Source organism: Silvibacterium bohemicum, assembly GCF_001006305.1.
Lineage (GTDB): Bacteria > Acidobacteriota > Terriglobia > Terriglobales > Acidobacteriaceae > Silvibacterium > Silvibacterium bohemicum.
In genome coordinates this window covers 230,394-278,548 of record NZ_LBHJ01000008.1, presented here as the reverse complement: position 1 = coordinate 278,548, position 48,155 = coordinate 230,394, and the positions used below count along the sequence as shown (strand labels likewise).

Sequence of the window (48,155 nt, the reverse complement as noted above, 5' to 3'; positions counted from 1 at the left end):
ATGGTAGCCTCAACTACAACTCGCCCATCAGCCGTATCGGTAATGAAACAACCTCTTGACCTTCTACAGGCACCCGGGCTTGTTGATTGCAACCCGCCGTGAAGTCCTGCTCATCCTAGAGGGAAGCTGGATCGTACGTTACCGAACGTCGTGTGGCATCCGGTTATTCCCTGGGAGTTCTGCAAAGATGCCGCCTAAAAAGCGATTCGTACTGACCTTTCTCTACGTACCGGCCACCATCCAGTTCGCATGGTGCTATTTCTGGCTCACGCGGCCTTACGTGAACACCGCTCTCTACGAGCAGGGGTTGGAGCGGATGCCGTTTCAAGGGCGCATGCTGATGATCGTGCCCATGCGATTGGCGCACAGCAGTCTGGTGCTGGGCTGGTTCGCGGACTTTTTCAAGCTGTCACAGTTCTGGTTCCCGCGCCCTGTCGCGCCGGAGGTCATGGTTCAGGCCGCGATCAATGTCGTCTCGCTGCTGGTGGTGGGATGGCTGACGACCCGGATCTATCAGGCCAGCTCGCAGCGCCGGCTGCTCACCCCACTCGTGTATCCGCTGGTGCTTGTGGCGTGCGGCGCCACCTACGTGATGCACACGGTGCAGAATTTCCGCTTCATCTACGACCTGCCCAGCCTGGCTTTCTTCTCCGGGGCGATGTACCTGCTCTATTTTCGCAAGCATTGGGCGTACTTCGCCGCGTTGTTTGTTGTGGCCACGATCAACCGCGAAACCACCCTGCTGCTGCTTCCGCTCTACCTGATCAATGAGGCCGCCATCGGCCGAAATCTGCGCTGGACGCGGGCGTTTCGTCTGCGGACGCTGTTGCCGGTGTTGTCTCTCGCCGCTTTCTGGGGAGCGTGGCAGCTCTTGGTGCGCCATCTCTTCGCGCACAACCCGTCGGAGTTCTATCCGCGCATCAACTGGAACGTGAAGTCGCTGCTGGCGCCGCAGGCGTGGCCGCAGCTGTTGAGCACATCGGGCTACCTGTTGATCTTCGTGATCGCGATGCGTAAAAAGATCGTCGATCCGCGGCTGCGAGCCTGGTTATGGCTGGTGCCGGTGTGGTTTGTCTTCATGTTTGTCTTTGGAATCCTGATCGAGACGCGGGTCTTCGGCGAGCTGATTCCGTTTGTGGCCTGCGCCACCACTTTAATCTTCGAAGAAATACTCGCGGAGCGTATGGGCGTTTCCGAGCCGGGGCCGGAGCTGGTGCTCCCGGAGCCCGCCTTGCGCATCGGAAAAGCGGCCTGAGCTTTCGTGGGGTCGTCCCACATCCGTAAATCGGAGGTGGCTCATTCCGGCTGTCGATCCAGAGAAGTGCTTCGTTCTCTCGATCGATCAGAGGGCACCCGATTAGAGCCGGTCGGAGCCGGGGAGGACGATGAATGGTCCGGCCGCATCCGGGGCGCTCGTGGCCAGCGCGGTCTGCAGCAGCGGCGGATGGAATGCCTTCTCCCACACCGGCGATTTCAGTTCGGGCATGGGCTTCGATTGAAACAGTTTTCTGCACTGCCTGGCAGTCCAGCGCGCAGCGGTTTTGGATTTCTTGCGGCGGGCGCTGTCGGTCGAGATTCCGGTTCCGGCATACATCTGGCGATACAGCTTGGACAGGAACATGAAGGCAATGCGCGCGCGTAACGTGGGCGTGCAGGCGGAACGCTGCCAGATGGCAGACCAGTTATAAAACCGGTCCCAGACCTTTTGCGTGCGCTCGCGGATCTCATCCGAACTCATGGACGGATGCGGGGTGAACATCTTGGGACGAACTGCAGTGGGGATGAGCCAGTAGCGCGTGATCGGGACGTCGCCGACCAGTGCAGGATCTTTGGCCTGCTCCTTTTCCCATCGCGCAAAGTCGACGGTACCGGGGAACGGCGTCATCATGACGAACTGGGCGAAGGTCACGCCGGCTTTGAGCGCCATATCGACAGTCGCGTCGAAGGTGGCCGGCTTGTCGGTCGGCAGCCCGAAGATGAAGGAGCCGAGAACGTGCACGCCGTGGTCTTTGAAGGTCTGCAGCTGCCGGGCCAGCGCGTCGCCGGAGTAGTTGAAGTCCTTGAAGACGGTCTTTAGGCCTTCGGGCGTAACCGCCTCGACGCCTACCAGCGCGCCTTTGATGTTGGCCCGGCGCATGGCTTCGAGGTATTCGACGTCTTCGGCCGCTTCCATGGTGATCTGGGTGAAGAACACCATGTTCTTGGGCAGCTTGGCGAGCTCTTCCATCAGCTGGAAGCGCTCGTTGCGGACGGCCGTGAGCTCAGCAACCTTTGCCAGGTTATTCTGCTCGCGGGCCAGGCGTAAATCGGTCAGAGTTACGGGGTAGAAGTTGTCGTCGGCGAGCGCAATGAAGCGAAAGCCGATCTGACGCAGCTGAACGATCTCGTCGATGACGCTCTGGTAGCGGCGCTGGCGTGGCTGCTGGCCGTCGGTGCGCCACACGCTGCAGAAAGAGCAATGCTTGGGGCATCCGCGAATGGTCTGGACCGAGGCCCACATGTATTTATCGCGCGGCATCAGCTCCCAGCGCGCCGCCAGGAATTGGCTGCCTTCGATGCGTCCGCCTTCGTAGATCTTCTCCGGAGCTCCGGCGAGGCAATCGGATACAACTTTGCCCCAGGCGATGTCGCCATCCCCTTTGACGACGGCATGCGCATGGCCGCGTTCGAGGGCTTCTTCGGGGAACAACGTGGCGTGGATGCCTCCGTAGACCACCCAGGCGCCGAGCTCCCGCGCCATGCGGCCGACTTCGTATCCGCGCAGAGCATTGCCGGTATGCACGCTGATACCGACGATATCGCCGGGCTGGATGGTTTCGGGAACGATCTGCTCGAGCGATTCATCGACCAGGATGGGATCGCCCGCGCTGCGCGGAGTGGCCGCGGCCAGCACGAAAAGCCATCTCGGAGTGATAACGGCGGTGCCAAAGGAATTGTCGCTGGGATTTACAAGATGAACGCTCAAGGAATCCTACCTTTCGTGGTGCGAATCAGGTGGATTCAGAGAGAGTACTTACGACTGGAAAGAAGACCCGAAGTGCGCAGAGGCAAGCTTGCCGATCACAATTCTTTCCGCCAACTTACTAACAATCATACAGAGAACTTAGCGAATGCGATGTGAACGTTCGCTCATGGCGGGATAGCGTCTGGCCGGAGCCGCTTTTCTTTTTGAGCGAAAGGGTACGGGCTGAAGCTCGTACCCTTCGGGATTGGTGGTCTCCCACATCTCAGAATCGAGATGTGGGGTACCCGGTTTTGCTATTTTTCCCGAGCGATGTTGTTGGCGCGGTTTAACTGGTCCAGTTTGAATACCAGCTGCTGCACCTTTGTTTCCTTGTCGCGCGCGAGATTCATAAAGGCGCATCCGTAGCGGTGGGTGAAGCGTCCGTTGTGCTCGAGCTTCGTATATGTGCTGATCTTCAGCGTCACATCCATTTTGCCCAGCTCGGCAAAGTTGAGATTCGCGTCGAAGATACTATCCGGCTGCAACGTCTCGGCGGTGACCGTCATCGACGTGAGACCCACTCCGCCGGCTGAGATGTCCTTCAGATCCAGGACTACCAGCTGGCCGTTGGGCAACTTCAGCGTGGCGGCGTATGGCTTGACGAGGATTGTCCGGAAGTTCTCGCGGCGCTGCAGATACTCCATTTCGGCCGGAAACGGCGAGCGCAACGCGGGACTTTCTTCAAAGGTCGTGGTGGCTGCGGAGGGCACAGCGAAGCGCACCGAAATACCGCGGAGCCGGGCGTAGAAGTAAATCTTTGCGCTGGCAAGGACGGTCCGGACATCGTCTTCATGCCCTGCCTCGTAGACGAACTCACGGCTGTTCGTGTCGATATCCAGGATCATCGAGCTCATCTTTTTGCCGCCCATCAAGCCGACGGTGACGAAGGCCTGCGACCTCTGCATATCTTTGATGATCCGCGCGATCTCACCCGGCGAGGTGAGGGTGCATGCATCTTCTTGTTCTTCAATCCGGCTAGCGGTCCCCATGTGCTGTTTCCCATATGCTGTTTCAGGATGAGGCCGCGATCCATCGCAACGTGGCGTGAGTACGCAGCCCTTGCAGCCCTCCTTTCGGCAGAATCCCTCCGGAAATAAAGAGCGCGGCGAAATTATTTTTTCTGTCTGACGTCATCGGGACTGCCCGTCCCAGGCGACTGTGCCTTCGGCACTCGATCGGTGGTGGTGACGGCGGTCGTGGAATCCCACATCTCAGAAGCGAGACATGGGGCACCCGGCCTCGTTCCCAGCGGAGGTCATTCTGAACGTAGTGAAGAATCTCGGCGCTGCTGGTGCACACGCCGAGCTGAGATTCTCCCTCCCTTTGGTCGTCTGAATGACGAGGATGAGGGTTAAGGGCCGCGATCGAGGAAGCTCAGGGTGATGCGAAGGCGCCTAAGCGCCTTCGATCGGGGTTTCGGGAGTGGTTGGGTTTTTGACGCGCACCACGACGATCTTCGAGAAGCCTTCCTTGAAGCTGGGCGGACGAAGCCGTTCGGCCATCTTCTTCATGACGTCGTCGCTGACCGTGCGTTCGCGGCGGCTGTTGCGTTCCATGCAGATTTCGAAGGGAACGTCGAAGAAGACGGCTTGCACGTCGTATCCGAAGCTCTTGGCCATCTTGATCCACTGGCGGCGTTCGTGGGGCGAGAGATTGGTCGCGTCCACGTAGTTCCAGGGCATCTTGGCGATCAGACGGGCGCGCAGCAGGGACCGCAGCGTAGAGAAGACCAGTCCCTGGTAGCGCTGTTCGGTGATGTCGTCGAAGAGGATGTTGCGCAGCATGTCCGACGAGAGAGGAGTGACGCCGCGGCGCTTGAACCAGGTGGTCTTGCCCGAGCCGGGCAGGCCGATGGTGAGCACCACGAAGCCCTTGGGCGCACGCGCTTCGCCAGGCGTCTCGCTGGCGGTCTGGCTCGCGGTGAGCGGCTCGGGCGGAGGAATAGAGGGTGATTCGGGTTGGGTTTCAACTACGAGATTGCCGCCGCCCGCAGGAGCGCTTTCAAGAAAGGCATCGGCGGGATCGACAAAATCGACGGGAGTGTGTTCGCTGGCCGGCTGGATTTCTACAGACAGGACAGGGGCTTCGGGCTCCGAAGAGGCGCCCTCCTCATTCGAGGGAGCTGGTTCGGCCGGTGCGGCTTCATAAGATGGGCGCAGGGGAGCCGGCTGATTCGCGGGTATTTCCTGGCCGATCTTTCCTGTGGATTCCGAATCGTTCGGTCCACGCTTGGAACGTCGTCTCATTTTTTCGCGCATCCATTCGCGCATAACTCAGGGTTTAACACAGACTTGACGCTGCCGCAACGCGGATGGTGCAAGGGAGTAAACAGCGCAGGCCGATTCGACTGTGCGGCACGACGCAATTCATCATAAAACGTGAGCCACATCCATCTTGAACGGGAGTGCGCAGGAAAGGAAACAAGAGCCCATAGAAATTCTTTATCCGCGTTATTGACTACAGTGCTAGCATCGGTAATTGGGGGTTTACGGCCGCAGCATCGCCCGCTATCGCGCTGTAAATTTCACTCCAAGAGAGCACTTCAGATAACCGCAAGGAGACAAGTTTCAATGGCAGTGAAGGTTGGCATCAACGGCTTCGGCCGCATCGGACGCAATGTTTTTCGCGCATCGCTTGGCAATCCCGAGATCGAAATTGTCGCAGTCAATGATCTGACGAGCCCGGCTACGCTCGCACACCTTCTTAAATACGACTCCATCCTGGGCAATCTGAAGAATGACATCTCTTCGAGCGCCGATTCCATCACCGTCGACGGCAAGACCATCAAGGTATTCGCGGAGCGCGACCCCGCCAAGCTGGACTGGAACTCGACCGGCGCGGAGATCGTGGTCGAATCGACCGGCATCTTCACCGACGCCACCAAGGCCACGGCTCACCTGCAGGGCTCGGTCAAGAAGGTCATCATCTCGGCCCCGGCCACGAACGAGGACATCACCGTCGTCCTCGGCGTGAACGACGACAAGTACGACGCCAGCAAGCACAACATCATCTCCAACGCCTCCTGCACCACGAACTGCCTGGCGCCCGTGGTGAAGGTGCTGCACGCCGAGTTCGGCATCGTCTCGGGCATCATGACCACGATCCACAGCTACACCAACGACCAGGTCATCCTCGACTTCCCGCACAAGGACCTGCGCCGCGCACGCGCTGCCGCGATCAACATGATCCCCAGCTCGACCGGCGCCGCCAAGGCCCTGAAGCTGGTCATCCCGGAGATGGCGGGCAAGCTGGACGGCTTTGCCATCCGCGTCCCAACCCCGAACGTCTCAGTGGTTGACCTGACCTTCATCGCGGAGAAGCCGGTGACGATTGAAACCGTCAACGCCGCGCTCAAGAACGCCGCAGAAGGCAGCCTCAAGGGCATCCTGGGCTTCGAGACGGCGGAGCTGGTTTCGAGCGACTTCAAGGGCGACGCCCGTTCGTCGATCGTGGACTCGCCGTTGACCAAGGTCGTCGGCCAGTCGGTCAAGGTGATCAGCTGGTACGACAACGAGTGGGGCTACTCCAACCGCGTGCGCGACCTGATCCTCTTCCTCAAGAAGAAGGGCCTGTAATCCAGCGCAATCCGACGAAGGAAACGCCGGCCACTCCCGTATGGGAGTGGCCGGTGCAGCAAGCGGAGCCATCATGCGTCAGAACTTTCCGGGGACATCTCCCTTTGAGCCCGTGATCGGCTTTTCGCGCGCGGTGCGCGTGGACAATACCATCCACATTTCGGGCACCGGGCCGGTGGGAGCCGATAACAGCGACGCGGAGACCCAGGCGCGGCATACACTGGAGATCATCCGCGGAATTCTGGCGCAGGCCGGCGCACGGATGGAAGATGTGGTGCGGACGCGGATGTATCTTACCCATGTGGAAGATTGGGAGGCGGTGGGCCGGGCCCACGGCGAAATCTTCGGGACCATTCGCCCTGCCGCTACCATGGTTGTTGTTGCCAAATTACTGAACCCCGCATGGCGCGTCGAGATCGAAGCCGACGCGGTAGTGAAATCCAAGAACGAATAATCTGAAAAATAACCAGGAAAGCATCTGGAGAGCGTAGCTAAGGACATGGCCAAACTATCGATTCGCGACCTCGACCTTGCGCATAAGCACGTATTCATGCGCGTGGATTTCAACGTTCCCCTCAGCGAAGACGGATCGGAGATCACCGACGACACGCGCATCCGCGAAACACTGCCTACGCTCGAATACGCGCTGCGGCACAAGGCCAAGCTGATCCTGGCTTCGCACCTAGGCCGGCCCAAGGGCAAGCCTAATTCGAAGTACAGCCTGCGCCCGGTTGTGGACCGGCTGCGCAACCTGCTCGATCACCATCTCGGTGAGCAGGTGAACGTCGCGTTCTCACCGGACTGTGTGGGCGAGCTGGCGACAGAGCTTTCGCGGCAGCTCGAATCCGGTCAGGTGTTGCTGCTCGAGAACCTGCGCTTCCATGCCGGGGAAGAGGCCAACGATCCGAAATTCGCCAAGCAATTGGCGTCGCTATGCGAAATCTATGTGAACGACGCCTTCGGCAGCGCGCACCGCGCGCACGCCTCGACCGAGGGCATCACGCATCATGTGAAGGTGGCCGCGGCCGGCCTGCTGATGGAAAAAGAGCTGACCTACATGAGCAAGGCTCTGGAAGAGCCGGCCAAACCGTTCGTGGCCATCCTGGGCGGCGCAAAGGTCTCGGACAAGATTCAGGTGATCGATAACCTGCTCAACAAAGTGGATGCTCTGCTCATCGGCGGCGGCATGGCCTACACCTTTCACAAGGCTCTCGGCCGCGAGATCGGCGAGTCGCTGCTCGAGGCAGACAAGATCGAGCTGGCCAAAGAGACGCTGGCCAAGGCCGAAGCGAAGGGCGTACGTCTTCTGCTGCCCGTCGACAACGTGATCGCCGACAAGTTTGCTCCCGATGCCAAGTCGCAGGTCTATGACGGCAGCGGCGAATACCCTGCCGGCTGGATGGGGCTCGACATCGGCCCCAAGACCATCGAGCTTTTCACGAAGGAAGTCGCCGACGCTTCGACGATCGTGTGGAACGGCCCCATGGGAGTCTTCGAGTTCCCCGCCTTCGCCGTGGGCACGACCAAGGTAGCCAAGGCCGTAGCCGCGAACGAGGACTGCATCTCGATCGTGGGCGGTGGCGATTCGGTCTCAGCAGTGAAGAAGGCGGGAGTGGCGGAGCAGATCACGCATATCTCGACCGGCGGCGGCGCTTCGCTCGAGTTTCTTGAGGGGAAGAAGCTTCCCGGGGTCGAGGCGCTTACGGAGAAGTAGCTCTCCGGTCTACGCCACTATTTTTGTTCCTCACTTTGACGATCAATCGGATGCCCCACATCTCAAAAGCGAGATGTGGGGCATCCGATCATAGTTTCCGGTCCTCGCACATCAGGGTCGCGAGCGGTTTCAGACACCGTCAGGCTCGCTTGCGCTTCGAGGATCTTTCCTGTTCCATGCGCTCGGCGAGAAAGACCTTCATCAGCGACTGATAGGGCACGTCTCTTTGGTTGGCGAGAATTTTCAGGTCTTCCACCATCGCTACCGGCAGGCGGATGGAAATTGTCCGCAGTGTGGGTTTGAGGTTTGGCAGCTTTATCCGCTTGGCTGCCGACCAGTCGAGATATTCCGTCGAATCGGCCTTAGACCAAAACTCGAACTCTTCTTCCTCGCTGCGAAATTCAGGAATTTTCTTTTTCATATTTCCTGTATGCCTCCTGTTCTTTGCGATTCAGGTCTCGCGCTGAGATGACCCGGATGAGATTCTTTCTAACGGTGAAGACCACCAGCAGGAGCCGCCCGCCACGCGTCTCGCCCATCGCCTGGTACCGCGCCTCTGCGTTCGAGTGTCCAGAATCCCGGCGAAAAAGCATCGGGTCGTGAAAGAAGACGTCTTCCGCCTCTTCCGACGCCACACGATGGCATTCCCAATTCTTCACCGTGTTCCAGTCGTCCCACTCGAAGCCGACGCAACGCTCGATTGGATTTTCCGGTCTGCGGGCCGACATGGAATGTATATATCACATATATACCGAATCATCCGCCCAAAATCTTCGGTCTGCAAGCTTTAGAATCTCAATCAAAGCCTGTGCAGAGGCTGAAACTCACTTGCCATTTGAGCCATACGTTAGCCTCCTCGAGGTTTTCCCTATGTACTCGTTCCCAAGATCGGTGCAGGCTCTTCTCGTTCTTGGAACCCTCTTCGCTTCCGAAGCTTTGCCGGTAGCGGCGCAGACCTGCGGAGCTTCCGGAGTCGCCGTGCAGGTGCTCGGCTCCGGCGGCCCGGAGATGCAGGATAAGCGGGCTTCGACCAGCTATCTCATCTGGGAAAACGGTAAGGCGCGGGTGATGGTGGATGCCGGCGGCGGCAGCGCTCTTCGCTTTGGCGAGAGCGGCGCGCAGATGTCTCAGGTGGATGTTTTTCTCTTCAGCCACTTTCATGTCGACCACAGCGGCGACTTCCCTGCCCTGATCTTTTCCTCCTGGTTCGAGGACCGTAAGCGCCCACTGACGGTCTATGGTCCTCAGGGAAACCAGTACATGCCATCGACCACGGAGTTCGTCCAGGACTTGTTCAGCGAGCCGCATGGGGCGTGGCGCTATCTCAGCGACCTGGTCGAGCCCGGCACCGAGGACAGCTATCAGCTGCAGCCGCATAATGTGGAAGCCGCCTCAACGCCGGTGCTTGTCTTCCGCAATGCCGATATGGCGTTGTACGCGGTGAGCGTGATTCATGGCGTCTTTCCGACTCTGGCGTGGCGAGTGGAGATGGGCGGCAAGCGCATCGTTTTCAGCGGCGATACGAATGGCGAAGGTGACGGACTGACGCAGCTGGCGTCGAACGCCGATTTGTTCATCGCGCACAATGCCGTGCCGGAGGGTGCAACTGGAGTAGAAAGACGCCTGCACATGCCGCCTTCGGTGATCGGAACCACGGCAGCGAATGCGCACGTGAAGCAACTGGTCCTCTCGCATCGCATGCTGCGAACGCTGGGAAAAGAGAGCGAGACGCAAGCCGAAATACGGCGGCGATATGCGGGTCCGATCAGCTTTGCCAACGATCTCGACTGTTTCCCGGTGAAGTAAGCTCGCTCCTCAAGCATCGGCATTGCGAGCTATCGGCGCTCGATCCGCCGCGCGCACCTCCTTGCTTTAGAATCCTTTTGAGGATCAGCAACCGACATGTCACGCAAGCCACTCATTGCAGCGAACTGGAAGATGTACAAGACTCCCGCGCAGGCGCAGGAGTTCGTGAAGACCTTTCTCCCCCTTGTCGCCAATCACGATCGCGACGAGATCGTGCTCTGCCCTTCGATGACTTCCCTTTCCGTGGTGATTGCGGCGGTGAGCGGATCGAATGTGGCCGTGGGCGCGCAGAACATGCACTATGCCGGAGAAGGCGCATTTACAGGCGAGACTTCGGCGTTGATGTTGAATGCTATCGGGACGACCCATGTGCTCATCGGCCACTCTGAGCGGCGGCAGTATTTCGCGGAGACGGATGAGACGGTCAACAAGAAAATCCATTGCGCGATCAAGCACCACCTCACGCCGATTCTGTGTGTCGGCGAGCAGCTCGAAGAGCGCGAGGCGGGCAAAACCGAAGAGGTGCTAATGCGCCAGACAGAGAATGCGCTGAAGGGTGTCGAGCCTGCCGTCGCGAAGAACTTTATCGTGGCTTACGAACCGGTCTGGGCTATCGGAACAGGCAGAACGGCGACGCCAGAGATGGCGGGAATGGCGCACTTCTTCATCCGCAGTGAGATCGCGCGGCTGCTGGGGCGGAAGACGGCGGACAGCATCCGCATCCTCTACGGCGGCTCGGTGAAACCGGACAATGCGTCAGCGCTGCTCAATCAGCCGGAGATCGATGGCGCGCTGGTCGGCGGAGCGAGCCTCGATCCGCAGTCTTTTGCCGAGATTGTGAAGTATTAACTGCAGCTGAAGAACCGGTTGCTGACGACCGGTTGGCTAAAAGGCTGGTCGCTAGAAGAGCGGGTCGCTAAAGGCGGTGGGCTCAAGGGCGTTGCCCGTCACCCCACAAAAGCGTCATTCTGAACGTAGTGAAGAATCTCAGCTCCGCTGGTGCGCAAACTGCGTTGAGATTCTTCCTCCCTTTGGTTGTCAGAATGGCGGAATTTATTTTCTGCGGACGTCACTCGTCAGAATGATGGGATGTGTTTTCTGCTCGTCTGGGCGTTTATCCTATCTTCATGGCTGAGTTGGTGCGGATTCTTAGTACAGTGGAGCTGCCGGGCGTTGGTGAGGCGCGCGAAGTCTCTTGCAATGGGAAGATGCTGTGCATCGCCAATGTGGGCGGCTCGATCAGCGCGATGGACAATGTGTGTCCGCATCGCGGCGGCCCGCTCGGTGAAGGCATCGTCGAGAACGGCAAGGTGGTTTGTCCGTGGCACGCCTGGGCCTTCGACGTGGTCACCGGCGAGGCCGAGCATTCTCCGAATGACAAGGTCGCGGTCTATCCGGTAAGGATCGATGGCGACGATGTGCTGGTGGAACTGGACTAAGGCTTGATGGCCGGCATCCGCGCTCAATCCACCAGCGCGGACGAACGGTCTGGATAGAGCGCGAGCAGCTTGTCAGTGTTAGTTAGTTCGAAGAGCTGTTGCAGGGTGGGACCGGGTGCGGCGATGCGCAGGCTTCCCTTGACCGTCTTCATTTTCCCGTAGAGCAGCATGATGAGGCCGAGACCGGCGCTGTCGGCGTATTCGATGCCGCTGATTTCGAGAACCAGCACGCGGGTGCCTGCGTCGATCAGGTGGTTGAGCTTGCCTTCGATCTCGCGAAGGCGCATGCCCAGGGTCATCCTGCCGGTGAGTGTCACTACGGCAGTGGTGGCGTCGATCTGTTCGATGGCATCGTCCAGAAGCATAAGCGGCGCGGCCTCCCGTATTGCAGCCCCAGCTTACAACATGCACCTGCCTATGAATGCGAATGTGCAAGCACAGCCGCTTCCCTGCTAGGCTCAATCGAGAATGCCCGACCAGCCGATATCCGCTACACCCACTCCAGCCAAGCAGGCCGACGACTTGTGGTGCCCCACCTGCGCGCGTGTGGTCAACGATCCGCTGGTCTGCGGAGATTGCTCCGCCGTCATCTGCCGGGTGTGCGGCACCCCGCTTGAATCCGCCGACGAGTTAGCCTTTGGCTAAGCGGGCGTCATCCAGAACAAAGTCGCCTACGGCCAGCAAGGGACCACCGCGCGGAGATAGCCCCGCACCGGTCACCATCAGCGCACGCTGGCTGGTGGGAGCTTTCGCCGTCGCCGTCGCCGCGGCCGCGGTCTGCGCCTATGCCACGCTGTGCCTGCTCTTCTACCAGGGGCAGTGGCAGATGGTGCTGCATCCCTCACGCAGCGTTACGGCGACTCCCGCGAATCAGAAGTTGAAGTTCGACGAGATTCGCTTCGACTACACCGAGACCGGCGTGCCCAAGCTCGATGGCTGGTGGATTCCGGCCGAGCCCGCGGCTCGCTGGAGCGCGAGCACGGTTCTTTATCTGCATGGCGGCGAGGGTTCGCTCTCGAATTCTGTCGATGACCTGGCGACGCTGCACTCGCTGGGCATCAACGTCTTCGCCTTCGACTATCGCGGCTATGGACGCAGCGCCGGCCTTCGTCCCAACGAGCTGAGGATGACAGAGGATGCGCACGCGGCGTGGAGCTATCTCACCGCTACGCGGCATCTCGCGGCCAAGTCGGTGGTGATTTATGGCTCGGGTGTGGGAGCGAGCCTCGGTGCGGAGCTGGCTTCGGCATTGCCTGCCCCTGGCCAGCCTGCGGGGATGGTTCTCGACGGCCCGAGCGAGGCGGCGCTGACCATTGTCTCTCGCGATGCGCGGGCCAAGATCCTGCCGCTTTCGCTGCTGCTGAAAGAGCGCTTCGATCCGGCGGATGCGCTTCGCGCTTCCAGCCTCCCCAAGCTGTTTCTCGACCGCGATGGAGCAAAGTCTCGGACCGGGCAGCTTTACCGGACGGCGGCGCTTCCAAAGGAGTACTTTGAGTTGCGTCAGAACGGGTATGAGGCGACGCTGCGGCGGTTTTTCGATGAGGTGCGGCCGTGAAGGTTCCCTCAGCGGCTGAAGCCCGCACCCTTCCCAATGCGATATTGATTCAGGGTTAGGTCCTGACCCCATCGGAACCAGCTGCGGGAAGACATATTTTGGAGGTGTCGATGTTTAGTGCGTTTGAGCGGATTCGACCGGCGGCGGCGCTGGTGGCTCGGCTGGTGCTGGGTGTGATCATGGCGGTGCATGGATGGCAGAAGATCTTTCCCCGCGGCGCTCTCTACCAGTTCGCGCAATCCGTCGCGCACATGGGCTTTCCTTACTGGATGGGCTACGTGGCCGCCTTCACCGAGCTCTTCGGCGGAGCATTTCTGATCCTGGGTCTGCTGGTGCATCTGGCCGCTCTGGGCGTAGCCATTGACATGGGTGTAGCCATCATCAAGGTGCATCTGCACCATGGATTGATCGGGCCGCAGGGGTATGAATTCCCTCTGGCGCTGTTTGCGCTGGCGGTGGTGCTCATCGGGACGGGACCGGGGTACGTGGCTGCCGATACCTATGCGTTTCGGCGCGGGGGGCGGTAGGGGCTGGGTTTTCTGGATCGAAACGCCGATTCCTGGGTGAAAAAGGTTGCAGCGCGGGCCGACTGCAGGTCCCTCGGCTCGCGGGGCTCGCTCGGGATGACAACTTTGTGGATAGGGCGCTCTTCTCCTTTACATCGGGAAGAAAGAGCCTCACTCAGGTAAATATGAGTGAGATTCACTCAGTTTTAAACTTTTCTTCCACAAGTCACCTTGACAATGCCTATGGCAACTCGATACGTTAGCAGTCGGAAGGTTTAAGTGCTAACGTCCTCTCCGGCGATCCGGCGGGTGCCTTCCAACTGCAATTTCAGCTTCCAATTTGGACTTTTGTAATACAAGCCGCGAGGTGAATCCTCGCGCGAAGGAGAAGCAAGCAATGGCAACTGCAACTGTAGCGACCACCTTTACCCCGCTGCACGATCGCATCCTGGTCCGGCGAATCGAAGAAGGTGAGACGATTCGCGGGGGCATCATCATCCCCGACAGCGCCAAGGAAAAGCCCCAGGAAGGCGAAGTGATCTCCGTTGGCAAGGGCAAGTCGAACGACGAAGGCAAGACCTTTCCTCTCGACGTAAAGTCGGGCGATCGCGTTCTCTTCGGCAAGTACTCCGGCACCGAGATCAAGATCGACGGCGAAGAGTTCCTCATCATGCGTGAAGAGGAAGTCCTCGGCATTTTGAAGGGCAAGTAGCCCGTTGAAATTGGATTAGATTCGCTGAGCCCGAAGTTTCGTTGAGATTCTTCGCTTCGCTCAGAATGACGACTTACAGCAACTAGGAGAAATCGAAATGGCAAAGCAAATTCTGCATGGAGAAGATTCCCGCCAGGCAATTCTGCGCGGCGTGAATGTTCTGGCTGACGCAGTCAAGGTGACGCTCGGCCCCAAGGGCCGCAATGTGGTCATCGAGAAGAAGTTTGGATCGCCGACCATCACCAAGGACGGCGTGACCGTGGCCAAGGAGATCGAGCTGAAGGATTCGCTCGAGAACATGGGCGCGCAGATGGTGCGCGAAGTGGCTTCGAAGACCTCGGACGTAGCCGGCGACGGCACCACCACCGCGACTGTTCTGGCGCAGGCCATCTATCGCGAAGGCGTGAAGACGGTTGCCGCGGGTGCAAACCCGATGGCACTGAAGCGCGGCATCGACAAGGCTGTTGAGGCCATCGTCGGCAAGCGCGACGAGAATGGCGTCGTGACCGGCGGAGCGCTTTCGAAGTTCTCCAAGCCCGTCAACGGCGACATGATCGCCCAGGTCGGCACCATCTCCGCCAACTCCGACTCGACCATCGGCAACATCATTGCCGAGGCCATGAAGAAGGTCGGCAAGGACGGCGTGATCACGGTCGAAGAGTCGAAGACGCTCGAGACCCAGCTTGAGGTTGTCGAGGGCATGCAGTTCGACCGCGGCTACCTGAGCCCTTACTTCGTCACCGATCCGGACCGCATGGAAGCTTCGGTGGAAGATCCCTACATCCTGATCCACGAGAAGAAGATCAGCTCCATGAAGGATCTGCTTCCCTTGCTCGAGCAGGTTGCCCGCAACGGCAAGCCGCTGGTGATCATCGCCGAGGACGTTGACGGCGAGGCGCTCGCGACCCTGGTGGTCAACAAGCTGCGCGGCACGTTGAACGTGGCTGCAGTCAAGGCTCCCGGCTTCGGCGATCGTCGCAAGGCGATGCTCGAAGACATTGCCAAGCTGACCGGCGGCAAGGCCATCACGGAAGATCTCGGCATCAAGCTCGAGAACGTGAAGATCGAAGACCTGGGCCGCGCCAAGCGCGTGACCATCGACAAGGACAACACCACGATCGTAGAAGGCCGCGGCGAGCACAAGGCCATCGAAGGCCGGGTGAAGGAAATCCGCAGCCAGATCGACAAGACCACCTCCGACTACGACCGCGAGAAGCTCCAGGAGCGTCTTGCCAAGCTGGTTGGCGGCGTGGCCGTCATCAAGGTCGGTGCAGCTACCGAAACCGAGATGAAGGAGAAGAAGGCGCGCGTTGAGGATGCGATGCACGCAACTCGCGCGGCTGTCGAGGAAGGCATCGTCGCAGGCGGCGGTGTTGCCCTGGTTCGCAGCACTCCCGCGGTCGATGCGCTGATCAAGACCCTGGAAGGCGACGAGAAGATCGGTGCGCAGATCATCCGCCGCGCCATCGAAGAGCCGCTTCGCCAGATCGTCAGCAATGCCGGTGTGGAAGGTGCTGTGATCGTGGCCAAGATCCACGAGAGCAAGGACGACCACTACGGCTACAACGCAGGCACAGACAAGTTCGAGGACCTGGTTGCGGCCGGCGTCATCGATCCCACCAAGGTCACGCGCACCGCACTGCAGAACGCAGCGTCGATCGCCGGCCTGATGCTCACCACCGAAGCCATGGTCTCGGATATCCCCGAACCCAAGGCCGCGCCTGCAGGCGGCGGTCACGGCGGCGGCATGGAAGGCATGTACTAAACTGCGCGTTTGGCGGGACGCGGCTTTGCCGCCACCCCGCTTGCGTGTTGGATCTGGTGCAGATCAACGGAATCTGTTGCTCTTTGGTTCCGCTATCGATACAAGCAAAAAGCCTCGCTTCGGCGAGGCTTTTTGTTCGTTAACTGCGATCAATTTCCTTTTAAGTGTGGCCGGTATTTTTGGCATCCAAATTAAAAAAATAGGCTTGCGTGATGCCTATCGCCCGGCTACAGTGTCCGCATCAAAATTTAGCATCGAGATTGCGGCTTCGATTCAACGTTCGACTTCCCGGGTGAGGAGACTATGCCTGAAGTTGCCGGATGCGATGAGGAAGCCGATCCCTCGCTCCTGCGGTAATCGATTTACTGAATCTCTTTATCGATGCCTCCAGCCCTTTCTTCGAACTTTCCTCATACATCTGATCGCACTGTCACCATCGGATGCGCGGTCATAGCTGTGCGTTTAGCTCTTCGAGCAACTTCTCCGCGTCGCTGGTGGGCGGGAGGCAGCTGTTGCCTTTGCAGAGGACGGCGAAGGTCTTGCCGGACTTGAGCTCGGGCAGATGGGGCAGCGTTTCGGCCAGCGCAGGCGGAAGGTTGGCAACGGTGACCTGGTCGGGGCGCATGTGCAGAACCTGCTTGTTCACGGCATAGCGTGCCGTAGCCATGGCCACCAGCTGGCGGGCGTCGCTTCCCTCCCCTACGATGACCACCTGAACCGGCGGAAGCAACAACAGTTCGAGAGCCAGGCCGTAGCTTCCGGCATAGAGGCCGAAGTGCTCGACGACTCCGGCGAAGATTTCCAGCGTGTATTCGGCCTTCTCGCGAAATTCGCTGGGAACGCTGAGCGCTTCGAGGCGCAGCAGCGCGGCTGCAGCTGAGGGATTGCCGGCGGGCGTGGGCGAATCCTGGAGCGGCTTGCGGCGGGCGGCGAGTACTCCGAGCGGCGCGGCGGTAGTCGATTCGGTATCGAAGAAGCCTCCGCCGGTGGTGTCGTAGAAGCGCGCGACCATGGTCTCGGCGATGCGCATGGCGCGATCGTAATAGGCTCCGCTGGCAGTGGCCTCCCAGGCATCGAGCAGCGCGTGCAGCAGGAAGGCGTAATCGTCGAGGACGCCGGGGATGTAACGGGGAGCGGCGGTTCCGTTCGCGGATGTTTCGGGATAGGCGATGACGTGGGCCAATCCCACGGCAGCATCCCAGCCCGTAGCGATGATGCGATCCAGCGTTTTGAGCGCGAACGCACGCGGCTCCTCTAGCTCGAGCACGCGAGCGGCTTGAAGATATGCGCTGATGGCGAGCGCATTCCACGAGGTGTAGATGGTCTTGTCGATATAAGGTTCAGTCCGCTGCCGACGCGCGGCGAGCAGCTTCTCATGCGCGGATTGCAGAAGCGCGGCGACTTCTCCAATGCCACGCCCGAGCTGCTTGGCCAGCTCCAGAATCGAATACTTGCGGTGCAGCACGTTCTTCTGGGGATTGTGGTGCATGTCGCCGAGCTCGCCGATGTCGTAATACGGGCCGGCGACGGCCAGCTCTTCCGGAGTGAGGATGGCAGCAGCTTCGGCGAGGGTCCAGGTGAAGTAGTCGCCGTCATCGTCGAGGGTCACGTCGGCATCCTGCGAGGCGTAGAAGCCGCCATTGACGCGGTCGGTCATGGTGGTGTCGAGCCAGCGGATGATGTCGCGAGCCACGCGGGCGGAGTCGGCGTCGACGAAGGACTGGAAGGCGTGAACGTAGTTCGAGAGCAGGCCGGCGTTGTCGTACAGCATCTTCTCGAAGTGCGGCACGACCCAGCGCTCGTCGACGGAGTAGCGATGGAAGCCGCCGGCGAGCTGATCATAGACGCCTCCGCGCGACATCTGCGTGAGCGTGACGGTTGCGGCCTCGCGCGCAGCTTCATTGCCGGTGCGTGCAGCGACATCGATGAGCAGATCGAGCGCCGCGGGATGAGGAAACTTGGGCTGCGTTCCGAAGCCGCCGTGACGCGGATCAAATTGCGTGACGGCGCTCTCGATCAGCTTGTCTACGATAGTCAACGAGAGGATGGCCGGGGATAGCGATGCGGAGCGGCCCGAGAAGGTCTCTCCATGCTCGATTGCGGCGATGACACTGTTGGCGGACTCAAGAGCTTCGTCGCGGCGTGTCGTCCAGGCCTCGGCCATGGTGAGCAGCACGCGATCGAAGCCGGGGCGGCCGTAGCGCTCGTGGCGCGGAAAATACGTCCCGCCAAAGAACGGCTTGCCGTCGGGCGTCAGGATGGCGGTGAGCGGCCAACCGCCCTGTCCGCTGATAGCCGAAACCGCGGCCTGATAGCGGCTGTCGACATCGGGACGCTCGTCGCGATCCACCTTGATGGCGATGAAGTGTTGGTTGATCAGCTCGGCAAGCGTGGGGTCCTCATAGCTCTCGCGATCCATGACGTGGCACCAGTGGCACCAGACGGCTCCGATGTCGAGCAGGATGGGCTTGTCTTCGGCGGCAGCGAGGGCAAAGGCCTCCTCGCTCCACTCATGCCAGCGCACCGGCTGGTGCATCGCGGAACGGAGGTACGCCGAGTGGGCCTGATCGAGAGAATTCCGATGGGTAGACATCCTGTTGAGTTTATCTTGATGGGGTGGTGGCGCGCCTTGGGGCGGCGGCTAGCGAGAAACGCTGAATAATTCCGAACATTGAAAGATTCAGAAGCATGAATCGAATCGGCCGGGATGGATACACGAATCAGCAAGCGCTCGCTGAGATTCTTCCTCGCTTTGCTCGTCAGAATGACGAGTTGCTTTCAGAATGACGGGAAGGTTTTTGCTGCAGATGGAATCTCGCTGCGGCTCAACTCACTTAGGGATTCTTCTATTGATTGGCGCGCTGGAAGGACTGCGACAGCGTCTCGATGGCGGCTGGGTCAGCGTCGCTGATGACTACGAACCTTAGCTCCTGCGACTGCCAGCTTTCGATACCGAAATAGTTGCGGCGGCTTACGCGCGCGGGTCCGGCAAAGGCCTGCGTCATATCGGGAGAATCCTGAAAGATGAGGACGGAGATTTTGTGCTGGCGCAGGGCGACGATGAGTTGCGCTCCCGGCCTCTGATGGAAGTAGACGAGACGTCCGCCGAGCAGCGTGTAGCCGGTGCCCGCAAATTCCGGGAGGTCGAAGGTGAACGGAATCTTCCCCGTGAACCACGGCTTCACGGTGTGCCGGTCAGTAGAGACGACATCGACGAGATTAGTGCTGGCCAGTGCGTTGATATGGAGATCGACGATCTCGGCGAGGTCATCGGTGCGCCGCGAGTAGGCGATCCAGGCGATAGCGACAAAGAGCATGGCGGCGATGGCAGCAATCGCGGGAATGAGGCGCAGCGACCAGCGGCGCGGCTTGCGCACCGCAACCTGGCTCTGCACCTTGCGGCGAAATTCAGCGGTCGGCGTGAAGCGTCCACGTGCGGGGCGCAGGCTTTGCTTCAGGCGCACCAGCTCAGCGATCTCGGTTGCGCAGCGCGGGCAATCTTCGAGATGTTTCTGGACCACGGCTATCTGCTCCAGGGAAAGTTCTCCGTCGAGGTATGCGCCCAGGTTGGCTGGACGTGCATCACAGTGCATCGTTGGACCTCCTGGCAGCCTTCGCGGTCAACTCATTACGGAGCAGGTGGCGCGCCCGCGAGAGACGCGACATCACCGTTCCCATGGGCACGGCCAGCACCTGAGATATCTCCCGGTACGAAAGCTCCTCCATCTCACAGAGCAGGATGATTTCGCGATAGGTAAGCGGCAGAGATTCCAGCGCATCCATCACCGCTTGCGTGCTCTCCATCTGCAATAAGACGAACTCCGGCGTGACGCAGTCTGCGACCAGCTCGCCGCCTTCTATGTCCTCATCGAGCTGCGTGGTGTTCTGCGCGCTAAGCCCGGTCCGCGAAGTCAGGAAGGTGTTGCGCAGTATCCTGTACATCCAGGCGCGCAAATTCGTGCCTTCCTCAAACGACTCGAAGCCCTTGAGCGCCTTGGCATAGGTCTCCTGCACCAGGTCTTCGGCGTCGCTGCGATCGCCGGTCAACCAGTGAGCTAGATTATAAAGTTGGTCGAAGAGCGGCAATGCCGCCATTTCGAAGAACTCGGGGTCCATGCCTCCCTTTCACGATCTCAAGCCGTGCCGGATTTTAATTGCCCGACGATACTTTGAGGAACCGGATAATGTCTGCGCGCTCGTCGGGCTTGGGGACGCGAAAATCCATATCATTGCCGTGAATGACTGAATCGGTATCGGTCAACCATTTTTCCAGCGAGGCATCGTCCCAGGTAAACTTCGCGGCCTTCATCGCGTCGGAATACTTGAAGGTGGGCACGGTCCCGGCCTTGCGCCCATAAACATTGCGCAGCCGCGGACCTACCTTGTCTGCATCCAGGGCATGGCAGCCCGTGCAACGCCTGTCGAAGAGCTGCTCACCGCGATCAGCGTCGGCCGTCCCGTTTCCCGCAGCCTGAATCGCCGGCGGTGTCGAAGTTACTACGCAGATAACAATGGCCAACGAGAAAACAGCTGCCAGCAAAGAGAAGGAAGACCGCCTGTCCCTCCTTGTTTTTGTGTGTAGATACTTCATGCTGACTGTCCCTCGTGAATTTCTACCGCAGCCCCGGAGAGTGTTGCGTCCTGAAAGGCACGCGATACGGGAACGCCTCCGGAGAAGCTCCAGATAAGCCCGGTACCGGCCCAGGCCTTGCACTTGAGAAAGCCGCGGCGATCGGCATCATCGAAGACCTGGCTACTGTTCTGATCGTCCGGCTGGGTATCGAGATTGGCTTCGAACGAAGCCTCGGGATGTTTCGATTCGTCTCTCACGAACGCTCTCCTCACTTGCACAGCTACGAAAACTGAGGAGATCGTTTTTTATTCGGGCAGCCGTATTTTTTTTACGAGGCCAGTATTCGGCGGGTCTGGCGATAATATTGCGCTGCGGTTACGGCGAAGAATATGGCGTTGAATGCGGCCCACGTCCAGAAGTTGCTCAAGCCTACGCCGTCGTGATCGAGAACCGTCCAGACGTGGGCGCGAAGAGCCATGAGGACGAAGCCGAAGACCGCGCTGGCGGCGATCCACAGCGTGCGGTGCGCGACGAGCGCAGCGGGCGGGATGATCCACGCGGCGGGAAAAAAGAAGAGGCAGCAGCAGTAGCAGGCGAAGCCGAGGGTCAGGACGGTCCACAAGGCAACGGAGAGGCTGAGCATCTCGATGAAGAGCGGCGCGGCCATCGTTCCAGCGAAGTCCGCGTTGCGTACGGCCTCGATCAGCTGCAAAGGCAATCCGGCAAGCCAACCGGCAAGCCATCCGAAGAAGGCGGCACGGGCTGCACTCATGAAGCGCGGCTTCATGCTTCGCCGTTCATCAGCCTGCGCGCTACCTCGGTGTAAAGGTCGATGGCCTCGGCCAGCTCGCGCTTGCTCAGCTTTTCGTGCGGCGTATGGGCGACATGGATCGATCCTGGGCCAAGCAGCAGCGGCTCGCCCCATTGCGTGAGCCAGGGGACGTCGGTGGTGAAGGCGGCGATCATGGTGGGCAGGCCTTCGAGATGGCGCAGGCGCTTGAAAGGAATCTCCAGCGTGAACTCGGCCTCGGCCAGCCCGGCGACGGCCTGCTGGATAGCATTACGCGTCTCTTCGGATGGGCCGACCAATCGGATCAGCAAATGTGCATCGGCCTTGTCGGCGATGACGTTGGTGGCGCGACCGCCCTCGATGGTTCCGATATTCAACGTGCTGGGTCCGACGTCTTCGGAGACCGGCAACTCGATGCGCAGAACGCGATCGAGTGCTTCGACCAGCTTGTGCGTTGCGCTCTCGCCAAGCTCGGGATAGGCGGAGTGCGCCATCTTTCCCGATGCGTGGACATGCACGCGCAGCGCCCCTTTGGAGGCGACGGCGATGCGGTTGTCGGTGGGCTCTCCATTGATGAGGAAGCGGCTGCCGCGCGGACTCTGGTTCGCAACCTTGGCTCCTGCGGAGTCACGCTCTTCACCGACAACGAAGAGCAGGCCTACTTTGAACCCATCTGCACGCAGGCGTTCGGCCGCGGCAACTTGAGCGGCGATGATGCCCTTGGCGTCGCAGGCTCCGCGGCCGTAGATGAAGTTGTCGTCTTCGCTGGATGGGATGAACGGCGGAACGGTATCCATGTGCGTGGAGAAGACGACGTCGGGCTGCTCGCCTCGGATACCCGCGTAGATGTTGAAGCGATCTCCGGCGTGACGGCTTTCATGATCGTGCTCTACGGGCATGGTTTCTACATGAAAACCACGCGCGGTGAGGACATCGGCCAGGAAATGTCCTACCGCACCTTCGTTATAGGTGATCGATTCGATGTCGATCAGCTGACGGGTCAGCGCGACGGCATCGAGTGCCGCATGAGAGCTCGCCTTGTGCGTATCCATGAAGCTTCAGGATACCTGAGTTGGGCGATACGGCGGGTGGCTCAACGGCGGGTGGCTAAGAAGCGGTTCGCTGAAAAGTGGTTCGTGAGGATTGGTTCATCTATCTTGCTCGCCGGCGGCGTTTGGCTGCTGAATTTTCATACAATACTTATACCCATGGAACAGACGCAGACCGCTCCCTTTACTTTGCAGACGATCACCGATCTTCACGGTCCCGCCGGACGCCTGGAAGCGCTTTTGAATACCGGCTCGCCGGATGCTCCTTACTGCGTATTGGTGTGCCATCCTCACCCGCTGGGCGGCGGCACGATGCACAACAAGGTCGTCTATCACGCGATGAAGGCCTTTCAGAGCCTGGGGCTGCCGGTTCTGCGCTTCAACTTTCGCGGGACAGGTCTGAGCGAGGGCGAGCACGACAACGGTCACGGCGAGCAGGACGATGTGCGGGCCGCGCTGGACTGGCTGGAGCAGCGCTTTCGTCTGCCGACTTTGTTTGCCGGATTTTCATTCGGCTCTTACGTAGGCATGCAGGCCTGCTGCTCTGATGCTCGCGTGAAAGGTGCGGTGGTGCTGGGATTGCCGGTGCATGCCGAGGGCCGGGATTACGAATTCAAGTTTCTCTCCCGATGCAACGCGATTCCGAAGTTGTTCATCAGCGGAACACGAGATCAATACGGGCCGACGGCGCAGGTAGAATCGGTGGTGGAAAATGCCACCCCGCCCCATGAGCTGGTTCTGGTCGAAGGTGCGGATCATTTTTTTGTGGGAAAGCTGGATGAGGTGCAGCGCGCCATCACCGGCTGGTGCAATACAAATTTTCTTTCCGTGGCCGCGCAATGACCCCCAACGCTCTCGAACAGCTGCACGCCGATGCCACAGCGATCTTCGATCATGCGCTGAAGGCCTGCGATATCCCTAGCGCCTTCGACCGTCATCTTCGCTTCGAAGGCAAGACGCTAATACGGCAATCCTCACCGCTGGTGAAGCCGGTTCCAATCTCCCTCGAAGGATACAAGCGGGTGATCGTGATCTCGCTGGGCAAGGCGGCGTTGACCATGCTCGACGCGCTGCTGGACAGGCTGCCGCCCAAGTTGCTCTATCGCGGCGTCTGCTCCGGCCCCGAAGTTCCCAAGAAGCATAGCTGGCGGATCAAATATTTTGCCGGCGGCCATCCGCTGCCCAATGAGGATTCGTTCGCCGCGGCGCGCGAGACGTTGAAGCTGTTGAAGCATGCGCGCAAGGATACATTCGTCTTTTTCCTGATCAGCGGCGGAGGGTCGGCGATGATGGAGCTGCCGCTCGATGAACGGATCTCGCTCGACGACGCCATTGCATTTCACGAGACGCTGGTGGCCTCGGGCGCGAGCATCACCGAAATCAATACCGTTCGCAAATATTTTTCGGCAGTGAAGGGCGGACGATTGGCGCTGGCTGCGCCGGATGCCGGCAAGCTCTCGCTGCTGCTCGCCGATGTGCCGCTCAAGGATCTGGGCGCGGTGGCTTCGTCGCCGACGCTGCCCGACCAGTCGACACCGGAGGAGTGCCTCGACGTGCTGCGCCGCTTTCATCTGCAGGAGAAGTTCCCGCAATCGGTGCGCGAATACTTCGAGGCTCTGCATCTGGAGTCTGCTGAACATCCGGACAGTCCAGAGATGCAGCGAGCCTTCGCCAACGCGCAATTCGATGTGCTGCTGTCGAATCACGATTTCGTGAATGCGGCGCGGGATCATGCGCAGGCACTCGAATACAAGGTGGTCATCGATAACAACTGCGACGATTGGGACTATCGCGACGCGGCTGATTACCTTTTGAAGCGGTTTCACGAGCTGCGCAAGGAGTTTCCGCGGCTCTGCCTGCTTTCGAGCGGCGAGGTGACGGTGAAGATCGAGGGCACGCCGGGATGCGGCGGCCGCAACCAGCAGTTTGCGCTGGCTGCGGCCTTCGAGCTTTCGGAACACGCACGCCAGCATTTGGCGGTGCTGAGCGCGGGGTCGGACGGCATCGATGGCAATAGCCCGGCCGCAGGAGCAATTGCCGATCCCACCACGGTGAAGCGCGCTCGCGATTATGGATTCGATCCCGAGGCGACGCTGGCGCGCTTCGATACCTGTCCGCTGTTCACGGCCTTGGGAGACATCCTGATGACTGGCCCCACCGGCAATAATCTGCGCGACCTGCGCGTGCTGCTGTCGGCGGGCTGATCGATCATTGAACCTCCTGCAGCCTGCCTTCGTATGAGCAGGTAAGGAGGCGCTATGATTGCCGTCGTCGATATCGCAGTGACCTGGCTGTGGGTTGCATTTCTTGTCCTCTGGTTCTTGGCAGGATTGGCGTCCAAGCGATCGGTGCAGGTGCAGAGCGGCGGCTCCCGGCTCCTGCAGTCGGCCCTTGTCCTTCTCGGAGTGGCGCTGATGTTCAACCTCCACCATTGGATTACGAGCGGGTGGCTGGCGGTACAGCTAATGCCGGAGAACGCGCCGATAGTGCTGAGCGGCGGCACGTTGACTCTGGCCGGACTGCTGTTCTGCGTATGGGCGCGCGTGGTTCTGGGCAGGAACTGGAGCTCGGCAGTGACCATCAAGCAAGACCATCAATTGGTGCTGCGCGGGCCTTACCGGATTGTGCGGCATCCGATCTATACCGGGCTGTTGATCGCTCTGCTGGGCACCGCAATGATCATCGGTATCACACGAGCCTTCGTGGGTGTTTTTGTTATCGGGCTCGGCTTCTGGCTGAAGTCTCAGACCGAGGAGCAGTTCATGCTGCATCAGTTTGGAGCGCAGTATGTCGATTACCGACAGCGCGTGCATGCGCTGATTCCGTTTGTGCTTTGAGAGGGAGTGACCGATGTGGTCTCCCACCCTTTCGCATGGTGCGCGAAAGGATGGGGCACCCGGTTTCCTTGACCGCTCGCCTTACTTCGCGGCCACTCGGGCGGCGTGGAGATGCTGGAGCGGGTAGACGTTCGTCTCGTGCTCCTGCAGTGCCTCGATGCCTTCGGCAGCGGCGCGCGCAGCGGCCATGGTGGTGATGGTAGGAATGCGCTGCAGCACCGCGGCGCGGCGAATGGCCTTCTCGTCGAAGAAGGTGTCCTGGCCGTGCGGCGTATTGATGATGAGGTTGATGCGCTCGCCCTTGATGAGATCGACGACGTTCGGCCTTCCCTCCTTCACCTTGTAGACACGCTCGACGATCATCCCCGCGCGCTGCAGGGTGTTGGCCGTACCTTCCGTAGCGACAATGTTGAATCCCAGCTCGATGTATTGTCTCGCGAGCTCGACCAGCTGCATCTTGTCGCGATCGTTGACGCTGAAGAAGACCGTTCCCTTGAGCGGCAGGCGCAGGCCTGCGGAGAGCTGGGCCTTGGCGAAGGCTTCGCCGAAGTTATCGGCTACGCCCATCACTTCGCCGGTGGACTTCATCTCCGGTCCGAGCACGGTGTCGATGCCGGTGAATTTGTTCCAGGGAAAGACCGGCGATTTGACGAAATAGTGCGTGCCGGTTTCGAGGTCTTTGCCCGATGTGACCTGCTCGGGCAGCAGTTCGCGCAGGGTGCGGCCAGTCATGAGGCGCGAGGCGATCTTCGCGAGCGGTACACCCGTGGCCTTCGAGACATACGGCACGGTGCGCGAGGCGCGCGGATTCACTTCGATGACGTAGACCTGGTCCGCCTGGCCGGGCTTGCGCTGGATGGCGAACTGCAGATTGACCAGTCCGACGACGTTGAGCGCGAGCGCCAGCTTGCGGGTGTAGATGCGGATGGTATCGAGCGTAGACGGCGCGAGATCGACGGCGGGCAGCACGCAGGAGGAATCGCCAGAGTGAATGCCGGCCTCTTCGATATGCTGCATGATGCCGGCGATGACCACGTCGGTCTTATCGCAGAGAGCGTCGACATCGACTTCAACGGCGTCTTCGAGGAAGTGATCGACGAGGATGGGGCGGTCCTGCGAGAACTCGACAGCCTCTTTCATGTAGCGGGAGACGGCGTCGGCATCGTAGGCGATAACCATGGCGCGTCCGCCGAGCACATAAGAGGGACGAACGAGCACCGGATAGCCGATCTTTTCCGCGCCGGCGAGCGCCTGGTCGACGCTGGTGGCCATGACTCCCGGCGGCTGGGGAATGTCGAGATCTTCGAGGAGCTTGCCGAAGCGCTTGCGGTCTTCGGCGAGATCGATGGATTCGGGCGACGTGCCGAGGATAGGCACGCCCGCTGCCTTGAGGCGCAGCGCTAGGTTCAGCGGCGTCTGTCCGCCGAACTGCACAATCATGCCGATCTCAGCGCCGCTCGATGCTTCGTGCTCGTAGACAGCGAGCACATCTTCGAGCGTGAGCGGCTCGAAGTACAACCGGTCACTGGTGTCGTAATCGGTCGAGACGGTCTCCGGATTACAGTTGACCATGATGGTCTCGTAGTCGTCTTCCTTGAGCGCGAAGGCGGCGTGGCAGCAGCAGTAATCGAACTCGATTCCCTGCCCGATGCGGTTGGGACCGCTGCCCAGGATGATGACCTTGCGCTTGGTGGTCGGCGCGGCCTCGTCCTCTTCGTCGTAGGTCGAGTAGAGGTAGGGCGTGCTGCTCTCGAACTCGGCGGCGCAGGTGTCGACCAGCTTGAAGACGGGCTTGATGCCGTGCTGCTGGCGCAGCTCGCGAACCTTGGCGACGCCTTCGTGGCTGGGCATCTCCCATACTTCGGCGATGCGCTCATCGGAGACGCCCATGCGTTTCGCTTTTCGTAACAGTTCCGGCGACGTATTCCCGGCCCCGGATTCGCCGACCTTGGCGATAGTGTCGGTGACTTCCTTGATGTGATAGAGGAACCAGGGATCCATCGACGTCATACGCGCGACCTCGCGCACCGAAAGTCCCTGGCGAAAGGCATAGCGGATGTAGGTGAGGCGCTCAGGCTGCGGCGTGACCAGCCGCTGCGTGAGGCGGCGCGGCTCCAGCACTTCCGCGCCGATCTTCTTGCCGGTTTCGAGCGAGCGCAGGGCCTTCATCAAAGATTCTTTGAAAGTACGGCCGATGGCCATGACTTCGCCAACGGACTTCATCTGCGGACTGAGGTTTTCGTCAGCCCCGGGAAATTTTTCAAACTGCCACTTGGGGATTTTGGTGACTACATAATCGATGGTCGGTTCGAAGCAGGCCGGGGTCATCTTTGTGATGTCGTTCGGAATCTCATCGAGCGTATAGCCAACCGCGAGCTTGGCGGCGATCTTGGCGATCGGGAAACCTGTTGCCTTCGATGCCAGCGCCGAGGAGCGCGAGACGCGCGGATTCATCTCGATCACCGTCATGCGGCCGGTGTTGGGATGGACGGCAAATTGAACATTGGACCCGCCCGTCTCGACGCCGATCTCGCGGATGACGCGGATGGCGGCATCGCGCATGGATTGGTATTCGCGATCGGTGAGCGTTTGCGCGGGCGCGACGGTGATCGAGTCGCCGGTGTGCACGCCCATCGGGTCCATGTTTTCGATGGAGCAGATGATGATGACGTTGTCGGCGAGGTCGCGCATGACCTCGAGCTCATACTCTTTCCAGCCGAGCACCGACTCTTCGATGAGGCACTCGTGAACCGGAGAAAGATCGAGGCCGCGCGAGAGGATTTCCATCAGCTCTTCGCGGTTGTAGGCAATGCCGCCACCCGATCCGCCGAGCGTGAACGACGGGCGGATGATGACAGGAAAGCCGATCTTCGCAGCGAACTCAACGCCGTCGCGCAGGTTGTTCACCAGCGCCGAGCGCGGCATGTCGAGGCCGATGCGGGTCATCGCATCCTTGAAGAGCAGACGGTCTTCGGCCTTCTTGATGGCTTCGAGCTTGGCGCCGATCAGCTCGACACCGTACTTGTCGAGGATGCCGGCATCGGAGAGGTCGACTGCGAGATTGAGCGCGGTCTGTCCGCCGACAGTGGGCAGGATAGCGAACTTGCCGGTGCGCCCCTCGCGCTTGAGCATGTCGACTTCAATGCGGAGGATCTCCTCGACGTACTCGAGGGTGAGCGGCTCGATGTAGGTGCGGTCGGCGAGCTCAGGATCGGTCATGATGGTGGCCGGGTTCGAATTCACCAGCACCACCTCATAGCCCTCGGTCTTGAGCGCCTTGCAGGCCTGCGTGCCGGAGTAGTCGAACTCGGCCGACTGGCCGATAACGATCGGCCCAGAGCCGATCACGAGAATCTTGGTGATGTCATTCCTGCGTGGCATTTAGTTCTTCTGCCTTCTCAAAATTTCTGTGCTGCATGTGTCATAAAAATGGCGGGACGTTAAGCCCGCCACTTGAAACTGCTCTTTCTCAACGCCTGATTCCTCACTTCTTCCACTCCTCCATCATCTTGCGGAAGTCCTTGAAGAGGTAGTTGGAGTCGTGTGGGCCGGGGCTGGCTTCGGGGTGGTACTGCACGCTCAGCAGCGGCATGGTGCGGTGGCGCAGCCCTTCGAGCGTGTTGTCGTTGAGGTTGATGTGCGTCAGGTCGACTTCGTTCTGATTCAGCGAATCCGGATCGACGGAGTAGTTGTGGTTCTGGCTGGTGATCTCCACCTTGCCGGTGTCGATCTGCTTCACCGGATGGTTGCCGCCGTGATGTCCGAACTTGAGCTTGTAGGTCTTGCCGCCCAGCGCCAGTCCGATGAGTTGATGGCCGAGGCAGATACCGAAGACCGGCACCTTTCCCGCCATCTTGCGAATGTCGCGCTGCGCGTAGTCGAGCGGCTCGGGATCGCCGGGTCCATTGGAGAGAAAGACGCCATCGGGATTCATTCCGAGCACATCTTCGGCCGATGTTTCGGCGGGAACGACGGTCACGCGGCAGCCCTCCTGCGACAACATGCGCAGGATGTTTTTCTTGATGCCGTAGTCGTAGGCGACCACATGAAGATTGGGGCGCGGTTCAATGACTCGAGTCTCTTCCCGATGGAGCGGGTCGGCGCTGTCCTCTTCCCAGTCGTACCGCGTTTTGGTGGAGACCACCTTGGCCAGGTCGGTTCCATCCATCTTGCGGATGGAGCGGGCCTTCGCGATAAGCACTTCGGGATCGGTCTCGATCGACGAGATCACGCCGCGCATCACTCCATGCGTGCGCAGATGGCGCACCAGCGCGCGCGTGTCGATTTCTGAAATGACAGGAACCTGGAAGCGCTCGAGATACTCGTCAGCCACCTGCTGCGAGCGCCAGTTGGAAGAGATAGGAGAGAACTCGCGGGTGACGAGGCCTTCGATGAAGGGCTTGTTGGCTTCGTTGTCGGCGGAATTGGTGCCGTAGTTGCCGATTTGGGGATTGGTAAGAACGACGATCTGCCCCGCATAAGACGGGTCAGTGAAGATTTCCTGGTAGCCGGTCAGTGATGTATTGAAAACGACTTCGCCATAACATTCGCCCTTGGCGCCGTAGCCCTCACCCCGGAAAATGCGCCCGTCTTCGAGCGCAAGGATAGCTTGCATCGCTACTCCAATGTGTGGATTCAATCGATTCTATCAGGGACTGGCCGTCCAGGCATCCGAGCCTTCGGCGCCACCCCGCTTGCGCGATGAATCCTTTGTGAATGACTGCTCTCGTGCCCACACCGTCGCTTGTTTCGTCGCGTCCCACCCACGACTCCTCTTCACCAAGCCCGTCATTCTGACAACCATCGGGAGGAAGAATCTCAGCGCGTTTGATCTGAATATACTGAATATAAATCTGCTGAAAAAATCCTCGAAATTCTTCCTCTCGTCGGTCGTCAAAGTGACGGCCGTTTATGTAAGCGGCTGATGTACTCTGAGCGAATATGAACTTGCGTCCATATGGATTTCATGCCATATTCAAGACGTGGCGTGGGACGTCGAGTTAAGCGACGAATGCGAGGCCTGGTGGAACACCCTCACCCAGGCCGAGCAGGAAAGTGTCGGTCACGGCTTCGACCTGCTTGCCGAGCTGGGGCCAGCCTTGTCCCGACCTTATGCGGACACACTGAAAGGATCACGGTACCCGAATCTGAAAGAACTTCGGGTGCAGCATGAGGGTCGGCCCTACCAAGTGCTCTGTGCCTTCGATCCCCGGCGAGTGGCGTTGCTGCTGCTGGAAGGCGATAAGACCGGCGACAGCCGATGGTATGAGAAGGCCATACCGCAGGCCGAGAAGATTTATGCGAAGCACCTGGAGGCGCTGGGATGAAGAGCTGGACAAAGATTCGTAAAGAGATGTCACCGGAGAGCCAGGCGCGCCTGGATAAACGGCTAAAGGAAACGCTTGCGACACTGCCGCTGGGCAAGCTGCGCAAAGCTCGCAGCTTGACGCAGACAACCATGGCGGAACGCCTGCAGGTCGATCAGGGTTCGGTGTCCAAGCTGGAAAGCCGCACCGACATGTATCTCAGCACCCTCAGGGAGTACGTGGAGGCGCTGGGCGGCACGCTGGAGCTACGCGCCGACTTTCCCGATGGTTCGATCAATATCGACCTTCATGCTTCTTAGGCTCCATCGCCGCCGCCGTGTGCACAGCAGCGGCGATGGATGCAAGCTTAACGCTGCGGTGTTTGCGGCGGCGGCGGGGGTTGCTGGGGTATCGGCTGCGCTTGCGTTGGCCCTTGCTGCTCCTGTTTTTGCAGGGTCTGCTGTTGCCCCGGCACGGTGACCTCGGGCTCCTGCTTGGCTGGCTCCAATCCCGGGATGACGGGCGGTGAGGTTACCTTGCCGGAGACGGCGTCGGCGATGGCGATTCCGTAGCGGTCGAGGGTGCTGGCGAGGATCTGTTCGAGAGCCGCGCGGTCGATGGCGTACTTTGCGGTCGCCGAGATCACACTGTTTTCCGCAATCGCAAGAGCCCGCTGCTGCTGAAGCACAAGCGCCGTGGTCGAAGCGCCCAGGTGCAGCTTCTTCTCTTCCGCGTCCAGGCTCTGCCGGTCGTAGTCGCGCGTTGCATTGGCAGACTGCACCGAAGCGCGATCGTTGGTGAGCGCGAACTGCGCGTTGATGACGTTCATCCGGGTCTGCACATAGAGCTGCTGCAGACGCATCTGCGCCTGACGGAATTCAAGCTCCGACCGGGCCTGCACAGATTGCGCAAAACGATTGCGGATGGGGACATTGAGGGTCAATCCAGCGCCCTTGCTCGGGCTGCTGCTGTTGAACAGATTCGAGAACGCGCTGCCGTAGGTGACAGGAGGATAGGTTCCCGCGGGGCAAGACGCGCCGGTCTCGAAGTTGATGCAGCCAGGACTCTGCGTGCCGCCCAGACCCGACGCTCCGTAGAATGCGTAGACATCGACCTGGGGCAGCAGGCCGTTCTTTGCGCCTTTCAGCGTGACCTCGTCATTCTTCAGCGTGATGATGGACTGCTCGATGGTGGGGCTGTTGGCCTCCGCCTGGCGGACCAGGTCATCGGCGGACTCGCGCTCTTCCGGCATCTCGATCAGGCTGATGCGATCGGTAGGAATGACCGGAGCATTGGCCAGCACCGGATCTTCCAGGCTGCGCGAAATAGCCTGCTTCATGATTAGCTGCTGGTATTCCAGATTGCTTTGCGAGGTGATCACGGCCTGCTTGTCCGATTCGACAGAGCTGTTGGCGCTCACTACGTCGAGCGGAGCCATGGTGCCAATCTCCAACGCCTTTTTGTCGTCGTCGAGCAGGCGAGCCGATTGCTCGAGGGAGCGGTTCTTGGCCTGCAGATCTTCATACGCGCTGACCAGCCCCCAGTAAATGTTCTCTATCTGATTAACGGTGTAAAGCAGCTGCTGGCGAAAGGCGGAATCGGCGATGCGGCGGTCATTCTTGGCTTGAACGATAAAGCGTCCATTGACGCCCCGGCCGAAACCCTGCAGCAGGTGCTGGGTGAGCTGGGCATTGAAGGTGGTCTGGTAAGCCGGGCTGTAAGTATTGAATTCGCTGTTCGAGGTTTGGTAGGTGTTGTTGAAGGTTACCTGGAGCTGAGTTCCGGTGATGAAGCCCTGATTGTAGGCAAAGTTGTAGGTGTTCGTGTTCTGGGTAAGGTTGTTGCTGCCAGAGAACAAGGGATTCAGCTCGGCCGTGGTCTGGCGCTCGAGCTGCACCGTGCCGGTTAACGCCGGATCCATCTGTTCGGGTACCGGACCGGCGCCGTTGGTGCTAAGGGCCTGGCCGCCTGCGCCGGTGCCAGCGCCGCCTGCGCCCGCGCTGGTGCCACCGGGGCCGCCGCCGCCAGTCACTGTTGTACCGGTACTGCCCAGCGTCCCTGTCACAAGGCCGCTGCTCACGCCGAGCAGCACGCTGGTTCCGGAGCGGGCGCGCAGGATATCGGTGTCCGCGATATCGAGGTTGTAGCGCTGGATGGCGATGTCGTAGTTGTTCTCAAGCGCCAGCAGGACGGCGTCGCTGAGGCTGAGATAGATCTTGCCGTTCTTGATGAGGTCTTCGAGCTTGGGGGAGTTCGAGAAATTGCCCATCGGGGCCGTGGTCGGCTTATAAGGCGCTAACGGGTTGGGAAAGTAGCCGCGCTCCTTGCCGAAATTGCGCAGGCCGGGGCGCATATAGAGAGGCTGGGTGTAATTCGGAGCCGGCTCCGGAGGCAATCCAGGGGCGCTGACATGTCCGGTGGCGTTCGGCTGGGGCGAGTTCTGCGCCGGCGCCGCCTGAAATCCTGTAGAGGCATAACCGGGAGCGGTGCCGAGCAACAGGCAGCTGACCGCTGCTCCTGCCTTCAGTTTCAAAAACAAGCTGGGAACCGGCTTCCTGGACACAGCCTTTTGCCGCTTAGCGAAAAATTGCATTCACCCTCTCCAAATTCAAACTGGCGCGCGGGTATTCCCCGAGTCATGCGCCTGGCTCTTGCTATTTCGTTCTGCGCCAGCCGTTAGGGATGAACCTCTAGCTGACGATCCGGCTCGGAATGGGGTCTCCGGCCAGTTTTCTATACGCGAATGGCTCCGGCTTCGTTCCCGGGTCCTGTAGAAGACCGCGACAACGTGCAGAAAGTAAGGCTGCCGGAAAGAAAGACCGAGTATATCGCAGGCCATCTGATGATTCTGTCATCCAGAAAGACCCAGAAGTTCTTCGGAATCTGCGAAAATGCGGGCTGACCCGGTATCGAAAAGGAAACTGCCTCACCCCTCCACTGGCCTATGAACTGGAAGCTCACTCTCGCTTACGATGGCACCGATTTTCACGGCTGGCAGGTGCAGCCCGACCGGCCGACGGTGCAGGGCGCGCTCGCCGATGCCATCGAGCGCGTGACCGGGGAACGCGTGCTGCCGCAAGGCAGCGGCCGGACGGATGCAGGGGTTCACGCGCTGGGGCAGGTGGCGTCGTTCCGGCTGAATGCTCCCATCCCGCCGGCCAATCTGCATCGGGCGCTGAACCGTACCCTGCCTCCCGCGATCCGGGTGATGGGAGCGGAACATGCGGCGGAGGATTTCCACGCCCGGCATAGTGTCTCCGCCAAGACCTACGAATACCGCATCTTTCGCGGAGAGATCTGCTCTCCCTGGCTGGCGCGGTATGTCTATGCACTGAACTGGCCGCTGCATGTGGAACGGATGCTGGCCGCCGTTCCGCTGGTGGTGGGCGAACACGATTTCACCTCGTTTGCAGCCACCGATCCCGATCTGACGACGCGGCAGGCGGAGGCCGCGGATTCGGGTGATGACTCCGACGACGGGCCGGAGACTGATGGGCCAGGGAATGTCCGGCGAATCTTTGCCTCGGAACTCTCCCTGCGCGAAACGGACGAAGGCGAGCTGCTGGTCTATCGCGTACGCGGCAGCGGATTCCTGCACCACATGGTGCGCAATCTGGTCGGCACCTTCCTCGATGTGGGGCGAGGGCATTTCGCTGCCGAGGATATTCCGGTCATCCTGGAGAAGCGGTCGCGGGCCGAGGCGGGAGCGACGGCTCCGGCACGAGGATTGTTTTTGGACAGCGTGGAGTATTAGCTCTTGTCGCGCGAAGCGCGGATGCCCGGACGGGAAACAGGCCAAGCCATTTAAAGATAAAGCCGAGCAACGATATGGCCACGCAAGCCGATTCACACCGGATCATCGCGCAAGCGGGGTGGCGCGAAGCGCAGTTGCCCGGACGGCGAGTCCTGCTAGGCTGATACTTCATGGCTTCGACCGCTCCAGTTTCGGCATTTGCACGCATCGCGCAGCTGGCGGCGGACCGGCGTGTCCATCAGGCCTTTCAGTGGCTGCATCTGCAGGAGCGGCAGATCCTGCGCTGGCAGACTGAGTTGGTGGCGGTCGCGGCTCCTCCCTTTGGCGAGCGTCCGCGGGCGGAGTGGGTGTGCGAGCGCTTTCGCGAGCATGGTCTGTCGGATGTCGCGCTGGACGCGATGGGCAACGCCATCGGCGTGCTGAAGGCTCCGCAGCCCTGCGAAGAATGGCTGATTCTCTCCGCGCATATCGATACCGTCTTTCCTGCTGACATGCCGATCGAACCCCGGGTGGAAGACACCCGGCTCTATGCGCCGGGAGCCTGCGACAACGGCGCCGGCGTGGTCTGTCTTCTGGCCCTGGCGGCGGCGATTCAGCAGGCCGGCATTGTGCCGGGTTGCAACGTGGTCTTTGCCGGCAATGTCGGCGAAGAGGGCGAGGGTGACCTGCGCGGCATTCGCTACATCTACGATCACGCGGAGTGGAGAGACCGGATCGGCGCGCACATCGTGCTGGACGGCGCGGGGCACGAGGTGGCCGTCACCGATGCTCTGGGCAGCCAGCGCTATCTGGTGACGCTGCGCGGGCCGGGCGGCCATTCATGGACGGATGCGGGACGGCCGAATCCCATCGTCACGCTAAGCCAGGCGATTGCGAAGCTGGCGGAGCTCGATCTGGAAGGCTCGCCGCGGACCACGCTGAATGTGGGAACGATTGACGGCGGCACGGCGATCAACGCCATCCCCGAACAGGCTTCCGCACGCTTCGATCTGCGGTCGACCGACCCCGAGCAGCTGATCCGGCTGGAGGTGGAGCTGCATCGCGCGATCGAGGACGCGGTGATCGCGGTCAACCAGACCGTTGCGAGTAGCAGCCGGCGCAAGCATGCTCTCGAATTCAGCATCGAGAAGATAGGATCGCGTCCCGCGGGTCGGTTGGCGCCCGATGCGCCGCTGCTCGATGTGCTGCGTGCCGTCGACCGGCACTTGAGCATTCGCACCGAGCTGCGCGTGGCGTCGACCGACGCGAATATCCCGCTTTCGCGCGGGGTGAGCGCGGTGAGCCTGGGCGCGGGCGGCGAAGGCGGAGGCATCCACACCCGCGGCGAGTGGTACGACGCGAAGGGACGCGAGCTGGGGCTGCGCCGCGTGCTGCTTCTGCTGCTGGCCATGGCTACGGGCTGAGCAGAAAGCCAGCCATCCTCGCCTGCCGGTTGATAGACTGCTCGCGTGAACGCACGTTGGTCCTTCTTCTTATTCGCTTCCCTGCTTGCGACCATGGCCGCTGCGCAGACGCATCCCATTGCCGATGCGATCTACTTTCATGGCAATGTACTTACCGGGAACGGCATGGATGGTCCCAGCGCGGAGCGGGTGCAGGCCTTTGCCGTGGCCGGGGGCAACGTCATCGGCGTGGGAAACGATGATGCCGTGAAGGCGGCGTATCGCGGCGCGAATACGCAGCTCATCGACCTGCATGGCGCGTTCGTGATGCCGGGCTTCAACGATGCCCATGTACATCTGGGCGATGCCGGGCGGATCAAGCTCTCGGTCGATCTCACCGGCAGCCAGTCGCTGGTCGAGATGCAGTCGCGTATTCGCAAGGCAGCAGAAGCCGCTGCACCTTCCGCGTGGCTGACCGGCGGTGGATGGGATCACACGCTGTGGGAGTCGAAAAAACTGCCGGCGAAAGCCGATCTCGATGCGGTCACGGGCGGTCATCCGGCGTTCCTGGTGCGGGTCGACGGGCATATTGCCATCGCGAACACGGCGGCGTTGACTGCTGCGCAGATCACGCGCGACACGCCCGATCCGCAGGGCGGCAAGATCGACCGCGACGCGGAGGGTCATCCGACGGGGATCATTCGCGAGACCGCGCAGGCACTGATCGAGAAACATATTCCGCCGCCAACTTCGGAGCTACGCCGTAAGGGTGACTTGCTGGCATTGCAGGATGCGGCGGCGCACGGCATCACCTCAGTACAGGACAATTCGGAGTGGGATGATTTTCTGGTCTATGAGCAGTTGGAGCGTGAGGGAGCGCTCCCGGTGCGGGTGAGCGAGTGGCTGCCCTTCGATGCTCCAATTGAGCTGCTGCAGACACACCGCAGTTATCACGATGCGAACGATCGCATGCTGCACACCACCATGCTGAAGGGCTTCATGGATGGCTCGCTGGGATCGCGCACGGCTGCGCTGAATGGAGCCTACGCCGACGATCCGGGCAACTCCGGTATCCCGCGCTATCAGCAGGAGACGCTGAATCCGATGGCCATCGAACGGGCGAAGGCCGGCTTCCAGATGGGCTTTCACGCCATCGGCGACCGCGCGGTGAGCATGGCTCTGGACGCCTTCGCGGCTGCTGAAGCGGCCACCAAGCCGCAGCTGACGCCGCAGATCTCTCCTCCCTATCCGCAGTCGCATCGGCCGTTCCATAACAATGTGCGGCGCGCCATGCGCATCGGGTTTCGCGATCCCCGTTATCGCATCGAGCACTCGCAGGTGGTGGATGCGGGAGACTTCGCACGCTACAAGCAGCTCGGCGTGATTGCATCGATGCAGCCCAATCACCTGCTGACCGATATGAACTGGGCGGAGCAGCGGCTGGGGCCGGAGCGGGCCAAGGGATCGTATGCGTGGAAGAGCTTTCTCGACGCGGGCGTTCCGCTGGCCTTCGGGACCGATTATCCCGTGGAGCCGGTCACGCCCTTTCGCGGCGTCTATGCGGCGGTCACACGCAGGAACGAGACAGGAACGATGACCTACCATCCCGAGCAGAAGATCACCATATGGCAGGCGCTCTACGCCTACACCCAAGGCTCGGCCTATGCCGAATTCACAGAACCGTGGAAGGGCAAGCTGGCGCCAGGCTACGCGGCCGATTTCGTAGTCCTGGATCGCGACCCGACGGCGGTTGTTCCAGCGGAGATTTTGAAGACGCAGGTGCTGCGGACGGTTGTGGGTGGGAAGACGGTGTATAAGGGCGAAACTCACGGACGTTGATAGGCACCGACTTCCGTCATCCTGACAACCAAAAGGAGGAAGAATCTTAACGATGTTGCGCCGTCAACGGAGCTGAGATTCTTCGCTGAGCTCAGAATGACGCCGTTGTCGTCAATGGCCGAGACTGTGTGTTACGCCGCAGCTTCGCGCTTGGTCACCACCAGGGCCAGCGGCAATGCCGACAACAGGATCGCCGCAGCCAGCAGGAATGGGGCTCCGGGCAGGTGGATGCGGTTGGTCGGCCGTATCGCTGCGGCGAAGACGAAGGTGAACATGCTCGGTCCGATGAGCGCGGTCAGTCCGCGGATGCACTGCACCGCTCCCTGCAGCTGTCCCTGCTCGTTGGCCTCTACATGGCGGGTCATCAGGCCCTGCGCCGGCGGTCCGCAAAGTCCCCACAGCGCCATGATTGGAATGCCGGAGAGGAAGATGAGGCCGGTGGGCGCCAATCCAAAGATGGCGAAGCCAATCCAGCCGATGCCGATGCCGGCCAGCAGCGTGTTACGGTCGCCCAGCCGCTTGATCGCCGGGCGCACCAGAAACCCGCCGACCGTTGCCGAGCAGATTCCGACCAGCGCCAACGACAGCCCGACCGCGCGATTGGTCCAGCTGAAGCGGTAATCGAGATACAGCACCCAGGTGTTCATCAGCGACTGCTGGGTGAGGTAGCTGAGAAAGAGCACGGAGGCCAGCCCGAGCAGCTCGCGATGGCGGCGCAGCAGGGTCAGCGATCCGACGGGATTGGCGCGCTTCCAGGAAAAGCGTCCGCGATGCTCTTTCCCCAGCGATTCGGGCAGGACGAAGAAGCCGTACGTAGCATTGAGCAGGCTCATGCCGCCGGCTACCCAGAAGGGCAGGCGCGCGCTGTAGTTGCCGAGGATGCCGCCCAGCGCCGGTCCCAGCACGAAGCCCAATCCGAAGGCAGCGGAGACCATGCCGAAGGCCTCGGCGCGCTTCTTGGGCGGGGTCACATCGGCGATGTAGGCCATGGCGGTGGGGATGCTCGACGAAGTGATGCCGGAGATCAGGCGTCCGGCGAAGAGCCAGGCGAGGTTCGGCGACAGCGCCATGACCACGTAGTCGAGGCCGAGGCCCAAATTCGAAAGCAGGATCACGGGCCGGCGTCCGAAGCGGTCGGAGAGCGAGCCGAGCAGCGGCGAAAAGAAGAACTGCATGACCGCCCAGACGGTTCCGAAGAGGCCGAAGATCTCCGCGCCGTGGGCCTCGCTGCCGCCGGCGAATTCGGTGATGAGGCGTGGCAGGACGGGCGCGATCATGCCCATGGCCAGCATGTCCAGGGCAATGGTTACGAAGATGAAGGTGACGGCGGCGCGGCGTTTCGGTGCGGGCGGCTGGATTTCTTCGTCAGCTGCCGGTACGTCGGTGGGGAAACTCATGCATAAGCATTCTCTACTGAATGACCGGGGAGCGGCTGTGAAAATCGGGTCGATGCGGCGAAGGGGACTGAACCCGTCACGTCATTGCTGAGCGGAGCGAAGAATCTCAGCTCAGTTGGCTAGGCAACATTGCCGGGATTCTTCCTTCCTTCGTCGCCGGAATGACATCCGTTTCAATGAATGACCTTTGTTTCGATGAACGGTAGACGTGGAGCGTTAAGTCGTAACGGATCATAGTGTGGACGGGCAAGCTGTCGTGCCAGAAAGAGCATCGCGCCAGCGGGGTGGCGCGAAAGCGCATACGCCTGGACGGCCAGTCCCCCGCTGGTAGGCTTGGTTTATGTCGCGGTCTCTGAAAGCCCATCTTCTTTTGCTTGGCGTGGTGATCGTCTGGGGCTCGACGTTTGTGCTGGTCAAGGACGCGCTGGCCGACATCTCTCCCCTGCTCTTCAACCTGCTGCGCATGGGTTTGGCAACGTTGTGCCTGGGGTTGGTCTATCGGCGGCACATCGGCCGGATGGATGGCCGGACGATTTTCTTTGGATGTCTGACCGGATTCTTTCTGGCGATGGGATATCAGTTCCAGACGGCAGGGCTGCGGCTGACTACGCCTTCGAAGTCGGCCTTCATCACCGGAATGGTGGTGGTGATCGTGCCCCTGTTGCTGGTGATTCCCCGGCTGCGGCCGGTTGCGAGCCACGCTCCGGCTTGGAATGCCTATCTCGGCGCGCTGCTGGCCTTTGGGGGCATCGTGCTGCTCACTACGCCTGCAGGCTCTGGGGCGGCGCACTCCGGCTTCGACTTCCGCAGCATGAACGTGGGCGATCTGCTGACGCTGGGCTGCGCGCTGGGATTTGCCTTCCACATGCTGGCTCTGGCTCACTTTTCTCCGCGCGTGCCGTTCGAGCAGCTGGCGGTGCTGCAGGTGGGCTTCGCTACACTCTTCATGGCTATCAGCCTGCCGGTTTTCGAGCGGCCTTTTCTGCACTGGAGTGTACGGGTGGTGGTGGCGCTGACGATCGCATCGGTGTTGGCGACGGCTGCGGCGTTCACCATTCAAAGCTGGGCGCAGCAGTTTCTTCCCGCGACACATACGGCTCTGCTGCTGACCCTGGAGCCGGTCTTTGCATGGATCACTTCGTTCCTGTTTCTCGGTGAGCGGCTGGGTTTGCGCTCAGGAGCGGGTGCGCTGCTGATTTTCGCCGGGATTGGTGTCACCGAGCTGTTACCCTCGCGCATCCAATCCACAGCGCACGAAGCTGCGCCGATTCCGTAGCAATTCCCACCAGTTTTACGTCTATAGGCTATTGACGGATGGAAAAGTGCGGCACTTTTGAAGCAGACTTATACTAGAGCAGAGATGAAGCGCCGGAGACTGCATTCCCTGATTGTCGCGTACCCCCGTTTCTACGCCGTTTGAATGGAAGAATGAGGTTAGACCTGAGATGAAATCATTCCTTGGACGGCTACGCTATCGCCGTCTCGCTTCGACTTTTACAATTCTTGCCACGCTGTCGGCGGGCATCCTTATCGGTTCCATCGTTTCGCACGGCGTACGCGGCCAGGAATCCTCGAAGGTCGACACCTCGGACGCAACTCCCCTCAAAATACCTTCGCCGCGGGATATGTCCACGGACTTCACCCGCATCGCCAAGGAAGTGGAGCCGGCGGTGGTGAACATCAATACGATTACGCTGCCTAAAGAGCGCCAGCAGTCGCGCCGCAACCTGCACCAGCGCCAGGCTCCGCAACAGCAACAGCCACCCGACGACAATGATGACGACGATCAGGACGACCAGGGCCAAGGCGGTCAGGGTGGTCAGGGCGGCAACCAGAACTTCCAGGATTTCTTCAACCGCTTCTTCGGAATGGGCCCGCAGGGCGGCCAGGATGAGGGCGGGCAGGAGCGCGAGTCGCTGGGCTCCGGCTTCATCGTCGATCCCCGGGGATACATCATTACCAACAATCACGTAGTCGACAAAGCCGACAAAATTTTCGTAAAGCTGCCGAGCGATCCCGAGGGTGGCAGCCTGCAGGGCCGTCCCGCCAGGGTAGTCGGCGTGGATAAGGAAACGGATATCGCGGTCATCAAGATCGAGACCGACCATCCGCTGCCTACGGTCAAGCTGGGCAACTCCGATGGAGCGCAGGTGGGCGATTGGGTCATTGCCATCGGCAGCCCGTTCACCCTGTCGCAGACGGTGACGGCGGGCATTGTCTCGGCCAAGAACCGCACCATCGATCCGGGAACGGCTGGGCAGTTCCAGCACTTCATCCAGACCGATGCCGCCATCAATCCGGGTAATTCCGGCGGTCCCCTGCTCAATATGGCGGGCGAAGTAATCGGGGTCAACACCGCCATCTTCACGCAGTCGGGAACTTATGCCGGTGTGGGCTTCGCGATGCCGGCAAATACGGTGATCGACGACTACAACGAGCTGATTTCGCCGGCACATAAGGTAGTTCGCGGCAGCATCGGCATCACCTTCCAGCCTTCGCTGTCCTCCGCGGTCAGCCGGGTTTACGGCTTCAAGAGCGGAGTGCTGGTGGCCAGCGTGACGCCCGGGTTCGCCGCCGACAAGGCGGGGCTCAAGGCCGGCGACATCATAGTGACCGTGGATGGCCGCTCGGTGAAGGACGGCAACGACCTGGTGGAGAACATCTCCGCCCGCAAGCCGGGGTCGACCATCAAGGTCGGTTACCTGCGCAACGGAAGCCAGATGGAAGCCAATGTGGTCGTCGCTGACCGCGCCAAAATGCTGGCAGCGGTGTCCAATGCTCCTGAAGATGACGACAACGGCAACCCCTCGGCGCCGGACGCCGCGCAATCCAAGCTTGGATTGCAGGTCAACGACCTGCCCCAGGGTGCTCCAGCGGGCCTGCACGGCGTGCTGGTCGCGGGCGTCAAGCCGGGCTCGTTCGCGGACGAGATCGGTTTGAGCGATCTGCAGGGTCAGGTGATCGTCGCCATCAACCGCCAGCCGGTGCACAGCGTGGCCGAGTTCGGCAAGTTCGTGGCCGCGCTCAAGCCGGGCTCGGATGTGGCCTTCGAGCTGGTCGATCCGCAGCGCCGCGGTCTCGGCAGCCGGTACCTGGGAGGAACCCTCCCGTAAACAGCTGAACCTAAAACGATACTGGCTCCCCAGAAAGTATGAGGGGAGCCAGTATTTTTTTGTTGCATCCTGAAAGGACAGCCATTAGGCTGACGCGTAACACATCTGAGATATGATGTCTTTAGAACTTGTGACGATACATCTTTGTTAGGCCCCATGAGGTTCTTTGCATGCTTTCATTTCGAGCTTGCCAGTCGGTAATTCTGATGACAGCGCTGGCGGTCACTCCTGCCGTGGCCAGCCGTACACACCGCGCCCCCACTTCCGGACATCATAAAACCTCGTCAAAGAAGGTCAAACACGTTTCGCACGTAATCATGGGACAGCGTGGGATCGATACCGATCGCGCCCGTGAGATCCAGACCGCGCTCATCCGCGAGAATTACATGAGCGGCAGCCCCACCGGCCAATGGGATTCCGATACCCAGGCAGCGATGCTGAAGTATCAGTCCGACCACGGCTGGCAGACCAAGCTGACACCCGACTCACGTGCCCTCATCAAGCTTGGCCTGGGACCGAATCACACCGGCGAAGCTACTGCAGCCAAAGCAGATAGCCCATCCGAGCCGGCTCCCAATCCGAACTACGCGGCAAATACCCTGGCTGATACGCACTCCATCCAGAATTAACGGGATTACGATCTTATTTGGGAAAGGCTGCGCTTCGGCGCAGCCTTTTTCCGTTTTGCAGGAACGTCGAGAGCTTTCCATGCGAAGCCGTGTCACCAAACTCGCCTTTCGGCCGCTCTCTGACACCCCAAAACATTGTCATCCCGAGCGAGCACCGCGAGCCGAGGGATCCGCAGTTTCCCTCCCGCGTCCACTTAGCAGCCACCCTGGAAAGCGAACTGCAGGTCCCTCCACGTCGCTTCGCTCTGGTCGGGATGACAATGTTTGATAGCGGCACACCTCAGGAAAGTTATTTCTGGAGGGGCTATCTTCAGAGATCATGGACCAATTCCGTGCCAAAGGGAGCGAAATGGTAACGAAACTACAGGAAACATTGGCTTTGCTGGACCGTACTCCGGCCACTTTGAATTCCCTCTTGCGGGATCTCCCGGAGAGTTGGACGGCGCGGAACGAGGGTGGCGAGACCTGGACGGTCTTCGATGTGCTCGGGCATCTGGTCTACGGCGAGCGCGCCGATTGGGTTGGGCGCGGGAGGATGATCCGGGAGTTCGGCGAAAGCCGGTCTTTCGATCCCTTCGATCGCCTGGGCTTCCGCCGCGAGACCGAAGGCCGGACATTGGCCCAGCTTCTGGATGAATTCGCGAGGCTCCGGACGGCGAATCTGGAGGAGGTGCGGGGATGGAACCTGATTCCCGCCGATCTCGACCGGAAGGGCCGGCATCCCGCCTTCGGGCCGGTGAGTTTATCGGAGCTGCTATCGGCTTGGGCGGTCCATGACCTGACTCATCTGCACCAGATTTCTCGGATCATGGCTTATCAGTACCGGGACGCGGTTGGCCCGTGGAGCGCGTATCTTGGGGTGCTGCATTGTTGTGGACATGGAGCCTGAGCTCTTCCTCAGGGGCTGAAGCCTTTCTCTTTGATGTCGGATGAATGTATGGGCTGAAGCCCATACATTCCCTTCAAAACCGGGTGTCTCTGCTCTGCCTTTTGGGAGCTGAAGCCGTACCTACCCTTCGACACCGCGGTCCCGACCGATGTTTCCAATACCGATGGTTCTTCCGGGCCTCTACTTCTTGGCGAAGGAGCGTACCAGGCTCACCATGTTCCAGATGTCGTCGGGCTTGGCGCGGTCGCCTTCGGCGGGCATCTGGTCTTTGCCTTTCTGAATGATGTAGAAAAGCTCTCCGTCGGAAAGGCCTTTGAGCGAGGCGGGATCGCGGTAGTCCTTGGGCGCGGGCTTCATGTCATGGGCCAGCTCGCCGTTGCCGTCTCCGGTGGCGCCGTGGCAGATGGCGCAGTCGTAGGTCCACATCTTGGCGGCGTGGGCCATCCCCTCGGGGGTGGGTTTGACTGGATTGGTCTTGCCTACCAGTTCGGGTGGGACTTTAAAGGGTTGAGTTTCCGGGGTATTGCCCGCCTCCTGAAGGAACATTGCAGCTCCGAGCACCAGCAGCGATGGAACGAACGCAAGCAGTTTGATCATGGCAACCTCCACACGACACCTTGCGCATCGATTCGGCAACCGATGGCGCAGGAGACTGTGCCGCGCGCGAGTGTACTCCCGTGGGGAGACTGGCGGAAAGAGGTATTTTGCGGGGCGAACCTTGTTCTTCCCTATGGCGGGAAGGGTGACAATTTGGCTCCGGCTGCTGCGAAAAAAACGCCTTACATCACCAGCACAATCTTTCCCCCGACATTGCCTTCTTCGGCCATGCGGTGTGCGGCTACTGCTCCGCTGAGCGGCAGAATGCGGGCGATGGGGATGGAGAATTCGCCGCGGGCGACCTCATCGGCCAATGCGTACAAGCGGGAAGCATCGGGCTGGGCCATGAAGGCTTCGACGCGGATGTCGTATTTGTGCGCCTCCGCCGGCTCGCCGAGCACGGAGCCGAGGACTCCGCCGGCGCGGATGGCCTTCAGCAGACGGTTCACCGTCGTTCCTCCCACGGTGTCAGCTACCGCGTCAAGATCGTGCAGGTGAGCCAGCTCTGCTTCGTCATCGAGAGCAACTATGCCATCGGCGCCGAGGGTTCGCGCGTCTTCTTTCTGCGCGCCGCGGACACCGGCGAGGACGCGGGCTCCGTGCTTGCGGGCTACGTGCACGGCGGTGCGCCCGACGCCTCCCAGAGCGCCGGTAACCAGCACCGTCTGGCCCGGTTTGGGCTTCACGGCACGCTCGATCAGCTGCGCCCCGGTGAGAGTCACCAGCGGAATTGCGGCGGCATGAGGAAAGTCCAGCGCGTCGGGGATGGGTGCAAGCACATCGGCCTTGGCGACGGTGTATTCGGCGTAGGTTCCATTGGCCAGGGCCATGACCCGCATACCTTTGGGAAAGCCGGTCACCTTCGCGCCCGCGGCCTCCACTTCGCCGGCCAGATCGCGGCCGAGGATGGCGGGAAACTCGACCGGCATCCGCGCTTTGGCGGCTCCGCTGCGAATTTTCAGATCCACGGGGTTGATGCTGGTGGCGCGCATGCGGATTAGCACCTCATTGTCTCCGTAAGGCGGGATTTCGGTGTCTTCGAGCCTCAGCTGACTTGCGTCGCCGTACGCGTAGAGCAAAATTGCTTTCATTGGCACCGTCTCCGTATGTTTTTCTCTTGTCTCGATCTCTTCTCTTTTTGGTAGGATGCGTGCCAATGAATGCGAAGTGGCGGAGAATAGAAAGGTATGCAAGCTAACAGCCCGTTTATCGACGTTCCCGGAGCCCTCGAGGAGTTCCGCGCCGGCCGCATGATCGTGGTGGTCGACGACGAAGACCGCGAGAATGAAGGCGACCTGACCCTGGCCGCCGAATTTGTAACGCCAGAGGCCATTAATTTCATGGCCAAGCACGGCCGCGGGCTCATCTGCCTCACGCTCACCGAGGAGCGCGCGGATTACCTGCGCCTGGGTCCGATGACGCAGCAGAACTCTTCTCGTTTTGGAACTGCGTTCACTGAGACCATCGAAGCGCGCGAAGGCGTGACCACCGGCATCTCGGCGGCCGACCGCGCCCACACCATCCAGGTGGCGATCGATGCGCGGTCCGCGGCGCACGACCTGGCGCGGCCGGGGCATGTGTTTCCGCTGCGCGCGCGCCGCGGGGGCGTGCTGGTGCGCGCCGGACAGACGGAAGCGTCGGTGGATCTGGCGCGGCTGGCGGGACTGGTTCCGGCGGGCGTCATCTGCGAGATCATGAACGACGACGGGACCATGGCCCGGGTTCCCGACCTGATCAAGTTTTGCGCCGAGCATGACATGAAGATGCTCACGGTGGCCGAGCTGATCCGCTACCGGCTGCAGAACGAGCGCTACATCTTCCGCGTGGCGGAGAACGTGCTGCCCACTCCCTACGGCGAATTTCGCGTGATCGCCTACGAGAGCGAGGTCAACGGCGGCGAGAGCCATCTGGCGCTGGTGCGCGGCGATGTGGACCAGAGCGAGACGCCGGTTCTGGTGCGCGTCCACTCACATTGCCTGGCCGGAGATGTCTTCGCCAGCTCGATCTGTGATTGCAACCATCTGGTGCGGCAGTCGCTCAAGCAGATCGCGGAGGCGGGACGCGGTGCCCTGGTTTATCTGCACAACACCAGCCGGGGATTCGATCTGGACCGCACGGTGCATCCGCATCGGATCATCTTCCATCGCGAGATGCGGCCGCATGAGGACGACAAGCATCAGCGGATACTGCGCCAGGTGGGTCTGGGCGGACAGATCCTTGCCGATCTGGGCATCCGCAAGATACGCCTGCTCTCGAATACGCCGACGCATGTTCCCGCGCTACAGGGCTTCAATGTGGAGATCGTGGAGCAGGTGCCACTGTCGAGCGAAGTTGTGGAGACGGCGAAGGCTTAGGCTGCAACCGTTTCAGCTGGGATTTCAGGAGCTTCCCTCAGGAGCTGAAAGCCCCTCGATATTTGGCAATTTAGGGCACGGCTGAAAGCCGTGCCCTGATACACACCACTTGATACAAATCATCCGGTTACATTTTCATCCAGATACATCGCCCCCCGATCAACACCGCCTGATACGACATTCTTCGTGCAGGCGGTTTCGGCTCTGAGGTCGAGTGAAAACGCGCCCAAAAACACGTTCCCGACAAGTGACGGTTACCTGTCGCCGTTGTGCGACACGGCAATACTTTTGTAAGAACATTACGGAACTGGCGGCGGGGCGAATACGTACTTCCCTGGGACCGATATGCGGGCTTGTACGCCCCCGGGAGGCCGATTCGGATGCGCCGTGTATTTCTGCCAGTTTTTGGCGTCTTTCTTTTCATGCTGTCGGCATTAAATGCGCGTGCCGATGGCGACCGCGTTTCGTTTCTACATGACATCACCATCTCCGCGGACGACGATGTGCAGGATACTGTCTGCTTCCTGTGTTCGATTCGCGTCGAGGGGCCGGTGCACAAGGACGCGGTCGCGTTCCTGGGGAGTATTCGCGCCGATGCGCCGATCGAAGGCGATGTGGTGGTCTTTTTGGGAAATATCTCACTGGGGCCTGAGGCGCACATCGGCCAAGACTGCGTGGTCTTTTTGGGCTCGGTGCATCAGCACGAAAATGGGCAGGTGGGAAAAGATCTGGTTGAGTTCCCCCTTGGATTGATACTCATCCCGATTGCGTTGTTGATCTTCCTGGTGTGGCTCATCCGTTCCCTGGTCCGGCGCTCGTATGGTCCGTACCCTATGCCGCCGCCTCCCCCGATGAGGTGATGCGGCTGGCAATTTATTGACGTGCCATTCAACTTGAATGGATACGCTGATCGGAAGTGCTCCCCACAAGCCTCTTCCGATTCGGAATCTGTGCTGTACTGCCTCTGCTGCTGATTGCCCCGGCATGGGGGCAAACAGCAGCGACGCAATTGATCGACGAGCAGCATTATCGCCGCGCCGAGCCGCTGGTGCGCGCCGCACTGGCCAGACAGCCGCAGGATGTGGGCGCGCTGATCGAGCTTTCGACGATTGAATGGTCCTATGGCGATCTGGAGAAGGCGGAAGCGACGGCGACGAGCGCGGTGAAGACCGCTGACTCCAGCGCTGCGGCACACGCGCAGCTGGTCAATATCCTTGGCGCGGAGCTGGCCGGCAAAAAGGGCGGCGCTATGGAGAAGATGAGCCTGTCGCATCGCTTCCGCAAGGAAGCGGAGCGCACCCTGCAGCTCGATCCGAACAACATCTATGCGCTGGAAGCATTGGCGCGTTATTCGTGGTATGCCCCGATGCTCGCAGGTGGAGACAAGGGCAAGGCCATGCAGATGGTGGCACAGGCTATTCGCGTCGATCCGGCGCGCGGCTATGCTCTGAAGGCCGAGCTGGATGCGACGCAGGATAAGAGCAAGGTGTTCGCCGACTGGAAGCAGGCGGTGGAATTGCAGCCGGGCAGCTATCTGGCGCATACCGGGCTGGGGAATTATCTATTGGCC

At 60.6% G+C, this 48,155-nt stretch carries 46 protein-coding genes (1 of these 46 only partly in view); 26 read left to right on the top strand and 20 right to left on the bottom strand.

What is annotated here, in order from left to right; genetic code table 11:
* The first annotated feature begins 187 nt into the window (after positions 1-187).
* Positions 188-1,255 carry a hypothetical protein gene (locus XX99_RS16390; RefSeq protein WP_050060472.1) on the top strand — a complete coding sequence of 356 codons (1,068 nt, stop codon included), beginning with the start codon at positions 188-190 and terminating at the stop codon, positions 1,253-1,255.
* 102 nt (positions 1,256-1,357) lie between these two features.
* On the opposite strand, the gene XX99_RS16385 is transcribed toward XX99_RS16390, so the two are convergent.
* The 3 genes from XX99_RS16385 to XX99_RS16375 all read right to left on the bottom strand — a co-directional run bounded on the left by XX99_RS16385 (position 1,358) and on the right by XX99_RS16375 (position 5,250).
* Complete coding sequence (locus XX99_RS16385; RefSeq protein ID WP_050060471.1) at positions 1,358-2,965, bottom strand: B12-binding domain-containing radical SAM protein; 1,608 nt, start codon at positions 2,963-2,965, stop codon at positions 1,358-1,360.
* 293 nt (positions 2,966-3,258) lie between these two features.
* Positions 3,259-3,993: a flagellar brake protein gene (locus tag XX99_RS16380; RefSeq protein WP_050060470.1), complete on the bottom strand. Its 735-nt coding sequence runs from the start codon at positions 3,991-3,993 to the stop codon at positions 3,259-3,261.
* A 405-nt stretch (positions 3,994-4,398) separates the two neighbouring features.
* Entirely contained in the window at positions 4,399-5,250 is an 852-nt protein-coding gene (locus tag XX99_RS16375) for an ATP-binding protein (protein WP_082125651.1), read from the bottom strand.
* A 324-nt stretch (positions 5,251-5,574) separates the two neighbouring features.
* Here XX99_RS16375 and gap point away from each other — a divergent pair, with 324 nt between their 5' ends.
* The 3 genes from gap to XX99_RS16360 all read left to right on the top strand — a co-directional run bounded on the left by gap (position 5,575) and on the right by XX99_RS16360 (position 8,293).
* Positions 5,575-6,579, top strand: coding sequence for a type I glyceraldehyde-3-phosphate dehydrogenase (gene gap, locus XX99_RS16370; RefSeq protein WP_050060469.1), 1,005 nt, complete (start codon positions 5,575-5,577; stop codon positions 6,577-6,579).
* A 73-nt stretch (positions 6,580-6,652) separates the two neighbouring features.
* Positions 6,653-7,033 (top strand): RidA family protein, encoded by a 381-nt coding sequence (locus XX99_RS16365; RefSeq protein WP_050060505.1) that lies wholly within the window; start codon positions 6,653-6,655, stop codon positions 7,031-7,033.
* Between the two features lie 45 nt (positions 7,034-7,078).
* Entirely contained in the window at positions 7,079-8,293 is a 1,215-nt protein-coding gene (locus XX99_RS16360; RefSeq protein WP_050060468.1) for a phosphoglycerate kinase, read from the top strand.
* A gap of 139 nt (positions 8,294-8,432) precedes the next feature.
* Here the strand turns inward: XX99_RS16360 and XX99_RS16355 are convergent, their stop codons facing one another.
* Together XX99_RS16355 and XX99_RS16350 are read right to left on the bottom strand one after the other, a co-directional pair.
* Positions 8,433-8,714: a BrnA antitoxin family protein gene (locus XX99_RS16355; protein ID WP_050060467.1), complete on the bottom strand. Its 282-nt coding sequence runs from the start codon at positions 8,712-8,714 to the stop codon at positions 8,433-8,435.
* Positions 8,695-9,021, bottom strand: coding sequence for a BrnT family toxin (locus XX99_RS16350; RefSeq protein ID WP_050060466.1), 327 nt, complete (start codon positions 9,019-9,021; stop codon positions 8,695-8,697). The genes XX99_RS16355 and XX99_RS16350 overlap by 20 nt, the downstream gene beginning before the upstream one ends.
* A gap of 142 nt (positions 9,022-9,163) precedes the next feature.
* Between XX99_RS16350 and XX99_RS16345 the strand changes: the two genes are divergently transcribed.
* The 3 genes from XX99_RS16345 (at position 9,164) to XX99_RS16335 (ending at position 11,538) form a co-directional block, all read left to right on the top strand.
* On the top strand, positions 9,164-10,099 hold the full coding sequence (locus tag XX99_RS16345; protein WP_050060465.1) for an MBL fold metallo-hydrolase: 936 nt from the start codon (positions 9,164-9,166) through the stop codon (positions 10,097-10,099).
* Between the two features lie 96 nt (positions 10,100-10,195).
* Entirely contained in the window at positions 10,196-10,948 is a 753-nt protein-coding gene (gene tpiA / locus XX99_RS16340; RefSeq protein WP_050060464.1) for a triose-phosphate isomerase, read from the top strand.
* A gap of 242 nt (positions 10,949-11,190) precedes the next feature.
* Entirely contained in the window at positions 11,191-11,538 is a 348-nt protein-coding gene (locus XX99_RS16335; RefSeq protein WP_231581431.1) for a Rieske (2Fe-2S) protein, read from the top strand.
* Positions 11,539-11,561: 23 nt separating this feature from the next.
* Here the strand turns inward: XX99_RS16335 and XX99_RS16330 are convergent, their stop codons facing one another.
* The gene (locus XX99_RS16330; RefSeq protein WP_050060463.1) at positions 11,562-11,903 is read right to left on the bottom strand and encodes an STAS domain-containing protein; all 342 of its coding nucleotides are present in this window, start codon (positions 11,901-11,903) and stop codon (positions 11,562-11,564) included.
* A 93-nt stretch (positions 11,904-11,996) separates the two neighbouring features.
* Entirely contained in the window at positions 11,997-12,146 is a 150-nt protein-coding gene (locus XX99_RS27310; protein ID WP_156186029.1) for a hypothetical protein, read from the bottom strand.
* Between the two features lie 29 nt (positions 12,147-12,175).
* On the opposite strand from XX99_RS27310, the gene XX99_RS16325 reads away from it, so the two are divergent.
* The 4 genes from XX99_RS16325 (at position 12,176) to groL (ending at position 16,076) form a co-directional block, all read left to right on the top strand.
* Positions 12,176-13,093, top strand: coding sequence for an alpha/beta hydrolase (locus XX99_RS16325; RefSeq protein ID WP_050060462.1), 918 nt, complete (start codon positions 12,176-12,178; stop codon positions 13,091-13,093).
* A 110-nt stretch (positions 13,094-13,203) separates the two neighbouring features.
* Positions 13,204-13,620, top strand: coding sequence for a DoxX family protein (locus tag XX99_RS16320; protein WP_050060461.1), 417 nt, complete (start codon positions 13,204-13,206; stop codon positions 13,618-13,620).
* A gap of 376 nt (positions 13,621-13,996) precedes the next feature.
* Positions 13,997-14,311: a co-chaperone GroES gene (locus XX99_RS16315; protein WP_050060460.1), complete on the top strand. Its 315-nt coding sequence runs from the start codon at positions 13,997-13,999 to the stop codon at positions 14,309-14,311.
* 97 nt (positions 14,312-14,408) lie between these two features.
* Complete coding sequence (groL, locus tag XX99_RS16310) at positions 14,409-16,076, top strand: chaperonin GroEL (protein ID WP_050060459.1); 1,668 nt, start codon at positions 14,409-14,411, stop codon at positions 16,074-16,076.
* Between the two features lie 448 nt (positions 16,077-16,524).
* Here groL and XX99_RS16305 read toward each other — a convergent pair whose 3' ends face one another.
* From XX99_RS16305 to XX99_RS16275, 7 genes are all read right to left on the bottom strand, one after another.
* Positions 16,525-18,669, bottom strand: a complete 2,145-nt coding sequence (locus XX99_RS16305; protein ID WP_050060458.1) for a thioredoxin domain-containing protein — start codon at positions 18,667-18,669, stop codon at positions 16,525-16,527.
* Positions 18,670-18,922: 253 nt separating this feature from the next.
* Positions 18,923-19,669 carry an anti-sigma factor family protein gene (locus XX99_RS16300; protein ID WP_050060457.1) on the bottom strand — a complete coding sequence of 249 codons (747 nt, stop codon included), beginning with the start codon at positions 19,667-19,669 and terminating at the stop codon, positions 18,923-18,925.
* Positions 19,659-20,192 carry a sigma-70 family RNA polymerase sigma factor gene (locus XX99_RS16295; RefSeq protein ID WP_050060456.1) on the bottom strand — a complete coding sequence of 178 codons (534 nt, stop codon included), beginning with the start codon at positions 20,190-20,192 and terminating at the stop codon, positions 19,659-19,661. Before XX99_RS16295 ends, XX99_RS16300 begins: the two co-directional genes overlap by 11 nt.
* 34 nt (positions 20,193-20,226) lie before the next feature.
* Positions 20,227-20,616: a c-type cytochrome gene (locus XX99_RS16290; RefSeq protein WP_050060455.1), complete on the bottom strand. Its 390-nt coding sequence runs from the start codon at positions 20,614-20,616 to the stop codon at positions 20,227-20,229.
* A gap of 47 nt (positions 20,617-20,663) precedes the next feature.
* Positions 20,664-20,906, bottom strand: coding sequence for a hypothetical protein (locus tag XX99_RS16285; RefSeq protein WP_050060454.1), 243 nt, complete (start codon positions 20,904-20,906; stop codon positions 20,664-20,666).
* Between the two features lie 71 nt (positions 20,907-20,977).
* Entirely contained in the window at positions 20,978-21,421 is a 444-nt protein-coding gene (locus XX99_RS16280; protein ID WP_156186028.1) for a hypothetical protein, read from the bottom strand.
* Between the two features lie 11 nt (positions 21,422-21,432).
* The gene (locus tag XX99_RS16275; protein ID WP_050060452.1) at positions 21,433-22,491 is read right to left on the bottom strand and encodes a M20/M25/M40 family metallo-hydrolase; all 1,059 of its coding nucleotides are present in this window, start codon (positions 22,489-22,491) and stop codon (positions 21,433-21,435) included.
* A gap of 156 nt (positions 22,492-22,647) precedes the next feature.
* Between XX99_RS16275 and XX99_RS16270 the strand changes: the two genes are divergently transcribed.
* From XX99_RS16270 to XX99_RS16260, 3 genes are read left to right on the top strand one after another with little or no spacing between them, the layout of a single operon-like run.
* Complete coding sequence (locus tag XX99_RS16270) at positions 22,648-23,331, top strand: alpha/beta hydrolase (protein WP_050060503.1); 684 nt, start codon at positions 22,648-22,650, stop codon at positions 23,329-23,331.
* Positions 23,328-24,692 carry a glycerate kinase type-2 family protein gene (locus XX99_RS16265; protein ID WP_050060451.1) on the top strand — a complete coding sequence of 455 codons (1,365 nt, stop codon included), beginning with the start codon at positions 23,328-23,330 and terminating at the stop codon, positions 24,690-24,692. Before XX99_RS16270 ends, XX99_RS16265 begins: the two co-directional genes overlap by 4 nt.
* 54 nt (positions 24,693-24,746) lie before the next feature.
* Positions 24,747-25,325, top strand: coding sequence for a methyltransferase family protein (locus tag XX99_RS16260; protein ID WP_050060450.1), 579 nt, complete (start codon positions 24,747-24,749; stop codon positions 25,323-25,325).
* An 81-nt stretch (positions 25,326-25,406) separates the two neighbouring features.
* On the opposite strand, the gene carB is transcribed toward XX99_RS16260, so the two are convergent.
* Positions 25,407-28,706 (bottom strand): carbamoyl-phosphate synthase large subunit, encoded by a 3,300-nt coding sequence (gene carB / locus XX99_RS16255; protein WP_050060449.1) that lies wholly within the window; start codon positions 28,704-28,706, stop codon positions 25,407-25,409.
* Between the two features lie 103 nt (positions 28,707-28,809).
* Positions 28,810-29,940, bottom strand: a complete 1,131-nt coding sequence (carA, locus tag XX99_RS16250) for a glutamine-hydrolyzing carbamoyl-phosphate synthase small subunit (protein ID WP_050060448.1) — start codon at positions 29,938-29,940, stop codon at positions 28,810-28,812.
* Between the two features lie 367 nt (positions 29,941-30,307).
* Here carA and XX99_RS16240 point away from each other — a divergent pair, with 367 nt between their 5' ends.
* Positions 30,308-30,652, top strand: a complete 345-nt coding sequence (locus tag XX99_RS16240; RefSeq protein WP_050060446.1) for a type II toxin-antitoxin system RelE/ParE family toxin — start codon at positions 30,308-30,310, stop codon at positions 30,650-30,652.
* Positions 30,649-30,951: an XRE family transcriptional regulator gene (locus XX99_RS16235; RefSeq protein WP_050060445.1), complete on the top strand. Its 303-nt coding sequence runs from the start codon at positions 30,649-30,651 to the stop codon at positions 30,949-30,951. Before XX99_RS16240 ends, XX99_RS16235 begins: the two co-directional genes overlap by 4 nt.
* Positions 30,952-30,998: 47 nt before the next feature.
* Here the strand turns inward: XX99_RS16235 and XX99_RS16230 are convergent, their stop codons facing one another.
* On the bottom strand, positions 30,999-33,224 hold the full coding sequence (locus XX99_RS16230) for a TolC family protein (protein WP_082125637.1): 2,226 nt from the start codon (positions 33,222-33,224) through the stop codon (positions 30,999-31,001).
* A gap of 351 nt (positions 33,225-33,575) precedes the next feature.
* On the opposite strand from XX99_RS16230, the gene XX99_RS16225 reads away from it, so the two are divergent.
* From XX99_RS16225 to XX99_RS16215, 3 genes are all read left to right on the top strand, one after another.
* Positions 33,576-34,385 (top strand): tRNA pseudouridine synthase A, encoded by an 810-nt coding sequence (locus XX99_RS16225; protein ID WP_050060444.1) that lies wholly within the window; start codon positions 33,576-33,578, stop codon positions 34,383-34,385.
* A gap of 170 nt (positions 34,386-34,555) precedes the next feature.
* Entirely contained in the window at positions 34,556-35,788 is a 1,233-nt protein-coding gene (locus tag XX99_RS16220; protein WP_050060443.1) for a M20/M25/M40 family metallo-hydrolase, read from the top strand.
* Positions 35,789-35,833: 45 nt separating this feature from the next.
* Positions 35,834-37,606, top strand: coding sequence for an amidohydrolase (locus XX99_RS16215; protein ID WP_231581429.1), 1,773 nt, complete (start codon positions 35,834-35,836; stop codon positions 37,604-37,606).
* 131 nt (positions 37,607-37,737) lie between these two features.
* On the opposite strand, the gene XX99_RS16210 is transcribed toward XX99_RS16215, so the two are convergent.
* Positions 37,738-39,003, bottom strand: coding sequence for a TCR/Tet family MFS transporter (locus XX99_RS16210; protein WP_050060442.1), 1,266 nt, complete (start codon positions 39,001-39,003; stop codon positions 37,738-37,740).
* Between the two features lie 340 nt (positions 39,004-39,343).
* Between XX99_RS16210 and XX99_RS16205 the strand changes: the two genes are divergently transcribed.
* From XX99_RS16205 to XX99_RS16190, 4 genes are all read left to right on the top strand, one after another.
* Entirely contained in the window at positions 39,344-40,279 is a 936-nt protein-coding gene (locus XX99_RS16205; RefSeq protein WP_050060441.1) for a DMT family transporter, read from the top strand.
* Between the two features lie 169 nt (positions 40,280-40,448).
* Entirely contained in the window at positions 40,449-42,116 is a 1,668-nt protein-coding gene (locus XX99_RS16200) for a trypsin-like peptidase domain-containing protein (protein WP_050060440.1), read from the top strand.
* A 170-nt stretch (positions 42,117-42,286) separates the two neighbouring features.
* Entirely contained in the window at positions 42,287-42,745 is a 459-nt protein-coding gene (locus XX99_RS16195; protein WP_050060439.1) for a peptidoglycan-binding domain-containing protein, read from the top strand.
* Between the two features lie 349 nt (positions 42,746-43,094).
* A complete protein-coding gene (locus XX99_RS16190; protein WP_050060500.1) occupies positions 43,095-43,634 on the top strand; it encodes a DinB family protein in 540 nt (179 codons plus the stop codon).
* A gap of 180 nt (positions 43,635-43,814) precedes the next feature.
* Here XX99_RS16190 and XX99_RS16185 read toward each other — a convergent pair whose 3' ends face one another.
* Both XX99_RS16185 and XX99_RS16180 read right to left on the bottom strand, forming a co-directional pair.
* A complete protein-coding gene (locus XX99_RS16185) occupies positions 43,815-44,231 on the bottom strand; it encodes a c-type cytochrome (protein ID WP_050060438.1) in 417 nt (138 codons plus the stop codon).
* 182 nt (positions 44,232-44,413) lie between these two features.
* Complete coding sequence (locus XX99_RS16180) at positions 44,414-45,322, bottom strand: NADP-dependent oxidoreductase (protein WP_050060437.1); 909 nt, start codon at positions 45,320-45,322, stop codon at positions 44,414-44,416.
* 96 nt (positions 45,323-45,418) lie between these two features.
* On the opposite strand from XX99_RS16180, the gene ribB reads away from it, so the two are divergent.
* The 3 genes from ribB to XX99_RS16165 form a co-directional block, all read left to right on the top strand.
* Positions 45,419-46,585 (top strand): 3,4-dihydroxy-2-butanone-4-phosphate synthase, encoded by a 1,167-nt coding sequence (gene ribB, locus XX99_RS16175; RefSeq protein ID WP_050060436.1) that lies wholly within the window; start codon positions 45,419-45,421, stop codon positions 46,583-46,585.
* Between the two features lie 380 nt (positions 46,586-46,965).
* Positions 46,966-47,445, top strand: coding sequence for a hypothetical protein (locus XX99_RS16170; protein ID WP_050060435.1), 480 nt, complete (start codon positions 46,966-46,968; stop codon positions 47,443-47,445).
* Between the two features lie 56 nt (positions 47,446-47,501).
* Positions 47,502-48,155: the 5' portion of a tetratricopeptide repeat protein gene (locus XX99_RS16165; RefSeq protein WP_050060434.1), read on the top strand. Its footprint extends 432 nt past the window's final position; 654 of the gene's 1,086 nt are visible here — the first part of the coding sequence; its start codon is at positions 47,502-47,504; its stop codon lies beyond the right edge, outside the window.

What these genes read in the sequence shown, in the direction of transcription:
- XX99_RS16390 (WP_050060472.1), top strand. Translation starts at nt 188, where the DNA reads ATGCCGCCTAAAAAGCGATTCGTACTGACCTTTCTCTACGTACCGGCC.
- XX99_RS16380 (WP_050060470.1), bottom strand. Translation starts at nt 3,993, where the DNA reads ATGGGGACCGCTAGCCGGATTGAAGAACAAGAAGATGCATGCACCCTC.
- XX99_RS16375 (WP_082125651.1), bottom strand. Translation starts at nt 5,250, where the DNA reads ATGAGACGACGTTCCAAGCGTGGACCGAACGATTCGGAATCCACAGGA.
- gap (WP_050060469.1), top strand. Translation starts at nt 5,575, where the DNA reads ATGGCAGTGAAGGTTGGCATCAACGGCTTCGGCCGCATCGGACGCAAT.
- XX99_RS16365 (WP_050060505.1), top strand. Translation starts at nt 6,653, where the DNA reads ATGCGTCAGAACTTTCCGGGGACATCTCCCTTTGAGCCCGTGATCGGC.
- XX99_RS16360 (WP_050060468.1), top strand. Translation starts at nt 7,079, where the DNA reads ATGGCCAAACTATCGATTCGCGACCTCGACCTTGCGCATAAGCACGTA.
- XX99_RS16355 (WP_050060467.1), bottom strand. Translation starts at nt 8,714, where the DNA reads ATGAAAAAGAAAATTCCTGAATTTCGCAGCGAGGAAGAAGAGTTCGAG.
- XX99_RS16350 (WP_050060466.1), bottom strand. Translation starts at nt 9,021, where the DNA reads ATGTCGGCCCGCAGACCGGAAAATCCAATCGAGCGTTGCGTCGGCTTC.
- XX99_RS16345 (WP_050060465.1), top strand. Translation starts at nt 9,164, where the DNA reads ATGTACTCGTTCCCAAGATCGGTGCAGGCTCTTCTCGTTCTTGGAACC.
- tpiA (WP_050060464.1), top strand. Translation starts at nt 10,196, where the DNA reads ATGTCACGCAAGCCACTCATTGCAGCGAACTGGAAGATGTACAAGACT.
- XX99_RS16330 (WP_050060463.1), bottom strand. Translation starts at nt 11,903, where the DNA reads ATGCTTCTGGACGATGCCATCGAACAGATCGACGCCACCACTGCCGTA.
- XX99_RS16320 (WP_050060461.1), top strand. Translation starts at nt 13,204, where the DNA reads ATGTTTAGTGCGTTTGAGCGGATTCGACCGGCGGCGGCGCTGGTGGCT.
- XX99_RS16315 (WP_050060460.1), top strand. Translation starts at nt 13,997, where the DNA reads ATGGCAACTGCAACTGTAGCGACCACCTTTACCCCGCTGCACGATCGC.
- groL (WP_050060459.1), top strand. Translation starts at nt 14,409, where the DNA reads ATGGCAAAGCAAATTCTGCATGGAGAAGATTCCCGCCAGGCAATTCTG.
- XX99_RS16305 (WP_050060458.1), bottom strand. Translation starts at nt 18,669, where the DNA reads ATGTCTACCCATCGGAATTCTCTCGATCAGGCCCACTCGGCGTACCTC.
- XX99_RS16300 (WP_050060457.1), bottom strand. Translation starts at nt 19,669, where the DNA reads ATGCACTGTGATGCACGTCCAGCCAACCTGGGCGCATACCTCGACGGA.
- XX99_RS16295 (WP_050060456.1), bottom strand. Translation starts at nt 20,192, where the DNA reads ATGGACCCCGAGTTCTTCGAAATGGCGGCATTGCCGCTCTTCGACCAA.
- XX99_RS16280 (WP_156186028.1), bottom strand. Translation starts at nt 21,421, where the DNA reads ATGAGTGCAGCCCGTGCCGCCTTCTTCGGATGGCTTGCCGGTTGGCTT.
- XX99_RS16275 (WP_050060452.1), bottom strand. Translation starts at nt 22,491, where the DNA reads ATGGATACGCACAAGGCGAGCTCTCATGCGGCACTCGATGCCGTCGCG.
- XX99_RS16270 (WP_050060503.1), top strand. Translation starts at nt 22,648, where the DNA reads ATGGAACAGACGCAGACCGCTCCCTTTACTTTGCAGACGATCACCGAT.
- XX99_RS16265 (WP_050060451.1), top strand. Translation starts at nt 23,328, where the DNA reads ATGACCCCCAACGCTCTCGAACAGCTGCACGCCGATGCCACAGCGATC.
- XX99_RS16260 (WP_050060450.1), top strand. Translation starts at nt 24,747, where the DNA reads ATGATTGCCGTCGTCGATATCGCAGTGACCTGGCTGTGGGTTGCATTT.
- carB (WP_050060449.1), bottom strand. Translation starts at nt 28,706, where the DNA reads ATGCCACGCAGGAATGACATCACCAAGATTCTCGTGATCGGCTCTGGG.
- carA (WP_050060448.1), bottom strand. Translation starts at nt 29,940, where the DNA reads ATGCAAGCTATCCTTGCGCTCGAAGACGGGCGCATTTTCCGGGGTGAG.
- XX99_RS16235 (WP_050060445.1), top strand. Translation starts at nt 30,649, where the DNA reads ATGAAGAGCTGGACAAAGATTCGTAAAGAGATGTCACCGGAGAGCCAG.
- XX99_RS16230 (WP_082125637.1), bottom strand. Translation starts at nt 33,224, where the DNA reads ATGCAATTTTTCGCTAAGCGGCAAAAGGCTGTGTCCAGGAAGCCGGTT.
- XX99_RS16225 (WP_050060444.1), top strand. Translation starts at nt 33,576, where the DNA reads ATGAACTGGAAGCTCACTCTCGCTTACGATGGCACCGATTTTCACGGC.
- XX99_RS16220 (WP_050060443.1), top strand. Translation starts at nt 34,556, where the DNA reads ATGGCTTCGACCGCTCCAGTTTCGGCATTTGCACGCATCGCGCAGCTG.
- XX99_RS16210 (WP_050060442.1), bottom strand. Translation starts at nt 39,003, where the DNA reads ATGAGTTTCCCCACCGACGTACCGGCAGCTGACGAAGAAATCCAGCCG.
- XX99_RS16205 (WP_050060441.1), top strand. Translation starts at nt 39,344, where the DNA reads ATGTCGCGGTCTCTGAAAGCCCATCTTCTTTTGCTTGGCGTGGTGATC.
- XX99_RS16200 (WP_050060440.1), top strand. Translation starts at nt 40,449, where the DNA reads ATGAAATCATTCCTTGGACGGCTACGCTATCGCCGTCTCGCTTCGACT.
- XX99_RS16195 (WP_050060439.1), top strand. Translation starts at nt 42,287, where the DNA reads ATGCTTTCATTTCGAGCTTGCCAGTCGGTAATTCTGATGACAGCGCTG.
- XX99_RS16190 (WP_050060500.1), top strand. Translation starts at nt 43,095, where the DNA reads ATGGTAACGAAACTACAGGAAACATTGGCTTTGCTGGACCGTACTCCG.
- XX99_RS16185 (WP_050060438.1), bottom strand. Translation starts at nt 44,231, where the DNA reads ATGATCAAACTGCTTGCGTTCGTTCCATCGCTGCTGGTGCTCGGAGCT.
- XX99_RS16180 (WP_050060437.1), bottom strand. Translation starts at nt 45,322, where the DNA reads ATGAAAGCAATTTTGCTCTACGCGTACGGCGACGCAAGTCAGCTGAGG.
- ribB (WP_050060436.1), top strand. Translation starts at nt 45,419, where the DNA reads ATGCAAGCTAACAGCCCGTTTATCGACGTTCCCGGAGCCCTCGAGGAG.
- XX99_RS16170 (WP_050060435.1), top strand. Translation starts at nt 46,966, where the DNA reads ATGCGCCGTGTATTTCTGCCAGTTTTTGGCGTCTTTCTTTTCATGCTG.